At 70.0% G+C, this 55,705-nt stretch carries 52 protein-coding genes and 2 pseudogenes (2 of these 54 running past the window's edge); 35 read left to right on the forward strand and 19 right to left on the reverse strand.

What is annotated here, in order from left to right; translation table 11 throughout:
• A protein-coding gene (locus tag StrepF001_RS27435; protein WP_129800895.1) for a hypothetical protein crosses the window boundary here: on the reverse strand, positions 1 to 216 show its 5' end (the start). It extends 534 nt beyond the left edge of the window; only the first 216 of its 750 coding nucleotides appear in the window; its start codon is at positions 214 to 216; the stop codon falls past the left edge of the window.
• A gap of 361 nt (positions 217 to 577) precedes the next feature.
• Here StrepF001_RS27435 and StrepF001_RS27440 point away from each other — a divergent pair, with 361 nt between their 5' ends.
• The 8 genes from StrepF001_RS27440 to StrepF001_RS27475 all read left to right on the forward strand — a co-directional run bounded on the left by StrepF001_RS27440 (position 578) and on the right by StrepF001_RS27475 (position 10,975).
• The gene (locus tag StrepF001_RS27440) at positions 578 to 1,735 is read left to right on the forward strand and encodes a mandelate racemase/muconate lactonizing enzyme family protein (RefSeq protein WP_129800896.1); all 1,158 of its coding nucleotides are present in this window, start codon (positions 578 to 580) and stop codon (positions 1,733 to 1,735) included.
• A complete protein-coding gene (locus StrepF001_RS27445) occupies positions 1,732 to 2,739 on the forward strand; it encodes an alcohol dehydrogenase catalytic domain-containing protein (RefSeq protein WP_129800897.1) in 1,008 nt (335 codons plus the stop codon). The genes StrepF001_RS27440 and StrepF001_RS27445 overlap by 4 nt, the downstream gene beginning before the upstream one ends.
• 112 nt (positions 2,740 to 2,851) lie before the next feature.
• Positions 2,852 to 3,820 (forward strand): hypothetical protein, encoded by a 969-nt coding sequence (locus tag StrepF001_RS27450; protein WP_129800898.1) that lies wholly within the window; start codon positions 2,852 to 2,854, stop codon positions 3,818 to 3,820.
• 138 nt (positions 3,821 to 3,958) lie between these two features.
• Positions 3,959 to 5,071: a multiple monosaccharide ABC transporter substrate-binding protein gene (gene chvE, locus StrepF001_RS27455; protein ID WP_206306954.1), complete on the forward strand. Its 1,113-nt coding sequence runs from the start codon at positions 3,959 to 3,961 to the stop codon at positions 5,069 to 5,071.
• Between the two features lie 32 nt (positions 5,072 to 5,103).
• Complete coding sequence (gene mmsA, locus StrepF001_RS27460; protein WP_129800900.1) at positions 5,104 to 6,654, forward strand: multiple monosaccharide ABC transporter ATP-binding protein; 1,551 nt, start codon at positions 5,104 to 5,106, stop codon at positions 6,652 to 6,654.
• The gene (gene mmsB / locus StrepF001_RS27465) at positions 6,651 to 7,895 is read left to right on the forward strand and encodes a multiple monosaccharide ABC transporter permease (protein WP_129800901.1); all 1,245 of its coding nucleotides are present in this window, start codon (positions 6,651 to 6,653) and stop codon (positions 7,893 to 7,895) included. The genes mmsA and mmsB overlap by 4 nt, the downstream gene beginning before the upstream one ends.
• Positions 7,896 to 7,947: 52 nt before the next feature.
• Positions 7,948 to 9,096, forward strand: coding sequence for an aldose epimerase family protein (locus StrepF001_RS27470; protein ID WP_129800902.1), 1,149 nt, complete (start codon positions 7,948 to 7,950; stop codon positions 9,094 to 9,096).
• A gap of 166 nt (positions 9,097 to 9,262) precedes the next feature.
• A complete protein-coding gene (locus tag StrepF001_RS27475; protein ID WP_129800903.1) occupies positions 9,263 to 10,975 on the forward strand; it encodes a histidinol-phosphate transaminase in 1,713 nt (570 codons plus the stop codon).
• A gap of 102 nt (positions 10,976 to 11,077) precedes the next feature.
• Here StrepF001_RS27475 and StrepF001_RS27480 read toward each other — a convergent pair whose 3' ends face one another.
• Positions 11,078 to 12,058 (reverse strand): arabinan endo-1,5-alpha-L-arabinosidase, encoded by a 981-nt coding sequence (locus StrepF001_RS27480; RefSeq protein WP_129800904.1) that lies wholly within the window; start codon positions 12,056 to 12,058, stop codon positions 11,078 to 11,080.
• 194 nt (positions 12,059 to 12,252) lie between these two features.
• On the opposite strand from StrepF001_RS27480, the gene StrepF001_RS27485 reads away from it, so the two are divergent.
• Together StrepF001_RS27485 and StrepF001_RS27490 are read left to right on the forward strand one after the other, a co-directional pair.
• On the forward strand, positions 12,253 to 13,518 hold the full coding sequence (locus StrepF001_RS27485; RefSeq protein WP_129800905.1) for a glycosyltransferase family 4 protein: 1,266 nt from the start codon (positions 12,253 to 12,255) through the stop codon (positions 13,516 to 13,518).
• Positions 13,515 to 14,345 (forward strand): transferase, encoded by an 831-nt coding sequence (locus tag StrepF001_RS27490; protein ID WP_129800906.1) that lies wholly within the window; start codon positions 13,515 to 13,517, stop codon positions 14,343 to 14,345. The genes StrepF001_RS27485 and StrepF001_RS27490 overlap by 4 nt, the downstream gene beginning before the upstream one ends.
• A gap of 27 nt (positions 14,346 to 14,372) precedes the next feature.
• Here StrepF001_RS27490 and StrepF001_RS27495 read toward each other — a convergent pair whose 3' ends face one another.
• A complete protein-coding gene (locus tag StrepF001_RS27495) occupies positions 14,373 to 14,858 on the reverse strand; it encodes an ATP-binding protein (RefSeq protein ID WP_129800907.1) in 486 nt (161 codons plus the stop codon).
• Positions 14,859 to 14,997: 139 nt separating this feature from the next.
• On the opposite strand from StrepF001_RS27495, the gene StrepF001_RS27500 reads away from it, so the two are divergent.
• From StrepF001_RS27500 to StrepF001_RS48335, 6 genes and pseudogenes are all read left to right on the forward strand, one after another.
• Positions 14,998 to 15,822: a helix-turn-helix transcriptional regulator gene (locus StrepF001_RS27500; protein ID WP_165396390.1), complete on the forward strand. Its 825-nt coding sequence runs from the start codon at positions 14,998 to 15,000 to the stop codon at positions 15,820 to 15,822.
• Positions 15,819 to 16,007 (forward strand): DUF397 domain-containing protein, encoded by a 189-nt coding sequence (locus StrepF001_RS27505; RefSeq protein ID WP_129800909.1) that lies wholly within the window; start codon positions 15,819 to 15,821, stop codon positions 16,005 to 16,007. The genes StrepF001_RS27500 and StrepF001_RS27505 overlap by 4 nt, the downstream gene beginning before the upstream one ends.
• A gap of 50 nt (positions 16,008 to 16,057) precedes the next feature.
• A pseudogene (locus tag StrepF001_RS48330) lies at positions 16,058 to 16,135 on the forward strand (DNA-binding response regulator); the annotation flags it as partial.
• Positions 16,136 to 16,412: 277 nt separating this feature from the next.
• Entirely contained in the window at positions 16,413 to 17,051 is a 639-nt protein-coding gene (locus StrepF001_RS46530) for a hypothetical protein (RefSeq protein WP_240797698.1), read from the forward strand.
• Between the two features lie 794 nt (positions 17,052 to 17,845).
• Complete coding sequence (locus StrepF001_RS27515) at positions 17,846 to 18,154, forward strand: hypothetical protein (protein ID WP_129800910.1); 309 nt, start codon at positions 17,846 to 17,848, stop codon at positions 18,152 to 18,154.
• Between the two features lie 75 nt (positions 18,155 to 18,229).
• Positions 18,230 to 18,378, forward strand: a pseudogene (locus StrepF001_RS48335) (IS5/IS1182 family transposase); the annotation flags it as partial.
• 85 nt (positions 18,379 to 18,463) lie between these two features.
• On the opposite strand, the gene StrepF001_RS27520 reads toward StrepF001_RS48335, so the two are convergent.
• A complete protein-coding gene (locus StrepF001_RS27520; RefSeq protein ID WP_129800911.1) occupies positions 18,464 to 19,309 on the reverse strand; it encodes an endo alpha-1,4 polygalactosaminidase in 846 nt (281 codons plus the stop codon).
• On the opposite strand from StrepF001_RS27520, the gene StrepF001_RS27525 reads away from it, so the two are divergent.
• Both StrepF001_RS27525 and StrepF001_RS27530 read left to right on the forward strand, forming a co-directional pair.
• On the forward strand, positions 19,308 to 19,679 hold the full coding sequence (locus tag StrepF001_RS27525; protein WP_129800912.1) for a hypothetical protein: 372 nt from the start codon (positions 19,308 to 19,310) through the stop codon (positions 19,677 to 19,679). The two genes, StrepF001_RS27520 and StrepF001_RS27525, sit on opposite strands and share 2 nt — an antisense overlap.
• Positions 19,676 to 20,236, forward strand: coding sequence for a hypothetical protein (locus tag StrepF001_RS27530; protein WP_129800913.1), 561 nt, complete (start codon positions 19,676 to 19,678; stop codon positions 20,234 to 20,236). The genes StrepF001_RS27525 and StrepF001_RS27530 overlap by 4 nt, the downstream gene beginning before the upstream one ends.
• A 620-nt stretch (positions 20,237 to 20,856) precedes the next feature.
• Here StrepF001_RS27530 and StrepF001_RS27535 read toward each other — a convergent pair.
• The 11 genes from StrepF001_RS27535 to StrepF001_RS27585 form a co-directional block, all read right to left on the reverse strand.
• Entirely contained in the window at positions 20,857 to 21,753 is an 897-nt protein-coding gene (locus tag StrepF001_RS27535) for an RNA polymerase sigma-70 factor (protein WP_129800914.1), read from the reverse strand.
• Positions 21,754 to 22,012: 259 nt separating this feature from the next.
• Positions 22,013 to 23,200 (reverse strand): FAD-dependent oxidoreductase, encoded by a 1,188-nt coding sequence (locus StrepF001_RS27540; protein ID WP_165396391.1) that lies wholly within the window; start codon positions 23,198 to 23,200, stop codon positions 22,013 to 22,015.
• A 392-nt stretch (positions 23,201 to 23,592) separates the two neighbouring features.
• Complete coding sequence (locus StrepF001_RS27545; RefSeq protein WP_129800916.1) at positions 23,593 to 24,465, reverse strand: carotenoid biosynthesis protein; 873 nt, start codon at positions 24,463 to 24,465, stop codon at positions 23,593 to 23,595.
• Positions 24,462 to 24,767 carry a hypothetical protein gene (locus StrepF001_RS27550; protein ID WP_129800917.1) on the reverse strand — a complete coding sequence of 102 codons (306 nt, stop codon included), beginning with the start codon at positions 24,765 to 24,767 and terminating at the stop codon, positions 24,462 to 24,464. Before StrepF001_RS27550 ends, StrepF001_RS27545 begins: the two co-directional genes overlap by 4 nt.
• Positions 24,764 to 25,081, reverse strand: coding sequence for a hypothetical protein (locus StrepF001_RS27555; protein ID WP_129800918.1), 318 nt, complete (start codon positions 25,079 to 25,081; stop codon positions 24,764 to 24,766). Before StrepF001_RS27555 ends, StrepF001_RS27550 begins: the two co-directional genes overlap by 4 nt.
• Positions 25,082 to 25,091: 10 nt before the next feature.
• Positions 25,092 to 25,226, reverse strand: a complete 135-nt coding sequence (locus StrepF001_RS49610) for a hypothetical protein (RefSeq protein WP_276322844.1) — start codon at positions 25,224 to 25,226, stop codon at positions 25,092 to 25,094.
• Positions 25,227 to 26,014: 788 nt separating this feature from the next.
• Complete coding sequence (locus StrepF001_RS27565; protein ID WP_129800919.1) at positions 26,015 to 27,532, reverse strand: alpha-N-arabinofuranosidase; 1,518 nt, start codon at positions 27,530 to 27,532, stop codon at positions 26,015 to 26,017.
• A gap of 104 nt (positions 27,533 to 27,636) precedes the next feature.
• On the reverse strand, positions 27,637 to 28,602 hold the full coding sequence (locus StrepF001_RS27570; RefSeq protein ID WP_129800920.1) for an arabinan endo-1,5-alpha-L-arabinosidase: 966 nt from the start codon (positions 28,600 to 28,602) through the stop codon (positions 27,637 to 27,639).
• Positions 28,603 to 28,623: 21 nt separating this feature from the next.
• Entirely contained in the window at positions 28,624 to 29,487 is an 864-nt protein-coding gene (locus tag StrepF001_RS27575) for a carbohydrate ABC transporter permease (protein WP_129800921.1), read from the reverse strand.
• Positions 29,484 to 30,425 (reverse strand): sugar ABC transporter permease, encoded by a 942-nt coding sequence (locus StrepF001_RS27580; protein WP_129800922.1) that lies wholly within the window; start codon positions 30,423 to 30,425, stop codon positions 29,484 to 29,486. Before StrepF001_RS27580 ends, StrepF001_RS27575 begins: the two co-directional genes overlap by 4 nt.
• Positions 30,422 to 31,780, reverse strand: coding sequence for an extracellular solute-binding protein (locus StrepF001_RS27585; protein WP_129800923.1), 1,359 nt, complete (start codon positions 31,778 to 31,780; stop codon positions 30,422 to 30,424). Before StrepF001_RS27585 ends, StrepF001_RS27580 begins: the two co-directional genes overlap by 4 nt.
• Before the next feature lie 212 nt (positions 31,781 to 31,992).
• On the opposite strand from StrepF001_RS27585, the gene StrepF001_RS27590 reads away from it, so the two are divergent.
• The 5 genes from StrepF001_RS27590 (at position 31,993) to StrepF001_RS27610 (ending at position 37,565) form a co-directional block, all read left to right on the forward strand.
• A complete protein-coding gene (locus StrepF001_RS27590; protein ID WP_129800924.1) occupies positions 31,993 to 33,231 on the forward strand; it encodes a DUF6545 domain-containing protein in 1,239 nt (412 codons plus the stop codon).
• Positions 33,232 to 33,299: 68 nt separating this feature from the next.
• Positions 33,300 to 33,800 (forward strand): toxin, encoded by a 501-nt coding sequence (locus tag StrepF001_RS27595; RefSeq protein ID WP_240797699.1) that lies wholly within the window; start codon positions 33,300 to 33,302, stop codon positions 33,798 to 33,800.
• Positions 33,797 to 34,972, forward strand: a complete 1,176-nt coding sequence (locus StrepF001_RS27600) for an MAB_1171c family putative transporter (RefSeq protein ID WP_129800925.1) — start codon at positions 33,797 to 33,799, stop codon at positions 34,970 to 34,972. The genes StrepF001_RS27595 and StrepF001_RS27600 overlap by 4 nt, the downstream gene beginning before the upstream one ends.
• Positions 34,969 to 36,153, forward strand: a complete 1,185-nt coding sequence (locus StrepF001_RS27605) for an MAB_1171c family putative transporter (protein ID WP_129800926.1) — start codon at positions 34,969 to 34,971, stop codon at positions 36,151 to 36,153. Before StrepF001_RS27600 ends, StrepF001_RS27605 begins: the two co-directional genes overlap by 4 nt.
• Before the next feature lie 14 nt (positions 36,154 to 36,167).
• A complete protein-coding gene (locus tag StrepF001_RS27610) occupies positions 36,168 to 37,565 on the forward strand; it encodes an FAD-dependent monooxygenase (RefSeq protein WP_129800927.1) in 1,398 nt (465 codons plus the stop codon).
• A 93-nt stretch (positions 37,566 to 37,658) separates the two neighbouring features.
• On the opposite strand, the gene StrepF001_RS27615 is transcribed toward StrepF001_RS27610, so the two are convergent.
• The 3 genes from StrepF001_RS27615 to StrepF001_RS27625 all read right to left on the reverse strand — a co-directional run bounded on the left by StrepF001_RS27615 (position 37,659) and on the right by StrepF001_RS27625 (position 40,041).
• Positions 37,659 to 38,501: an SMP-30/gluconolactonase/LRE family protein gene (locus StrepF001_RS27615; protein ID WP_129800928.1), complete on the reverse strand. Its 843-nt coding sequence runs from the start codon at positions 38,499 to 38,501 to the stop codon at positions 37,659 to 37,661.
• Positions 38,498 to 39,271 (reverse strand): IclR family transcriptional regulator, encoded by a 774-nt coding sequence (locus tag StrepF001_RS27620; RefSeq protein WP_129800929.1) that lies wholly within the window; start codon positions 39,269 to 39,271, stop codon positions 38,498 to 38,500. The genes StrepF001_RS27615 and StrepF001_RS27620 overlap by 4 nt, the downstream gene beginning before the upstream one ends.
• A 149-nt stretch (positions 39,272 to 39,420) precedes the next feature.
• Positions 39,421 to 40,041, reverse strand: a complete 621-nt coding sequence (locus tag StrepF001_RS27625; RefSeq protein WP_129800930.1) for a TetR family transcriptional regulator — start codon at positions 40,039 to 40,041, stop codon at positions 39,421 to 39,423.
• 74 nt (positions 40,042 to 40,115) lie between these two features.
• Here StrepF001_RS27625 and StrepF001_RS27630 point away from each other — a divergent pair, with 74 nt between their 5' ends.
• The 12 genes from StrepF001_RS27630 to StrepF001_RS27685 all read left to right on the forward strand — a co-directional run bounded on the left by StrepF001_RS27630 (position 40,116) and on the right by StrepF001_RS27685 (position 54,477).
• A complete protein-coding gene (locus StrepF001_RS27630) occupies positions 40,116 to 40,841 on the forward strand; it encodes a DUF2993 domain-containing protein (protein ID WP_165396384.1) in 726 nt (241 codons plus the stop codon).
• 94 nt (positions 40,842 to 40,935) lie between these two features.
• Positions 40,936 to 43,197, forward strand: a complete 2,262-nt coding sequence (locus StrepF001_RS27635; RefSeq protein ID WP_129800932.1) for an MMPL family transporter — start codon at positions 40,936 to 40,938, stop codon at positions 43,195 to 43,197.
• A 378-nt stretch (positions 43,198 to 43,575) separates the two neighbouring features.
• Positions 43,576 to 44,661, forward strand: coding sequence for a 3-oxoacyl-[acyl-carrier-protein] synthase III C-terminal domain-containing protein (locus StrepF001_RS27640; RefSeq protein ID WP_129800933.1), 1,086 nt, complete (start codon positions 43,576 to 43,578; stop codon positions 44,659 to 44,661).
• 107 nt (positions 44,662 to 44,768) lie between these two features.
• Positions 44,769 to 45,881 (forward strand): sulfotransferase, encoded by a 1,113-nt coding sequence (locus tag StrepF001_RS27645; protein WP_129800934.1) that lies wholly within the window; start codon positions 44,769 to 44,771, stop codon positions 45,879 to 45,881.
• Positions 45,878 to 46,426 carry an adenylyl-sulfate kinase gene (gene cysC, locus StrepF001_RS27650; RefSeq protein WP_129800935.1) on the forward strand — a complete coding sequence of 183 codons (549 nt, stop codon included), beginning with the start codon at positions 45,878 to 45,880 and terminating at the stop codon, positions 46,424 to 46,426. The genes StrepF001_RS27645 and cysC overlap by 4 nt, the downstream gene beginning before the upstream one ends.
• A complete protein-coding gene (gene cysD / locus StrepF001_RS27655) occupies positions 46,423 to 47,331 on the forward strand; it encodes a sulfate adenylyltransferase subunit CysD (protein WP_129800936.1) in 909 nt (302 codons plus the stop codon). The genes cysC and cysD overlap by 4 nt, the downstream gene beginning before the upstream one ends.
• Before the next feature lies 1 nt (position 47,332).
• Positions 47,333 to 48,718 carry a GTP-binding protein gene (locus tag StrepF001_RS27660; RefSeq protein WP_240797700.1) on the forward strand — a complete coding sequence of 462 codons (1,386 nt, stop codon included), beginning with the start codon at positions 47,333 to 47,335 and terminating at the stop codon, positions 48,716 to 48,718.
• On the forward strand, positions 48,705 to 49,889 hold the full coding sequence (locus tag StrepF001_RS27665; protein WP_129800937.1) for an ABC transporter substrate-binding protein: 1,185 nt from the start codon (positions 48,705 to 48,707) through the stop codon (positions 49,887 to 49,889). Before StrepF001_RS27660 ends, StrepF001_RS27665 begins: the two co-directional genes overlap by 14 nt.
• Positions 49,890 to 49,949: 60 nt before the next feature.
• Positions 49,950 to 50,738 (forward strand): ABC transporter ATP-binding protein, encoded by a 789-nt coding sequence (locus StrepF001_RS27670; RefSeq protein ID WP_129800938.1) that lies wholly within the window; start codon positions 49,950 to 49,952, stop codon positions 50,736 to 50,738.
• Positions 50,725 to 51,633 (forward strand): ABC transporter permease, encoded by a 909-nt coding sequence (locus tag StrepF001_RS27675; protein WP_129800939.1) that lies wholly within the window; start codon positions 50,725 to 50,727, stop codon positions 51,631 to 51,633. The genes StrepF001_RS27670 and StrepF001_RS27675 overlap by 14 nt, the downstream gene beginning before the upstream one ends.
• A gap of 451 nt (positions 51,634 to 52,084) precedes the next feature.
• Entirely contained in the window at positions 52,085 to 53,191 is a 1,107-nt protein-coding gene (locus StrepF001_RS27680; RefSeq protein WP_206306955.1) for a helix-turn-helix domain-containing protein, read from the forward strand.
• 170 nt (positions 53,192 to 53,361) lie between these two features.
• On the forward strand, positions 53,362 to 54,477 hold the full coding sequence (locus StrepF001_RS27685) for an MBL fold metallo-hydrolase (RefSeq protein ID WP_129800941.1): 1,116 nt from the start codon (positions 53,362 to 53,364) through the stop codon (positions 54,475 to 54,477).
• On the opposite strand, the gene StrepF001_RS27690 is transcribed toward StrepF001_RS27685, so the two are convergent.
• On the reverse strand, positions 54,411 to 55,705 hold the 3' portion of the coding sequence (locus tag StrepF001_RS27690; RefSeq protein ID WP_129800942.1) for a helix-turn-helix domain-containing protein. Its footprint extends 13 nt past the window's final position; the window shows 1,295 of its 1,308 coding nt (coding positions 14-1,308); its start codon lies off the right edge, out of view; the stop codon is at positions 54,411 to 54,413. The genes StrepF001_RS27685 and StrepF001_RS27690 overlap by 67 nt on opposite strands.

Consider the following 55,705-nt stretch of genomic DNA (forward strand, 5'->3'; position numbering starts at 1 on the left):
GATGAGCAGGGTGCGGCGGCGTCGGCGGCGGTGGGCCGCGGCCTTGCGGTCGCGTCGGCTCACGCCCGGCTGACGGCGTCGCCCGGAGCCGCGTCCGGGGCGGTCGTCGTCGGCATCGTCGACGTCGTCGTCCTCGTCGTACGGCTCGTCGGGCTCCGCCGGCCGTACCACCGTGACGACGTCCGTGCGCACGTCCGTCCGTACGACGGTGTGCACGACCGTCTCCTCCGCGTACGCGCGAAGCTGTTCCGCTGGCGTGCCGCACCCCGGACAGGCGAGGGCGCCATTCAGGTGCCGTCGGCACGGGTGGCAGTAGTCCATGACGCGGGAAGATTAAGTTCCGCATGGGTAACGTTCATAGGCTCCGCTGTGAATGTTCTGTGGTGAACGATCCCCTCCGGCGTGGCGAGTTGAGGGCAACCTGCTCGCATCACCCCGAAACGACTTTCGAAAGTGCCGAAACTGTTATGCGTTCGACCCATTGACACCCCGACCACCTCATCCTTACTGTCACGCCAGCATTTCGAACGTGTGACGAAATATCGAACAGAGCCGACGTTCACGAGGGGCAACTGCCGTGCGCATCACCGGAATCAGCACACACGTGGTCGGGACGCCGTGGCGCAACCTGACGTACGTACAGGCGCACACCGACGAGGGGGTCACCGGAGTCGGCGAGACCCGGATGCTGGGCCACACCGACGCGCTGATCGGCTATCTGAGGGAGGCCGAGGCCAACCACATTCTCGGTTCCGACCCGTTCGCCGTCGAGGACCTCGTCCGCAGGATGAAGTACGGCGACTACGGGCGGGCCGGCGAGATCGTCATGTCCGGTATCGCCGTCATCGAGATGGCCTGCTGGGACATCAAGGGCAAGGCCCTCGGGGCGCCCGTCTGGCAGCTCCTGGGTGGCAAGGTCACCGACAAGGTCAAGGCGTACGCCAACGGCTGGTACACCACCGAGCGGACCCCGGAGGCGTACCACAAGGCCGCCCAGGGCGTCATGGAGCGCGGGTACAAGGCGCTCAAGATCGACCCCTTCGGCACCGGGCACTTCGAGCTCGACCACGAGCAGACCCTGTACGCCGTGTCGCTGATCGAGGCCGTCCGGGACGCCATCGGCCCGGAGGCCGAGCTGATGCTCGAGATGCACGGTCGGTTCTCCCCCGCCACCGCCGTCCGGCTGGCCAAGGAGCTCGCCCCCTTCAAGCCCGCCTGGCTGGAGGAGCCCTGCCCGCCGGAGAACCTGAAGGCGCTGGAGAAGGTCGCCGCCAAGGTGGACATCCCGGTCGCGACCGGTGAGCGCATCCACGACCGCATCGAGTTCCGCGAGCTCTTCGAGAGCCAGGCCGTCGACATCATCCAGCCCGACGTCGGTCACATCGGCGGCATCTGGGAGACGCGGAAGGTGGCCGCCACCGCCGAGACCCACTACATGCTCGTCGCCCCGCACAACGTCGGCGGCTCCGTCCTCACCGCCGCGTCCCTCCAGGTCGGCTTCACCACCCCGAACTTCAAGATCCTGGAGCACTTCAACGATTTCGCCGACGCGGAGATCAAGAAGGTCGTCAAGGGCGCGCCCCAGGTGATCGACGGGTACTTCCACCTCTCCGACGCCCCCGGTCTCGGTGTGGAGCTCGACGTCGACGCCGCCGCCGAGTTCCCGCAGCAGCAGGCCCGGTTCGACCTGTGGGCCGAGGGCTGGGAGCAGCGCAAGCCGAAGGAATCCAAGTGACCGCCACCGCCGTCGTCATCGAGGCGCCCGGCGAGTACCGGCTCGTCGAGCACACGCCCCGCCCGCCCGAGCCCGGCGAGGCCCTCGTCCGCGTCCACGCCGTCGGCATCTGCGGCAGCGACCGCGAGGTCTACCAGGGCAACCGGCCCGAGGGATACGTCCGTTACCCGCTCATCCCCGGCCACGAGTGGTCGGGGACGGTGCAGCAGGTCGGCGCCGGGGTCCCCGGGTCGCTCGTCGGTCGCAAGGTCGTCGGCGAGGGCTTCCGCAACTGCCAGGTGTGCGACCGCTGCCACGCCGGTGAGACCACGCTGTGCACGGACGGCTACGAGGAGACCGGGTTCACCCAGCCGGGGGCGATGGCCACCACTCTCACCCTCCCGGCGCGTCTCCTGCACGTCCTGCCGGACGACGCCGACCTGACGGCCGCGGCCCTGCTGGAGCCGGCCGCCTGTATCGCGGCGGCGGCCCTGAAGGCCCATGCCCTGCCGGGCGAGAAGGTGGCCGTGGTCGGTACCGGCACGCTCGGGATGTTCGCGGTGCAGTTCCTGCGCGCCGCCTCCCCGGCCGAGCTGCTGGTCGTCGGCACCCGTACGGACCGTGCGGCCCTGTCCAGGGAGTTCGGCGCGACCGAGTTCCGTACCAAGGACGAGGAACTCCCCGGCGACTTCGACGTGGTGATCGAGACGGCCGGCTCCGCCGACGCCGCCCGCACCGCGGCCGCCCTGCTGCGGCGCGGCGGACGGCTGGTCCTGACGGGGATCCCGGCGCCGGGCGCCGACGGTCTGGACCCGACGGATCTGGTCGTACGGCAGCTGGAGGTGCACACCGTCTTCGGTGCGCCGCCGGACGCCTGGGCGCACACGGTGCGGGTGTTCGGCGCCGGGCTGCTCGACCCGGTGCCGCTGGTCACCCACGAGCTGCCGCTCACCGAGTTCCCGCAGGCCATCGAGCTGGTGGGAGCCGGCGATCCGAAGGTCGGCAAGGTGCTGCTCCGCCCCTAGTCGTACGCCGGTACGGCGGCGACCTGACGGCCGCCGTACCGGCGTACACCCAGAGCCTCCCCCACCCAGAGCCCCGGACCTCGTCCGATATTTCGAACACGAAGGACAGCTTGTGACCGACGCTTCCGCCACGGCAGCCCGCAGGCCCGGTGAGCAGGCACTCACCGCGCTCGGCCTGGGCGCGCCCGCCCTCGACCCCGCCGACGCATCGCCGCACAGCTTTCCGGGCGGTGGCCGCTGGCGCACCGAGATCCCCTCGTGCGAGGGTCCCGAGGCGCTGGCGGTCGTACTCAAGGAGTCCTCGCGGCTCGACGTACCGATCCACCGGATCAGTCAGGGCAGCGGCGTGTGGATGCTGACCGACGCCGAGATCACCGAGATGGTCGAGGCCACCGGTGAACGTGACATCGAGCTCTGCCTGTTCACCGGCCCGCGCGGCACCTGGGACATCGGCGGCTCGACCCGCACCGACTCCCGCGGCGGCGGTCTCAGGGCCCGCGGGCACGATGCCGTCGCCGGGTGCGTCGAGGACGCCGTACGGGCGACGGAGCTGGGCGTGAAGTGCCTCCTCGTCGCCGACGAGGGCGTGCTGTGGACGCTGCACCGGGCGCGTACGGCCGGGATCATCCCGGCGGACACCACGCTGAAGGTGTCGGCGCTGGTCGGGCCGGTCAACCCGGCCTCGTTCGCGGTGTACGAGCGGCTCGGCGCCGACTCCATCAACGTGCCCAGCGATCTGACGCTGGATCACCTCACCGAGATCCGCCGGGTGTCCGGCGCTCCCATGGACATGTACATCGAGGCCCCCGACGATCTCGGCGGCTATGTACGGATGTACGAGGTCGCCGAGCTGATCCGGCGCGGCGCGCCGCTGTACCTGAAGTTCGGCCTGTCCAAGGCCCCCGCGATCTACCCGTACGGCCACCACCTGCGGGACGTCACCCTGGCCACCGCCAGGGAGCGGGTGCGGCGTGGCCGGCTGGCCCTGGACCTGCTCGCCCGGCACGGGGCCGACGGGGACATGGCCCCGCTGGGCTCGCGGCTGCCCGGCGAGCTCAAGCGGTTCGAAACATATTCATAAAGGTTTCGACGCGCCCTCTTCACAGAAGACGACGCAGCCAAACAGAATCCCACACACCGTTCACCGGTTTTCACGAACCACCCCAGCGTTGCCGCACACCCAATTCCCAGCCGGGCTGAGACATCAAGGAAGATGACCATGCGCAATCGCCGAGCCGCACTTTCCGCCATAGCCGCAGCGGCCTCCCTCGCCCTCACCCTGACCGCCTGCGGCCAGAGCAGTGAGGGTGGCAGCGAGGAGGACAAGGGCAGCGCCGAGGGCGCCACCATCGGCATCGCGATGCCGACCAAGTCCTCCGAGCGCTGGATCGCCGACGGCAACAACGTCAAGAAGGACCTGGAGTCCAAGGGCTACAAGACCCAGCTGGTCTACGGCGAGGACGACCCCGACCAGCAGGTCTCGCAGATCGAGAACCTGATCACGCAGGGTGTGCGCGCCCTGATCGTCGCGGCCATCGACAACAAGTCGATGAACAACGTCCTCCAGCAGGCCAAGGACGCCGACATCCCGGTGATCTCCTACGACCGCCTCATCCTCGGCACGGAGAACGTCGACTACTACGCCTCCTTCGACAACGAGAAGGTCGGCGAGCTCCAGGGCAACTACATCGTCGAGAAGCTCGGCCTGAAGGACGGCTCCGAAAAGGGGCCGTTCAACATCGAGCTGTTCGCCGGCTCCAACGACGACAACAACACCCGCTACTTCTTCCAGGGCGCGATGAACGTCCTGCAGCCCTACATCGACAAGAAGCAGCTGGTCGTCCGGTCCAAGCAGACCGAGCTGAACCAGGTCACCACCCTGCGATGGGACGGCGGCACCGCCCAGAAGCGCATGGACGACATCCTGACCTCGGCGTACAAGAGCGAGCGGGTCGACGCGGTGCTCTCGCCGTACGACGGCATCTCCATCGGCATCCTCTCGGCGCTGAAGTCGGACGACTACGGCTCCAAGAGCAAGCCGCTGCCGGTCGTCACCGGCCAGGACGCCGAGGTCGCCTCGGTGAAGTCGATCATCGCCGACCAGCAGTCGATGACCGTCTACAAGGACACCCGCGAACTCGCCAAGGTGGCCTCGAACATGGTCGACGCGGTGCTCAACGACAAGAAGCCCGAGGTCAACGACACCAAGACGTACGACAACGGCGCCAAGGTCGTCCCGGCCTACCTGCTGGAGCCGGTGGCAGTTGACAAGGCCAACTACCAGGAGACCGTCGTCGACTCCGGCTACATCAAGGAAAGCGACCTCAAGTAACCGCCGGCTCACTCTGATTGGAAGGCACGACCATGGCGGGACCCGTCCTGGAAATGCGCTCGATCGTCAAGACCTTTCCCGGCGTCAAGGCGCTGTCGGACGTCACACTGACCGTCCAGCAGGGCGAGGTCCACGCCATCTGCGGGGAGAACGGCGCCGGTAAGTCGACCTTGATGAAGGTCCTCTCCGGCGTCCACCCGCACGGCACGTACGAGGGGGACATCCTCTTCGAGGGGGAGGTCTGCGAGTTCAAGGACATCCGGGCGAGCGAGCAGCGTGGCATCGTCATCATCCACCAGGAGCTGGCGCTGTCGCCGTTCCTCTCCCTCGCGGAGAACATCTTCCTCGGCAACGAGCACGCCAAGGGTGGCTTCATCAACTGGCGGGAGACCCTGCGGCACGCCACCGAGCTGCTGCGCCGGGTCGGTCTGACCGACCACCCGGAGACCCGCGTCGCCGACATCGGCGTGGGCAAGCAGCAGCTCGTCGAGATCGCGAAGGCCCTGTCGAAGAAGGTGAAGCTGCTCATCCTGGATGAGCCGACCGCGGCCCTGAACGACGAGGACAGCGGCAAACTCCTCGATCTGATCCTGGAGTTGAAGAAGCAGGGCATCACCTCGATCATCATCTCCCACAAGCTCAACGAGATCCGCAAGGTCGCCGACTCGGTGACGATCATCCGCGACGGCCAGACCATCGAGACGCTCGACGTGAAGGCCCCGGAGACCACCGAGGACCGGATCATCAGCGGGATGGTCGGCCGCGACCTGGAGCACCGCTTCCCGGAGCGCACCCCGCACGAGCCGGAGGAGGGCGCGGCCCCCGCGCTGGAGATCCGCAACTGGACCGTCCACCACCCGATCGACCAGCAGCGCAAGGTGGTCGACGATGTGTCACTGTCCGTGCGGCGCGGGGAGATCGTCGGTATCGCGGGCCTGATGGGCGCCGGCCGCACCGAGCTCGCGATGAGCGTCTTCGGCCGCACCTACGGCCGGTACGCCGGCGGCACGGTCCTCAAGGACGGCAGGGAGATCCGTACGAAGACCGTCCCCGAGGCGGTCAAGAACGGCATCGCGTACGTCACCGAGGACCGCAAGCACTACGGCCTCAATCTCATCGACACCATCAACCGCAACATCTCGCTCAGCGCGCTGGGCAAGGTCGCCAAGCGGGGCGTGGTCGACGAGCACGGGGAGCGGCAGGTCGCCGAGGGCTTCCGCAAGTCCATGAACATCAAGGCGCCGACCGTCTTCGAGCCGGTGGGCAAGCTGTCCGGCGGCAACCAGCAGAAGGTCGTCCTCAGCAAGTGGATCTTCGCGGGTCCGGATGTGCTGATCCTGGACGAGCCGACGCGCGGTATCGACGTCGGCGCCAAGTACGAGATCTACACGGTCATCGACCAGCTGGCCGCCCAGGGCAAGGCGGTCGTCTTCATCTCCTCCGAGCTGCCCGAGCTGCTCGGCATGTGTGACCGCATCTACACGATGGCCGCGGGGCGGCTGACCGGTGAGTTCTCGCGAGAAGAGGCCTCGCAGGAATCGCTGATGCGTCAGATGACTAAGGACAAAGAGGTAACCCGATGAGCACGGATGTGACCGCCAAGACCCCGGCCCCCGCGCCGCCGGGCAAGAGCGGAGGGGCCGCGGGCGACGGCCTGCTCCAGCTGGTTCTGGACGGCATGCGCCGCAACATGCGGCAGTACGGCATGCTGATCGCCCTCGGCCTGATCGTGGCATTGTTCGCCGTGTGGACCGACGGCGACCTGCTGCTGCCGCGCAACGTCTCCAACCTGGTGCTCCAGAACAGCTACATCCTGATCCTCGCGATCGGCATGATGCTGGTCATCATCGCGGGCCACATCGACCTGTCGGTCGGCTCGTTGACCGCCTTCATCGGCTCGATGGCCGCCGTGTTCATGGTCAAGAACGATCTGCCATGGCCGGTCGCCGTCATCCTCTGCCTCGCCATGGGCGCGGTCGCGGGCGCGGCACAAGGGTTCTTCATCGCCTACGGCGGCATACCGTCGTTCATCGTGACCCTCGCGGGCATGCTGATCTTCCGCGGTCTGACCGAGATCTTCCTCGAGGGCCAGACGCTCGGCCCCTTCCCGGAGGGCCTGCAGAAGGTCGCCAACGGCTTCCTGCCCGAGGTCGGTCCGAACACGAACTACCACAACCTCACCCTGCTGTTGGGCTTCGCGATGATCGCGTTGGTGGTCTTCCAGGAGTTCCGCGACCGCCGCCGCCAGCAGGAGTTCTCTCTCGACGTCCCGCCCTTCAACCTCTTCCTGCTGAAGCTGGTCGCGCTCGGCGCCGCCATCCTCACGCTGACGCTGCTGCTTGCCAGCTACAAGGGCGCCCCGATCGTGCTGCTGATCCTCGGCGTGCTGCTCGTCGGCTTCGGCTACGTCATGCGCAACGCGATCATCGGCCGCCACATCTACGCGATCGGCGGCAACCTGCCCGCGGCCAAGCTGTCGGGTGTGAAGGACAAGAAGGTCACCTTCCTGATCTTCGTGAACATGGGCATGCTCGCGGCCCTCGCGGGTCTGGTCTTCGCCGCCCGCTTCAACGCGGCCTCGCCCAAGGCCGGCCTGAACTTCGAGCTGGAGGCGATCGCGGCCTCGTTCATCGGCGGCGCGTCGATGAGCGGCGGTGTCGGCACCGTGCTCGGCGCGATCATCGGCGGTCTGGTCCTGGGCGTGCTGAACAACGGTATGAACCTCGTCGGCATCGGCACGGACTGGCAGCAGGTCATCAAGGGCCTGGTACTGCTCGCGGCGGTCGGGTTCGACGTGTGGAACAAGCGCAAGGTCGGTTCGTAAGTCAGCAGGGCCCCGCCGGAAGGCGGGGCCCCTCCTTATGGAGGAGCCGCACATGGAACTGAACAGACGCACGGTCATCGCGGGAGCCGCGGCGGCGGGCATAGCCGCCACCACGCTCGGCGGCACGGCCCACGCCACGGGAGGCAGAACGCCGGTGAAGTCGCTCTTCGGCAAACTCGCCGACGGCACGAAGATCTACTGCTGGTCGCTGGAGAACGGCGGCACCCGCCTGAAGGTCCTCTCCTACGGCGGCATCGTCCAGTCCCTGGAGATCCCCGACCGGCGCGGCCGCTACACCAACGTCTCGCTGGGCTTCGACACCATCGAGGACTACGTCTCCTCCAGCCCGTACTTCGGCGCGCTGATCGGCCGCTACGGCAACCGCATCGCCAAGGGCAAGTTCACCCTGGACGGCAAGGCCTACCAGCTGTCCGTCAACGACGGCGACAACAGCCTGCACGGCGGAGCGCAGGGCTTCGACAAGCGGGTGTGGGACATCGAGCCGTTCACCAAGGGCTCCGACGTCGGCCTGTACCTGTACTACACGAGCGTCGACGGCGAGATGGGCTACCCGGGCACGCTCAGGTCGAAGGTCACGTACACCCTCACCCGGCACGGCGACTGGCGCATCGACTACGAGGCCACCACCGACAAGGCCACCGTCGTCAACCTCACCAGCCACGTCTACTGGAACCTGGCCGGCGAGTCGAGCGGCACGATCTACGACCACGAGCTGTCCATCGCCGCCGCCCGCTACACGCCGGTCGACTCGGGGCTGATCCCCACGGGCGAACTGGCGAAGGTCGCGGGCACCCCCTTCGACTTCCGCCGCACCAAGACCGTCGGCGAGGACATCCGCGTCGCGCACCAGCAGCTGCTGTACGGCAAGGGCCTGGACCACAACTGGGCCCTGGACAAGGGCATCACGGCCCGCCCCGAGCACATCGCCACGCTCCGGGACCCGTCCTCCGGCCGCACTCTGAAGATCGCGACCACCGAGCCGGGCCTGCAGTTCTACTCCGGCAACTTCCTGGACGGCTCCCTCGTCGGCACCGGCGGGACCGTCTACCGGCAGGGCGACGGGCTGTGCCTGGAGACCCAGCACTACCCGGACTCGCCGAACCACCCGTCGTTCCCGTCGACGGTGCTGCGGCCGGGGCAGACGTACCGGTCGACGACTGTGCACTCGTTCAGCGCCTGAACACCAGGGCGCGCACGCCCGTACGTGAACGCACATTTTCTTCACGCGAGTTGAACGGCGTCACAGCCGCATCCGTATGAACGGGTGGCCCGCGCTCCCCCGCGCGGGCCACCCAGACGACGGACCCGGCCGCCTCCCCACCGGGCCCGCCTCACGCGGAGGTTCCATGGCCGACAACGTCACCTCGCTGTTCCGCAGCACTGCGGCGCACAGCCCCTCCATGGCGGCGCTGACGCGGGAGGGCGGCGACGAGGCCGGCCCGGTGGACTTCTGCATCCCCTGCAACCCCTACTTCCCCACCCCGGCCATGTTCGACGAGATGGCGAGCAGGCTGCGGGACATCATCACGTACTACCCGAGCAGCGCCGACACCATCACCGCCGAACTGTGCAGCCTGCTCCAGCTCCCGCCGCAGTGCGTGGCAATGGGCAACGGATCCACCGAGCTGATCACCTGGATCGACCACCTCCTCGTCCGCGAGTCCCTCGCCATCCCCGTCCCCACCTTCGGCCGCTGGACCGACCAGCCGATGGAGACCGGCAAGCGGGTCGACATGTTCCCGCTCCAGGAGTCCAGCGGCTTCGCCCTGGACCTGGCGCAGTACGCCGAGTTCATCCGGGCCCGCGGCACCCGGGTCGCCGTCCTGTGCAACCCCAACAACCCCGACGGCGGCTACCTGCACAAGCACGCGGTCGTGCAGTTCATGGACGCGATGGCGGACCGGGACCTGGTCGTGATCGACGAGTCGTTCCTGGAGTTCGCCGACGCCGAGACCGAACCCAGCGTCGTGCAGGAGGCGATGATCCGGCCCAACGTCATCGTGCTGCGCAGCCTCGGCAAGAACTTCGGCCTGCACGGCATCCGCTTCGGCTACCTCGTCGCCAACCCGGCGCTCGCGGGCCGGGTCCGTTCCATGCTCCCCAAGTGGAACCTCAACTCCTTCGCCGAGCACGTGGTGTTCATGCTGAAGGAACACGGCCAGGAGTACGCGCAGAGCCTCCAGCAGGTGCGACGGGACCGGCTGGACATGGCCGGCCAGCTGGCCGCGCTGCCCGGCCTGACGGTGTACCCGTCCCAGGGCAATTTCCTCTTCGTGCGCCTCCCGGTGGGCGCCGAAGGCACCGTGGTCCGGGACCGGATGCTGACCGAGCACCGGATCCTGGTCCGTGAGTGCGGCAACAAGATCGGATCCTCCAGCCGCTTCCTGCGGCTCGTGGTGCGCCCCCAGGTGGATGTGCGTCGCCTGGTGTCCGGCCTGGAACAGGTGCTCTACGGGACCAGGAGGGGAGCCGCCGTGCCCGAGCTGGGCACCGGGACCAGCTACAGCTCGGGTACGGCGGCGGTGGACCGGCTCGTCAGTGCCACCAATGGCGCCGGTATGCAAGGCCTTGCCGCTCAGGCCGTCGGCGCCGTCGGTGCGGTCGGTGCCGGTGGGCCGGGCCTGGCAGCCGCCCCGCCCGCCGGCACCGGCATGCCGATGCCGGCCGCGGCACAGACCGGCGGGGCGGGGGCGCCGATGCCGGCGGCGGCGCAGACGTTCCCGCAACCGACGGCGCCGCAGACGTTCCCGCAGCCGACGGCGCCGCAGGCGGTCCCGCAACCGGCGCCACCGCAGGCGATCCCCCACCCGGCGGCGCCACAGCCCGTCCCTCAGCCCGCGATTCCGCAGCCGGCGCCACCGCAGGCGATCCCGCAGCCCGCGGTGGCCCAGGCGGTCCCCCAGCAGCCGTCCGGCATCACCCCGCCCGGCGTCCCGGCCCGCGGTGGCCTCACCGCCGCCCAGGTCCGGGGCACCAACGGCCTGTCCCCCGCACCGGCGACCGGCTGGCCGGGCGCGACCAGCTGGCCGAACCCGGCCGGGATGGGACAGGCGGGGTAGGCGGCCCGCCGGGTCACACGGATTTGACCGGCTTGGTGAACGAGGCGGCGCTCGCGGAGGACTGGCCGAGGCCGAGCGCGAGCAGGAGGGCCGCCAGCAGGATCAGTAAGCGACGGGCCATCCGCTGCTCCAGTTCAGGAGGTTGATGCCGAGCTTGGGGGTGCCGTTGTCGTTGCCGTCGTAGTAGTGGTAGACGATCAGGTCGCCGTCCACGTCGTTCATGATCGACTGCCCGCCGGGCCCGATGATGCTGCCGTGCGACTCGAGGACGGGTGTCCCGCCGTTGTTCATCATCGAGACGCCGTTCTTGTCGTAGTAAGGCCCGGTGATGCTGGTGGCGCGGCCGACCTTGACCTTGTACGTGGAGCTGGTGCCGGCGCAGCAGGTGTCGTACGAGGCGAAGAGGTAGTAGTAGCCGCCCCGCTTGACGATGAAGGGCGCTTCGACGGCCTTGGTCCCGGTCGGACGGGAGGCGAGGGAGTACCGGGTGGTGTTGGAGGAGAGCTGCTTCCCGGTGGAGGGGTTGATCTGGATCATCTTGATCCCGGTCCACCAACTGCCGAAGGGCAGCCACCACTTGCCGTCACCGTCGACGAAGAGGTTGGGGTCGATGGCGTTGTAGTCGCTGGAGGAGCTGGAGGTGTAGACGGTGCCCTGGTCGGTCCAGCTGCCCGACTGGCCGGTGCTGGAGGTGGCGAGGCCGATGGCGGAGGTGTTCGAGCCGAACTTCGAGACGGAGTAGTACAGCAGGTACTTGCCGCCGTGGTACGAGATGTCCGGCGCCCAGGCCTCCGGCACGGAGGAGTAGTTCGACCACCAGCTGGGACGGCTGCCGAAGGCGTCGGCGCCCGCGCTGAAGGCGATGCGGTCGCTCGACGTCTTGTTGGCGATGCCTCCGCCGGTGGCGTAGAGCAGGTACTGCCCGGACGAGGTGCGGATCATCGTCGGGTCGTGGGTGATGACGGAGCCGGTGACCCGTCCGGGGTTGGGATAGGCGCTCGCCGTGCTCGGGATGAGGGCGAGCAGGACGGCGGCGGGGAGGGCGAGGAGTGCGGTTCTGGTCGTTCGGGAGGTGCGGCTCACGCGGATCCTCCTTGCGGGTGGGGGCGTTGAAATGGAGCGCCCGTATGTCCGTGATTTCGAACAGCGATCGCAAGTTCGGACGGGACCGTAGAATCGAACCACTTGCGCGTCAATGGGCCGCGCAGTCACAGCGGGCGCACTACGAAGTGGTAACGGGCGGCAACTGCCGGTGAGTTGCCATGGTCTAGCCCGCCATGAAGATCTCTTTCCTGCTCCACAACGCCTACGGAATCGGAGGCACGATCACCACCACCTTCAACCTGGCCCACGCACTGGCCGAGCGGCACGAGGTGGAGATCGTCTCCGTGCTACGGCACCGGGAGCTCCCGAACTTCACCCTGGACCCGAGAGTGTCGCTCAGGCCGCTCGTGGACTTGCGGCAGGAGAAGAACCATCCGCTGCATCTGAGACCGGCGGGGGTGTTCCCCCGCGCCGAGTACCGTTACGGGCAGTACAGCGAGCTGACCGACCAGCGGATCGCCGAGTGCCTCGCCACGATCGACGCCGACGTGGTGATCGGCACCCGGCCTGGGCTGAACGTCCATCTCGCCCTCCAGGCTCCGGAGCATGTCGTCCGCATCGGACAGGAGCACCTCACCCTGGACAACCATCCGCCCCGGCTGCGCACCACGCTGCGCCGGGCCTACCGCCGACTCGACGCACTGACCACGGTGACCGAGGCGGACGCCGCCGCCTACCGGCGCAAGATGTGGCTGCCCGGGGTCCGGGTGGAGGCCCTCCCGAACAGCGTGCCGGATCCCGTGCTGCCGGCCGTCGACGGCTCGGCGAAGGTGGTCGTCGCGGCCGGCCGACTGGTCCCGGTGAAACGTTACGACCTGCTCATCGAGGCCTTCGCCATGGTTGCCGCCGAACACCCGGACTGGCAGCTGCGCATCTACGGCAAGGGTGAGGAGCACGATCGGCTGCGGCAGCTCGTCATGGACCTCCGCCTGTGGAACAACGTCTTCCTGATGGGTGCGGCGGCCCCCATGGAGGGAGAGTGGGTCAAGGGCTCGATCGGTGCGGCCGCCTCCAACTTCGAGCCGTTCGGCATGACGATCGTCGAGGCGATGCGCTGCGGACTGCCGGTGGTGAGCACCGACTGCCCCTACGGACCCGGTGAAATCATCGAGGACGGGGTCGACGGCCGACTGGTGCCGGTCGGGGACCGTGACGCGCTGGGCGCCGCCCTGCTGGAACTGGTCCGTGACGACGAGGGGCGACGCCGCATGGGCCGTGCGGCGCTGAGGAACGCGCGGCGGTTCGCTCCCGGCCCCGTGGTCGAGCAGGCCGAGCGGCTGTTCACGGAGACGGTCTCGGCGAGAAGGGCGGGACGACCCGTCGTACCGGAACGCGCCCGTATGCACCGCGCCCTGGTCAGCCAGGGTTTTGCCGCCCGCGACGCCGCGTTCGCCTCGGCGAGCAGTGCGCTGCGCATGGTTCGGAAGGGACAGCGATGAGCACGGAGCAGACTGCGGAACAGAGTGTGGATCCACGCGTCGGCTGCGTGGTCGAGCCGGACGGCCGGATCACGTTCGATCTGCCGCCGCTGCCGGCCGATGGGCCGCAGGTGCTGCTCCGGCTGCGCCCGAAGAAGGGCCAGCCTGAGAAGACGCTGCACGCCCTGGACCTGGCACCCGCCAACGACGGTCGCCTGCGCGCCGTCCTGGGCCCGCAGCCCGTCCTCGAGGAGGGCCGGTGGGATGTGTACCTGCTCCCGGAACCGGGATCCGAGCGGCAGCGTCTGCGCCCGGGCCTGCGTGACCTGCGGGCCCTGGTCGACGGGCACCTCCGCGACCGGCAGTCACCGCTGGCCGTCCGGGTTCCCTACGTCACCAAGGACGGATACCTCGCAGTACGAGCCTGGCTGCGCCCCGCCCACGCGGAGGTCGGCGGCATCGACATCACGGACCGGTCGATGACGGTCGCCGCCCGCCTGCACGGCGCCTCGTTCCAGGAGGGAGCCGCCGTGCACCTGCGCCTGCGGGGCGGCAGCGGCACCGTGCGCCCCCTGGAGCCACGGCCCGCACCTGACGGCCGAAGCTTCTCCTTCACGGTCGACCACGGGGAGTTGACCGCCGGAACGGACGCCGGAAGCGGCGTCTGGGACGTCTTCGTGCGGCCTGCGGCGCAGGCGCCTCTCATCCGGGTCGCCCGTCTTCTCGACGACCTGGCAGACCGCAAGGAGGTCTTCGTCCACCCGGCGGTCACGCTCGGCGGTGCCGTCCTGCGCCCCTACTACACCGTCGACAACGACCTCTCCGTGGAGGTGACGAAGGCCGGTTGAGGTGGGCGACGGCTGTCTCGCCACGGATCACGCCTCCGGCTGCGCCCACCGGAACAGGGAGAGCCACCCGGGCACGTCCACCTCGGCGCGCACCGTCTTGCCCGGCGGCGGCTCCCGGTCCAGCACCTCCCAGCGGGCGGCCAGCGCGGCGACGAGTGCGAGGCCGCGCCCGGATTCCTCGAGCGGCTCCGGCGTCCGTACGGCACCCGGATCCGGCGGGCGTGGCGCCGTGCGGGTGTCGGTGACCTCGATGCGTACGCTTCCCGTGACCAGGGACAGCCGCAGTTCGAAGTCCCTTCCGGGAACGCGGCCGTGGATCACGGCGTTCGCGGTCAGTTCGGCGACGATCACGGCGATGGTGTCGGAGGCGTCACAGCCGTGCGGGATGCCCCAGGCGTGCAGCTGGTTCAGGGCCAGGTGCCGGGCGAGGCGGGCGCCGCGCGGGGTGGCGCTGAGGCGCTGGGTGAACGTACGTACGGTAACCGGCTGTTGGGGAGTGAGCGGTGCGGTCATGCGCCCAATCTGGCGGGTGTACAGGGCAGTTCACCAGGTCGGCGGCGCGTACGCTGCTCGAGCGTACGCAGTTACGGGGTGGACAGTACTCATCACTGGCCGTGACCATGGGTGCGGGAGGTGACCGTCAGTGGTCGATGTGCTGGGTACGAGTGGCGAGCCGGAGTCGTCGGACAGTCTGCGGACGTTCGGAGCGGTCGTCCAGGCCTTGCGGGAGCATGCCGGGTTGAGCCGGGAGGAGTTCGGGGACCGGGTGGGGCTCTCCAAACACACAGTGGCTTCAGTGGAGTTGGGGCGGCGGATGCCGGATCCGACGTTCGCGGAGCGATCGGAGGCGGTGCTCGGGAATACGGGGGCCTTGCGACGGGCGGCGCAGCATCTGGCTCGGCAGCCGGGGCTGGCGGCGTGGTTTCGGCGGTGGGCGCGGTTGGAGGCGACCGCGATCACGCTGTACACGTACGAATGCCGGTTGATTCCAGGGCTGTTGCAGACGGAGGCGTACGCCCGTCAACTGTTCGACGACGAGTTGCCGCCGCTGGCGGACGAGCAGATCGAGGCCCAGTGGGAAGCGCGCGCCGAACGGCAGCGGCTCTTGCGGCAACGGCCGAACACCGAGTTCAGCTTCGTCCTCGAAGAGCACTTGTTCCTGCGGCACACGGGCGGTGTGGACGTCACACGGGAGCTCATCGATCACGTGTTGGAGATCTCCGTGCTGCGGAACGTCGAGATCCAAATCATGCCGTTGGTGCGGGAGTCGCATGCCGGGCTGCACGGCCCCATGCAGTTGCTGGAGCCCCCCGAGAACAAGTGGTTCGCGTACATCGAGGGCCCGGAATGCGGCCAGTTCATCTCAGACCCAAAGGTGGTGGGCGTCCTCCAGAGGCGATATGCCAGGATGCGTGCGCAGGCTCTCTCCCTCGAAGACTCCGTGAGCCTGTTGCAGCGGATGCGAGGAGACCTATGAGCACCAACGAACTGACGTGGTTCAAGTCGAGTTACAGCAGCAGCGGTTCGGGCGACTGCGTCGAGGTCGCCCCCTCCCCCACCACCATTCACATCCGCGACTCCAAGAACAAACAGGGCCTCCACCTCACCGTCACCCCTGACGCTTGGAGGGACTTCATCTCCCTGGCCTCACAGGCGCGTTGACGATCCATCGCTCCCCGGTGACCGCATCGATCTCGGCTCGGGAAGCCGAAGTGCTCGCGTTGCTCGGGGAGCACCTGAGCAACGCGGAGATCGCCGCGCGGTTGTTCATCTCCGTACGCACCGTCGAGTCGCACGCCTCCTCGCTGCTGCGCAAGCTTCAGGTGCCGGATCGACGGGCGCTGTCCCGGCGCGCTGCGGAAGCCGCTCCCGCTGAACAGTCGCGCTCGGCGGCCGCCCTTCCGGCACCGCTGACGGCGTTCGTCGGCCGGGTGCGCGAGCGCGGCGAGCTGGCCGAGGCGGTGAAGGCGCACCGGCAGGTGACCGCGGTCGGTCCGGGCGGGGTGGGAAAGACGCGGCTGGCGCTGGCGGTGGCGGCGGAGGTGGCCGGCGACTTCGCCGACGGGGGTGTGGTTCGTCGACCTGGTCCCGGTCACCGATCCGGGGCGGGTGGGCGCTGCGGTCGCGGCGGCCGTGGGTGTGGGCGAGCAACCCGGGCGCGACACCGACGACGCGGTGCTGGCCGCGCTGGCGGATCACCGAGCGCTGCTGGTTCTGGCCGCATTCACCGTCGATGTCGCCGACGGCTCCCTCGAGGTGTACGCGCAGCGGGTACGTCGTGTCCTTTCGGCCGCGCTCCATCTGGCCTGCACGGCGGAGCTCGACGACGAGGACCTGCCGGCGGACGAATTCCCGGACTGGTTCACGGCGATCTCCACCCGGGAAGGCGAGGTACATGAGACTTTCGCCCGGGACGGCCGCACCGCGTATATGAACCGAAGCGGCGGAGATCCCTGGTCCTTGCAGAACTGGATCTACCGGTTCGACCCTGCCGAGGATTCCCGAGGCTGGGAATTCTGGGACGTGGTTCCGGTGGGCCCGTCGCGAGTGCGGGTGTGGGTCGACAGCTGGGAGGAATCCTTCTTCGGGTCCGTCGACCTGCTGTGGCTGCTGTACACGGCCGGTGCCTCACACGTCGAGGGGCCGGAGGTCCGTGAGGCGAGTGCGTGGGCGTCCGAGATCTTGCGTCCGGTGGGAGCGTCGTAACTCCCATCATCGCAAGTCAGCGGGCACCTCTTCTTACTTCCTCATCCCCAGGCCGACCTCTTCCCGGTGGATTCAGTCTTAGCGCCTCCCAAGGCCGTTAGTGCCTCCCGGGACAGCGCAAGGATCGGCCGGGAACCCAGGCTTGCAGGGGCTGCCGACGTTGTTACCGCCGCCGCGCCCACCATTCTGATTGATCTCGCCGCACACCGGCGTAGGCGTAGAGGGCTGCCCAGACCCGCCGAGACATTGAGCCTCGGGATCCCAAACGTCTGTCGTCACCGTGGTGCTCTGCGGCATCGGTGCCGCGAATGCGGTGGCCGGCAGGAGGCCGGTGCCAGCGGACACCGCCGTCGCGGCTGCGGCCAGCAACAGACAGCGCTTCCAGAAACGTTTGATCATGATGCCCTCCGTCATGGCGTGCAAGATCCTGGATTTCCGGCCAGGCCGGGTTATGCATCAAGGGGCTCAGACCAGGGATTCCGTGTCATGACACTGAAAAACGTGACTTGACGCGAGAGCACTGCCGACGGTAAAAGCCCACGCCTCCAGTCGAAGGACAACCTTCCACTCCACCTGCGCCGGGCCATCACCTGCGTCACATGTCGGACATATCCACCCTCGTCAAGTCACGTTTTCCTGTGACATGACCGGAGCCGCCTGCTCAGGCCTACTGGGGAGACACCCCGCCCTGTCACGGGGCACACCGTAAGACCAGGCCTTCTGCCCTCATCTTTGAATCCGCTAAATCCGCAGGGCGAAGCGCCACCCCGTCTGCACCGCGAAGGAACACGCTCATGACTCACAGTGTCGGCAACCCGACAGACATCCAGCGCCGGCGCGGCTGGAGTTTCGGCATCGGGATGGGCCTGGCCTCGGCCGCCATGGCTTCCGGTGTCATGCTCGCGGTCCCTGCTTCCGCCGCCGTCTTCATTCCCTCCTCGGTGATCACTGTGCCCACCGATGACGGCGTCGACATCGACGTCGACGATCTTCGTCCGTACCCATTCCCCAAGGATCCGAACGACGATCCTCTTCCGCCCAAACCCCCCAAGAATCCGTGCGAGAAGAAGCCTTGGCTCCCTGACTGCGGGCCTTTCCGGTAACCCTGCGAATATTCGGTACATCGGAAGCATCACCGCAATTCAGGCCGCCCTTTATGGCCTGTGACGACAAAGAGCCCGCCCATCCGGGGCCGCGTTGGGCACCCCCGCCACGAGCCCGACTCGCTCTTCGCAGACCGCGGCTGCGACCACGAGGTCTACCGCCGACGCGGCCCCGAACGCGACATCGTGCCGGCCATGGCCGGCGCGGCACCTCGTACGGCAGCCACCTGTCCGCCTGCCTCGAGGGCGGCGCCGGCAACGACACCTGCATCGTCGACTCCGACCATCTGATCGGCTGCAGGCCACACGTCATTCGGCCCTGTGGGCAGTGCAGGCACGGTACAGGTATCCGTGCTCGTCAGCCCGCCGCAGGTCCCGGTCGCGGAGCAGCACAGACAGCTTGTGGCCCCAGTGCCTGCACGTGGCGTCGAAGTCTGCGGCCCGATACTCGACGGCGAGGACGTGGGAGCCGTAAGCCTCCTCGTACACCCCGCACTCGTCGTGGCGACCGCACTCCTCGGCCACGGCGAAGTCGAACCCGATGCGCTTGTCCTGCGAGGCCAGCTCGGCGGTGTTCTTCTGGGCGACGGCCAGCCCGCTCGCATGCGCCCGGTCGGCCAGCAGCTCGGCGAAGGCCGCCGCGTCCCGCCGGTCCAGCAGGCCCTCTGACCGGGTGTACGAGTCCAGGTTGTCCGGCTCGACCGCCTGGAAGCCGTCGACGGCGCAGCTGTCGATCCACTCGCCGACGATGGCCGCGAGCCGTGACCGTTGGGCGGACGTGGAGATGTCGAGCAGCGCCTCGCCCCAGTCCTGGTCGACGATCTCCGCACCCTCTCGGTCGTGCAGCAGCAGATCGTCGTGCCGCTTGCGCCACCACGACAGCTCCTGAGGCTGGGCCTGGAAGGCGTTCACGTAGCAGACCGAGTACACCCCCTTGGCCGGGCGCGCTTCGCGATCCCGCACGACGGTGCGGGTACCCGCCGGCGGTTCGTAGGCGCCGCCCAGCTGGTAGTCGAACGCGCCGTGTGCAGGCGGCGGTTCGATGTACTCGTTCGAGGCGCTCGGTCCCTGGCAGGACAGTGATGCGGCGGTGAGGACGCACCCCGCTGCCCCTGCGCGGAACCACCGTGTTCTGCCGTTCAGCCTGTGCCCCATGAGCTCAGTCGATCATGCGCAGTCCGCTGTCGTCGAACACCGCGACGACGACCGGCTTCCTCAGGGGGTCATCTCGGCGGACGAGAAGTGGATGGCGTTCGGCCTCGGACTGGTGGCCGGGCAGCTCGACGCCCTCAGAGGCGGAGCCGGCGCCGTGCTGCTACGAGTGGACGACTGGGACGTACCGATGCTGACGGACTACCAGGAGGAAGTCGCCGCCGCAGCCGTCATCGAGTGCCTGCGGGAGAACTACGGCATCAGCGGTGTCGACATCGGTCTCACATTCGACCGAGAGCGGAATCGCTACCAGTTCACCTGGGACGGAGCGCAAGCCGAACCCGGCCAGGTGAAGGACAGGCCCGGCGAATGATCCACAGCAAGGAGAGCGTCGCCGCCGAACTGGATCGCGTACGGCAGCGCCCTCCGGCCGATTCGGCTCCACCGGTACTGGCCGCCTTCACCGTCAAGGTCGCCGACGGCGAGTCCGAGGCGTACGCACAGCGGGTCCGTCACGTCCTTTCGGCCGTGCTGCACCTGGCCCGCACGGCGGAGTTCGACGACGAGGACCTGCCGGCGGACGAATTCCCGGACTGGTTCACGGCGATCTCCACCCGGGACGGCGAGGCCCGTCAGGAATTCTCCCGGGACGGCCGTACCGCGTACCTCGACCGGAGTGGCGGAAATCCCTGGTCCTTGCAGAACTGGATCTACCGGTTCGACCCGGACGACGATTCTCGCGGCTGGGAGTTCTGGGACATCGTCCCGGTGGGCCCGTCGCGGGTGCACATCTGGGTCGACAGCTGGGGCGAGTCTTTCTTCGGATCCCTCGAACTGCTGTGGCTGCTGTACACAGCAGGTGCCGCACACGTCGAGGGGCCGGAGGTCCGCAAGGCGAGCGTGTGGGCGTCCGAGGTGCACGGCCGGTGACGGAGGGGAGCCGCCGGAGGGTGAGATCTCCTCCGGCGGCTCCGCCGACGATGTCCGTTCCGGCTCAGCCGAGCCGGATCACGTTCCAGGACAGCGGTCAGCCGGCCGTCCTGGAGGGCTGTGCCCTCGACCGGGTGCGGGGTGACCCGCTCGGGGTCGTCGAGCGTATTGCTCAACTGCCTGCCGACGGATGGCGGATGGATGGCGCCGCCCGACCGGCCAGGCGGCTGCGCGGCCCCAGGAGGCCGCGTCCACTGACGCGGTGTACGGCGGTCGCCCACCGGTAGGGGAATCCGCAGGTGCACCACATCTGGCGGATGTGTTGCATTCTCAGCCGCTACACCACTCCTGTGGACACGGCAGGGCGCCGTCAGCACGGCCCGGGCACCGCTGAGTCTGCTCGGCGGCCTTGCGCCGGTGGGCGCATTCATCGACGCGGGCCGCGGGAGGCGGGATGGAAGGGGCGAGGCCAGAACCACCGAGCTCACACCGCGTTCGTCGCGGCTGATCCGTTCAAGCGGGCCTGTCGCAGCGGGAAAGAGGCGGCACGTCGATCTCGGCGAGACTGCTCGACGCCTGCGCTACCGCGCACCTCGGGCGGCCGTGTCGCGGGGAGACGGTCAGCGGGAGGTGAGGGGGGTTTCGGACTCAACGCGGGTGAGCTTTTCGGGGTTGCGGACGTAGTAGAGACCCGTGACGCGGGCGTTCTCCACGCGGAAAGCCAGCACGCCGTCGATCACGCCGTCCACGCGCAGGATGAGTCCGGGGTTGCCGTTGACCGTCGTGGGCTCACTGGTGAAGGTGCCGCCGGCCTTTTCGACACTGCCGGCCATGTAACGGAGCACCTTGTCGGCGCCGACGACCGGCCGCAGGGCCGCCAGCTTGAAGCCGCCGCCGTCGCTGACGAAAACAACGTCCGGGGCGAGTACGTCGAGCAGCCCGTGCAGGTCCCCGGTTTCGAGCGCGGACTGGAACGAATTCAACGCTTCCCGGGTTTCTTCCGGGGAAACCGATGTGCGCGGCCGGCGGGCGTCGACGTGTTGGCGGGCGCGGTAGGCGATCTGGCGGGTGGCGGCGGGGCTCTTGTCGATTGCGGCCGCGATGTCCTCGTAGCCGATGTCGAAGACCTCGCGCAGCACGAAGACGGCGCGTTCGGTCGGTGAGAGGGTTTCGAGGATGAACATGAGTGCCAGCGACAGGTTCTCGGACAGTTCGACGTCCTCGGCCACGTCCGGCGCGGTGAGCAGGGGCTCGGGCAGCCAGGGGCCGACGTAGGCCTCCTTGCGCCGTTTGAGGGTGCGCAGCCGGTTGAGTGCTTGGCGGGTCGTGATCCGTACCAGGTAGGCGCGCTGGTCCTGCACCTGCTCCAGGTCGACCTTGACCCACCGCAGCCAGGCCTCCTGGAGGACGTCCTCGGCGTCCGCCGCCGATCCGAGCATCTCGTAGGCGACGGTGAACAGCAGGTTGCGGTGGGCGACGAAGGCCTCGGTCGCGGGGTCGGTGACGTGGTCGTTCATGTCGTGCGCTTCACTCTCTCGTGGTGGCCCCATGTGCCGGAAGCAGGCCGTAAAGAACATGTACCCGGTCCGATGACGGGGTTGTCGGCAGCAGCCTCCCCAGGCCACGTGGGATGGGCGGGCTGTGGGACTGGCGCCCCGGAGCCCGCCCACGGCCTACGAGGCCGCGGCGTTGTGTGCTTGTCGCTCCGGCTCGGTCCTTCTCGGGCCGGACCGGTCGGTCCGGCCGAAGGAGGGGTCTTGGCGGCTGGCCCGAGCGTCAGGTGTTGGACGGCGTCGTGGGGTGTTCCGGCTGAGGCGTTACCACGCGGTCGGTGCTGTCGCCGTGGGATCCGCGGGAACTGGCCTTGCGTGCCCCGGACACCAACTTGTTGAGGGTGAACACGCAGGCGATCTCCTTGACGCCGGCACCGGTCCGCCCGCTGATGCTGAGCGCGTTCACCTTGTCGTTCGGGTAGGAGAACTGAGTGACGCCCCCCTTCCGGCCGAGGCTGAGGCACTGCCCGGCGAAGAACATCCGGACGGGAGAGGCTTTCTTCCCCGCGATCCGGCGCAGGATCGTGGCGGCGGCCGCCGGGCCCAGCTGCGTGGCGGCCTGGCAGCTCAGCCGGAACGGGTGGTCCGGCATCACTCCCGCGTCCCCAGCGGCGATGATGCGCTCGTCGTCCACACTGGTCAGCGTCGTGTCGGTGACCAGACGGCCTTCGGCGTTGGTGCGCAGCCCGCTGCGGGCGGCCAGGTCCGGGATACGGAATCCCGCAGTCCAGATCGTCACCGCGCTGGGCAGCTCGCGGCCGTCGTCGAGCCGTACGCCGTCGCGTGTCACTTCCGCCACCTTCGTACCGGGTCCTTCGAGGACGGTCACACCCAGCTTGGCGAGCCGGCGGGCGACCGGGCGGCGGACTCGGGCGTGCAGGGAGGGGCCGAGCACCTTGCCGCAGACCAGGGTGACCTTGCGGCCCACCTCCGCCAGCTCGGCGGCGGTCTCCAGGCCGGTCGGGCCGGCCCCGACCACGGTCACCGGAGCCGACGCGGGCGTCGCATCCAGCGCCGACCGCAGTCGTTCCGCCCCCTCGAGGTCCGACACCGAATGAGCGAACTCCGCCGCTCCGGGGACGCCGGGATCGGCGGCGCCGCTGCCCACCGCGTAGACGAGGTAGTCGTAGGAGACCGTGCCACCGCCCGCCAGCGACACCTGACGCTCGGCAGCGTCGATCCGGGTCGCAGTGTCGACCACCAGCCGGATGTTCCCGCCCATGACCCTGTCGAAGCCCTCGACCGCGTCATCGGAGCCGGTCACGAGCTGGTGCAGGCGGATCCGCTCGACGAACTCGGGACGCGGATTGATCACGGTCACCGACACACCATCGCGCCGAGCCAGGCGATTGGCCGCTGTCACGCCCCCGTACCCGCCGCCGATCACGACTACCTCGACGTTCCCGTTCATCATGTCTCCTCGTGTTGTGGACTCGGCATGGAGACACCAGCGGTCCGTCCGGCGTAACAACCTGCGGATGAGACGTAGCGCACATCAAAGGTCGCGAAACGCCGCCCCTCCCTCCGCGAATGGTGTAACGCGGCCCTGACGAGGTCGGGCAGGAGCCGGGGAGTCTCGCGGTAGCGGGCGAGTGGGGCCCGGCTCGCTGTATTCGGCCTGACACGGCTCGGTGGTGGCCGCGCGGGCAACATTCATGGAGCCGAGGGGCACGACGTGGCACCAGCCCCCGTTCCTTCGACCTGAGCACCATCGCGGCGGAAAAGAGACTCACCGCATTCGCTGGAAAACACCGCGAACGGCCGCCGGAAAGCCGAGCGGCGGCCGTTCTGTGTCAGTCGGAATCAGCGTCGCAGGGCCAGGTCGTTGCGAGCCAGCTTGACCGCGGCAAGAAGCGCAGCGAACACCGTGCCGAACAGGTTGATCGTCATCATCGTCTCGTTGATCGCATGCCCGCTCCAGCTGACCGAGGCCCCGTCCTTGACCATGTCACCGGAGGCGCCGATGAAGTAGGGAACCGAGCTCAGTCCCAGCGCCCCGTAGAAGAGCACGTTCTGCGCCAACACCCCCCGCCCCTCGGTCCGCACCGACACCGAGGTCGACGCCGGCTGACGCTTCATCAAATACAGTGCGAAGATCTGGAAGTAGAGATAGGTGACAAACCACCAGCCCAAATAGTTGGTGTAGGGCACCCCGAACACCCCGCCCCCCTCTTCCCAGACCCAGACCCGCTTCACGGTGGCGGCGATCGAGTCGACGCCGAGGTCGAACATGGTCATCAGTGCCGCGGCCAGCATCGGCAGCGCCACCACCTCGACCCGGCCGGCGACCGACCCGGACGAGCCGCCCAGACGGCTGTCCGCCTCGTCGAGCAAGGTGTTGGCCACCTGCCAGCAGATGTAGCCCAGACCGAAGTAGATCGGTCCGATCTCGATGGGCACATGAATCAGCTGCGGATGGCCCGTGTAGTGGTATTGGCCGAAGGGGAACCCGGTGGAAACGCTGAGGTTCTCGAAGAAGTTGCTCACCACCAGGGTCACGATCAGAAAGAACAGCAGCGTCCGCCACCCGTATCTCCGCACCCCGTGGATCAGCGCGAACGGGACCGACAGCAGCAGCATCGGCACCGCGATGTGTGTCCCGGTCAGCGGTACGGTGAGGCCCACTACTGCGGCGGCGGCTGCCAGCAGCCAGAGGACGCGGTTCCATGGGTTCATTTTGTTTCTCCTGTAATGGTGGGTTCAGCTGCCTCCGCCCCCCGCAGCCGTCGAAGCAGCCCCAGGACCACCGCAACCGCCGCCGCGCACAGTGCCAGGGTGTGGTGAAAGCGCCCCGCCCCGGAATGCGGCCAGTCGGTGGGGTCCGCGGGTTCGGGTGCGCCGGGGACGGCACGGCGGTACCCGGTGAACACTCGAGACGCCCAGGCGCTGGTGGACTGGCGGCCGTAGAGCTCCAGCAGCCCCACCATCACGAGCAGTGCCGGGACGCATCCCGCGACAAAGGCCGCCTCGCTGCTCATGACACCACCGGGCCGACCGGCGTGCCGACGCCCACGCTCAGGCCCGGGTGCGTGCCCGGCCCGGGGTCGGCGTCCGGTACGACCTCGGTGAACAACAGCTCCTCCGCAGACGCGTCCATCGGCCGGGCAGCCGCCGAGTCGCGGTACTTGACGCCAGCCAGGTCATCCACAGCACCGGCAACCATGCTCACCAGTGAAAACCGGTCGCGTCGGCGCCTGGCGCGTTGAAGGTACGTACCGATATCGGCATCCCGGCGCTCGATGCGCTTCACCAGAGCCTGCCGAGAATCGGTCTGATTCTCGGACGCCGTCATCTCAGCCGATTCATCCTCGCCGGAGCCGTCGCCCCGAGGTTTGCCAGCGGCCCCCGAAGCCCTCGACCGTGTCATCGGAACCGGTCAGAAGCTGGTGCAGACGGATCCGCTCGACGAACTCGGGACGCGGATCGACCACGGTCACCGGCACACCATCGCGCCGAGCCAGGCTGCCGGCCCGCCGTCACGCCCCGTCCCCGCCGCCGGCAACCACCGCGCTCGGCGTTCCCGCTCATCGTCTCTCCCCATGTCGTGGACTCGGCATCAAGACACCAGCCACCCTTCTGCCGTAACAGCCCGCGGATGAGACGTAACGCACACCGGACACAACGGAACGCCGTCCCTTTCCTCGGGCGGCAGTTGGGCATGAGTGCTCAGACGGTCATCAGAGGCCACCGCCGACAGGCCGCAGGGCGGCCTGCTTGAGGCCACCGCCATGGCCGGCGGAGCTGAACGAGCTGGATGAAGGCCGACGGTTCGCCCGGCACGCGAGCCTGCTCACGGATGCTCCGGCACCGCAGCTCAACTCGCCTTCCGTCTACGGCTGTCGGCCTGCGCCCGGTCTCATGTCACTCGGAAAGGTTTGCCGACGTCGCGTCAGTGTGAGAAGCCGTTGTCGTACCGATCAAGGGACTCACTGATCGAACGGATGTCTCGATCGGGTGATCGCTGAGGGTCTCGTGCGTCCGACCGAGCGGAGCGCGATCGCCGGTATCCGTCGGACACGACCCACGCGGAGTGGGCCGAGGTGCATGCGTTGTTGCCCGTGCCGGGATGGCCGGAGGGAAGGGGCGGGCAGCATCGATGGCGTCGACATCGGCGTCACGTTCGACCGGGAGCGCAATCGCTACGAGTTCTCCTGGGGTGAGCACGGTGGAGCCGCCGGAGGGTGAGATGTCCTCCGGCGGCTCCGTGGGCTTTGTCCGCTCCGGATCAGGCGAGGCGGATCACGTTCCAGGACAGCGGCTCCAGTACGGCGCTCAGTCGCCCGTCCTGGACGGTAGTGCCCTCGATCGCGTGCGGGATGACGCGCTCGGGGTCGTCGAGGGTGTTGCGGGCGTCGGGGTCGGCGTCCGCGAGGGCGCTGTGCTCGACGACCCGCGTGAGGTCCAGCCCGTTCAGGGCCACCTCCAGCGGGAGCGACTCGGTGCGGCTGCGGTTGACCGCGAAGACGGTGACCGTGCCGTCCTCGGCGCGTACGGCGGTGGCGTGCAGGAGGTCCGCCTCGCCGTACTTCCGCGTCTCGTACGTCGGGGAGTCGACACGCACGTCCAGCACCTCGCCCCGGCCGTACTTCGAGGCCTGAGCGAACGGGAAGAACGTCGTCTGGCGCCAGGCCGGGCCGCCCGGCTCCGTCATGATCGGGGCGATCACGTTGACGAGCTGCGCGAGGCAGGCGACCGTGACGCGGTCCGCGTGGCGGAGGAGGGCGATGAGGAGGGAGCCGAAGACGACGGCGTCCATGACGCTGTAGTTGTCCTCCAGCAGACGCGGGGCCTCCGGCCAGTCGGCCGGGTCGATGCCCTCGGCGTGCTGCTGCCAGCCGGACATGTACCAGACGTTCCACTCGTCGAAGGAGAGGTTGATCTTCTTCTTCGACTTCAGCCGCGCGCCCACGTGGTCGCAGGTCGCGACGACGTTCTCGATGAAGGACTCCATGTCGACGGCGGAGGCGAGGAAGGAGTCGATGTCGCCGTCGACGGGCTCGTAGTACGCGTGCAGGGAGATGTAGTCGACGAGGTCGTACGTCTCCTTGAGGACCGTCGCCTCCCACTCGGCGAAGGTGGGCATGCCCTGGCCGGAGCTGCCGCAGGCGACGAGTTCCACGTTCGGGTCGATCTGGCGCATCGCGCGGGCCGTTTCCGCTGCGATGCGGCCGTATTCCTCGGCCGTCTTGTGGCCGGTCTGCCAGGGGCCGTCCATCTCGTTGCCGAGGCACCAGAGTTTGATGCCGAAGGGGTCCTTGTCGCCGTGGGAGGCACGGAGGTCGGACAGGGCGGTGCCCTCGGAGTGGTTGGCGTACTCCTGGAGTTCGAGGGCCTCGGCGACGCCTCGGGTGCCGAGGTTGACGGCCATCATGGGCTCAGCCTGGGGGCCGACCTTGCGGAGGAAGTCGATGTACTCGGAGAGGCCGAAGCGGTTGGACTCCGTCGAGTGCCAGGCCAGGTCGAGGCGGCGGGGACGCTCCGCTGCCGGGCCGACGGAGTCCTCCCACTTGTAACCCGAGACGAAGTTGCCGCCGGGGTAGCGGATGGCGGTGACGCCGAGTTCGCGGACGAGGTCGAGGACGTCCGTGCGGAGGCCGTTGGCGTCGGCTGTGGGGTGGTCGGGTTCGAAGATGCCGGTGTAGACGCAGCGGCCGAGGTGTTCGACAAAGGAGCCGAAGAGGCGGGGGTCGACCTTGCCGGTGGTGAAGGCGGGGTCGAGCGTGAAGCGGGCGGTCTTGCTCATGGGGTCCCTTCGGGGGTGGTTCTGGTTTGTTGCCGGGTGCAGGTTTGTCTGTGGCTGGTCGCGCCCACGCGGCGGAGCCGCAAATTGATACAGCCCCGCGCCCCTTAACGGACGTTTGGCCAGCCGTTCTTTTGCCAGTTCAGCTTGTTGAGCCCGAGCTTGGGCGTGCCTTCGTCCTCTGCGTCGTAGTAGTGGTACGCCAGCCAGTGCTGGCCCCTGTCTCGGAACACCGACTGGCCTCCCGTGCCGATGTACCTGCCGTGTCCGGCCAGCAGCAGGTCACCGCCGCCCTCCAGCATCGGCTTCCCCGTGCTGTCCACGTACGGGCCCGTCACCGACGTCGACCTGCCCACCTTGATCTTGTACGTCGAGTTCACGCCCGAACAGCACGCGTCGTACGACGCGAAGAGGTAGTAGAAACGGCCGTGCTTGACGATGTACGGGCCTTCGACGGCGTACGGGGCGTCGGGGCGGGTCGCCAGGTGGTGGACCGGGGCTCCCGGGACCGCCTTGCCCGTTCTCTCGTCCAGCTCGACCATGCGGATGCCCGTCCAGTACGAACCGAAGGACATCCAGAGCTTGCCGTCCGCTCTGATCAGGGCGGGGTCGATGGCGTTCCAGTGGTCGGTCGTCTCGGAGGTGAAGACCTTGCCGTGGTCGGTCCAGGTGCCGGGGAGGCCGGAGCGGGAGGTCGCGACGCCGATCGCGGAGTGGTTGGTGCCCCAGGACGACACGGCGTAGTACAGCCAGTAGCGGCCGTCGCGGTAGGAGATGTCGGGCGCCCACGGATCGCCCGTGTCGTTGTACTCGTACCACCAGTTCGGCGGCTCGGCGAAGACGTTGCCCGAGTCCTCCCAGTGGACGCGGTCCTTGGAGAGGCGGGCGCCGATCACGCCGCCGGTCGAATAGGCGACGTAGCCGCCGGACTTGAGGCGGATGACCGTCGGGTCGTGGATGATCTGCTGGCCGGTGACGGGCTGGGGGGCGGGGTAGGTCACGGCCTCTGCCGTGCTCGGCAGCAGGGCGATGAGCGCCGCGGACAGCAGCGTCACGAGTCTGAAGCGCTTCAACTCACGCTCTCCTCAAGGGGGTCACTGGCCGGCGAGGCCCGTGTGGGCGACGCCCGCCACGATCTGCTGCTGGAAGAAGACGAAGACGACGATCAGGGGCAGGCCCGCCATCAGGCCGCCGGCCATGAGCTGGGCCCACTGGATGCCGTAGGAGTTCATGACGGTCGCGATGCCGTTGGGCATGGTCATCAGGTCGGGGTTGTTGGTGACCATGTACGGCCAGAGGAAGTTGTTCCACGACGCGATGAAGGTGAAGATGCCGACCGCTGCCAGGGAGGGGCGGGCGAGCGGGACGACGATGGTGAAGAAGACCCGCCAGCGGCCCGCCCCGTCGATGAACGCGGCCTCCTCCAGTTCGCGTGGGATGCCCTGGAAGAACTTGTAGAGGATGTAGACCATCGCGGCGGGCGCGCACTGCGGCAGGATCATGCCCCAGTACGTGTCGACCATCCCCATCTGCTGGACCGTGGTGAACAGGGGGACGCCGAGGACCGCCGGGGAGACCATCAGGCCCGCCATGACCACGCCCAGCAGGACACCCTTGCCGCGGAACTCGGTGCGCGCGAACCCGTACCCGGCGAGCGCGCTCACGATCAGCACCACCGTCGTCACACACACCGAGACGACCAGCGAGTTCACGAACCAGTTGGTGATGTTGCCGGTCTCGAAGATCGCCGACCAGGCCTGGCCCGTCCACTCCTTCGGCAGCCAGTGCGGCGGCACCTCGACGGCTTCGGTCTCCGCCTTGAGCGAGGTGAACAGCGCCCACGCGAGCGGGGCGAGGAACACCACGGAGACGGCCACGCCCAGGAGGGTGAGCACGATCTGACTGGGCGTCCAGGACGACCTGCGGGGCTTGACGCGGATTTCTGCGGCGGTGCTCATCGGCCGCCCTCCTCACGGTTGCGCAGCAGCCACATCCGCGCGAGGGCGACGGCCGCGATGATCACGAAGAAGATGATGGAGATCGCTGAGGCATAGCCCACGCGGTAGCTGGTGAAGCCCTCTTCGAGGGTGAACTGGACGAAGGTGCGGGTCGATTCCTCCGGTCCTGGCGAGAAGTCCATCATCACGACGGCCTGGTCGAAGACCTGGAGCGAGGCGAGGATCTGCAGGGCGATCACGAGCCCGGTGATGTTGCGCAGCATCGGCAGGGTGATGTGGATCATGCGGTGCCAGGCGTTCGCGCCGTCCAGTTCGGCGGCCTCGTAGAGGTGGTCGGGGATGCTCTGGAGTGCGGCGAGGTAGAGCAGGAAACTGAAGCCGACCGTCCACCACAGGGTCGTGATGACGATGGCGAGCATCGCGTACGACTTGTCGGTCAGCCAGGGTGTCTCGATGCCGAAGACGTGGTTGATCATGCCCGTGCCCGGGTTGAACAGCCACTGCCACAGGTTGCCCGCGACGGTGGAGGGCAGCAGGAACGGGGCGAAGAAGCACAGCCGCCACAGCCACTTGCCGCGCTCGATGTGGTGGGCGAGCATCGCCAGGAGGAAGGCGAGAACCGTGATGCAGGGCACGACCAGGAGCGTGAAGTACGCGCTGTGGCCGAGGGCGTCCCACATCAGTGGGTCCTGCAGGGCCTCGCGGTAGTTGTCGAGGCCGATGAAACTCGCGCCGTCGCCGGAGATGTTGGCGTCCGTGAAGCTGAGGTAGATGCCGCGCAGCAGCGGCCAGATCACGAAGAGCGTGAACAGGGCGAGGAACGGGGCGACGAACCAGCCGCCGTGCTGGAAGCCCTGCTTGCGGCGGACGGTGGCACTCAGCGCGGCGGTCTTCGCGCGCGCCGGTACGAGGACGGTCTCTGTACTGGCGGTCGTCATGCGACGGCACCTCCCTGCGCGGCGGTCTTGCCGTCCATGGGGTTCTTCATGCCGAGCAGTTCGGTGAGCGCGCCCTTCATCCGGCGGGCGACGGCCTCCGGCTTGGCGGAGCCCATCGTCGAGGAGACGATGATGGGACCGATGCGCTGGGCGAGGATGCCGGTGGAACCCGCGAACCACACCTTCGGCTCGGTGGCCTGGTGGTCCATCGCGGAGACGTACTCGCTCTGCGGGTTCAGCTCTTTGTAGGCGGCCGTGGAAAGGGTCGGCGCGTAGGCGGGGATGTGGCCGCCGGCCGCCCACTGCTGGGCGTGCTGGACGATGTAGGCGGCCAGTCGGTGGGCGCCCTCGTTGGCGGCGCCGCCGCGGTCGGACTGGTGCGGCAGGACGAAGGCGTGCGACTCGGCGTGGGTGGCCTGCCGGCCGAAGACGGGCGGCAGCGGGGTGGCACCGTAGTCGACCTTCGCACTGTCGAAGACCGGCACCGACCAGTTGCCCTCCCAGGCGAAGGGGGCGCCGTTGAGGAACTGTTCGGCGCCGGCGGTGCCCCCGAAGCCCGGGTTGGCGTACCCGTCGGTGATGTGCCGGCGCAGGAACTCCAGGACCTGGGTGGCCTTCTCGGTGTCGAAGGCGACCTCGGTGTTGGCGGCGTTGAACCAGGTGCCGCCGAGCTGGGTGTAGAAGGCGACGAAGAACCACCACTGGAAGTTCTGGTCGTTGTGCCAGAAGCCGATGGTCTGCAGCCCCTTCTTGGTGGCCTTCTTGGCCTCCTTGAGCACGTCGAACCACTCACCGGTCGACGTCACGGGCACGATCCGTCCGTCGTCGTCGAGCAGGCCCGCCTTCTTCAGTACGTCCTTGCGGTAGAAGCAGAGCTGGACGTGGATGTCGAGCGGGAGGGCGTAGAGCTTGCCGTCGATGACGGCGCGCTTCCACAGGTCGGGGTTGAAGTCCGCTTCCCGTACGCCGTACTTGGCGAGCAGGTCGACGTCCCAGGGGTCCAGGAGGCGGCCGGGCGAGAAGCCGGTGACCCGGCCCAGGTGCATGACGCCGAGGTCGGGTGCGCGGTTGCCGGCGGCCGCCATGGCGAGCTTGGTGTAGAAGGGGTTGCCCCACTGGAGGGTGGAGTCCTTCACGTCGATGCCGGGGTTCTCCTTACGGAAGGCGTCCAGCATCGCGATCATGTTGGCGCCGTCGCCGCCACTGAAGAGGTTCCAGTAGCGCACCCGGGTGTCCGCGCCGGAGGCGAGCGCGTCGGCTCCGGTCCCGAGGGCGGCGAAGCCGAAGCTGCCCGCAACCGTCAATCCGCCCGCCGCGGCCAGAAGTTGCCTGCGATTCAGGCCAGGTTGTCCCATACCCTGCCCTTACTGTTCGATATTTCGAAATGCGCTCGTAACTTCGAACGGGACCGTAAAATCGAAGCGCTTGCGCGTCAATGGGTTGGACAGGACTTTCGGTCGGCGCCGGTCGTTTCGGGGTGGACTACGGTCGCCGCATCACATGACGCGGACAGTTCCGAGCGCGTAACCTCGGACAAGCTGCCGAACGGCGGTGAGAAGGGGGTCCGATGGGCATCGCGGGCGCGCCGACGCTGGATCCCGCCGCGTTCGTCGGCGAGCTGTACGGCTCCTTCATCTGGATCCCGACGGCGATCCTGGTCGCCGCTCTCGCCATCAAGCTGCCGACCATCATCCGGCTCTGGAAGGACCCACTGCTGCGCGCGGTCGGCGGGCTGCTGCTGCTCGCCTGCTGTGTGTTCGTGTTCGTGGCACCGGCCACGATCGCCTGGGTCAACCGGATCACGGGCGTCCCCAACATCTCCGCGCCCTGGGTGTACTCGCTGCTCACCGCGTTCTGCGGATCCTGTCTGCTGCTGATCATCGCCTGGCGCAACGGCCTGTCCGACCGGTCGGTCTCGACGCGCCGCGCCATGCGGTGGGTCATCACCCTGTACTCGGGCGTGATCGTCGCGCTGTGGGTGCTGTTCGCCCTCGCGGACGCCCCGGTGGAACGGGTACGGGACCTGGACACGTACTACGCCAACACGCCGTTCATGCGCGAGATGACGGTGCTCTATCTGGTCGCGCACTGTGTCGCCGTCCTGATCACCTCCAAGCTGATCTGGAACTGGGTCCGCACCGACGGACTCGACGCCTGGCTGCGCTGGGGTCTGATCTTCCTCGGGGCCGGCTATGCGATGAACCTGATGTTCGACGCGGCCAAGTTCACCGCCGTGGCGGCCCGTTGGAGCGGGCACGACCTCGACTGGCTCAACACCGGTGTCGCACCGCCGATCGCCTGTCTGTCCGCCATCCTGATCGCGGTCGGCTTCATCCTGCCGCACAGCGGCCAGTATCTGCACGACCGCTGGCGGGTCCGGCTCGCCCACCATGAACTGCGGCCCCTGTACCTGCTGATGCGCTCCGTGAACGGCCCCGGCGTGCCCTTCGTGCTGCACTCCACCCAGGAACTGCGCCTGATCCGCCGGGAGACGTTCATCCGCGACGTGCTGCTGCCGCTGGCCCAGCACATCGAAGCGGACCAGCAGCGCAGGGCGTACGACGCGGCGCTCGCCCTCGGCCTCGACCCTGCCCCGGCGAAGGCCTACGCCGCCGCCGTGACGATCCAGGACGCCGTCGACGCCAGACGGCGCTCCCCGGACACCACCGGCACCGGCGACCAGGACACCACGGATCTGCTCCAGGAGATCTACGCCGTGTCCCGCGCCCTGCGCCGCCCCGACGTCCTCGCCGCGGTACGCGCCCGCACGGCCACCCCCGCACGGAGCGTGCCCGTCCATGAGTGACCCCACCGCCCTCGAGACGCCGAACGACGAGACAACCCCGGGGAAGAATGGTGCGTAGGAAGAAGGAGATGCGCCGGCTCGCCGACGCCCTCATCGCCCAGATCCGGGTTCCCGTCCCGGCCGACCCCGAGGCTCTGCTGGCCGCACTCGTCGCATCCGTCAGTGAGTGGCGGGGCCGCGAAGTCGTCCTGCACCGGGAGGTCTTCCCGCCCCACACCGCCAGCGGGCTGTGGCTGAACCGTGAGACGCGGGACGACATCGTCGTCGACAAGCGGGCCGCCGTATGGCACCAGATCGTGATCTTCTGTCACGAGGTGTGGCACATGAGCCGGGAGCAGTCGGAGACGTCGCATGCCACCGCCGCTGACGGGCCCGCCGCGCTGCGGACCGACTTCTGCCTCGCCGACGAGCAGGAGGCCGACCGGTTCGGCATGCTGATGGGCCAGCGGCTGCGCGCCCTGATAGAAACACCGCCGGACCCCGCTCCCCCTGCCGACGGCGGCGCCGACCCGCAGGGGCTGGCCGGCCGGATAGGAGCCGCACTCAACTACCGCGGGAACCGCAGATGAGCGGCCTCGTCAACTACATCAGCTGCGGTGTGCTGTGGCTCGGCCTGGCGGTGAAGGCGCCGGACCTGATCCGCCACCGGCAGGACCCCTACCTGCGCGCGATCTGCGCGGTCCTGGGCCTGGCCGGCCTGTGCTTCTTCCTCGGGGCACCGCCCACCGTGGGGGCGATCAACCACGTCAGCGGCATCCCCAACCTCGCCGCGCCGATGACGTACGCGGCGATCACCGCGTACAGCGCCGCCTCCCAGGTGCTGATCGTGTGCTGGCGGGGCGGGCCGCAGGTTGCGGTGACCGCGCGCCGCTGGATTTTCGCCTATGCGCTCGTCGTCATCGGCATCGCCGTGTCGTTCGCCCTGGGTGACGCCCCCGTGGAGCGCCGCACCGACCTGGACACCTACTACGCGACGACGCCGTTCATCGCCGAGATGATCGTGCTGTACCTGGTCGGACACCTCACCGCCGTCAGCGTCACCACGGTTTCCTCGCTGCGCTGGGCCCGCCAGGTGCACGGCTGGCTGCGGGCCGGCCTGGTCACCCTGGGCGTGGGCACGCTGTGCGCGTCGGGGTACAGCCTGTCCAAGCTGACCGCCGTCATCGGCCGCTGGTTCGGGCAGGACTGGACCGCACTCGACACCAACGTCTCCCTCGCGGCGGCCGGCCTGGGCGCGTTCGTCGTCTCCGCCGGCATCCTGATCCCGCTGGCCGGGCCCCGGCTGACGCGGTGGCTGCTGTCCTGGCGGACGTATACGCGCCTTGCCCCGCTGGAGCGCGAACTGGACGACGTCCTCACCCGCCGCTCGCTGCGGCTGGCCCGGCCGCGCTGGGCCTCCCCCACCACCCGGCTCATGTGGCGCCAGACCAGCATCCACAACGCGCTGAGCTACCTGGACGCGTTCTACGACCGGGTCCTGTACGACCGTACGCTCGACGCCGAACTGCGGGCGACGGGCGACCCGGAGCGGGCCGAGGCCACCGCGTGGGCCTCGGTCATCGCCGCGGCCACCCGGGAGGAACGTGACAGCGTCGCCGTATCAGCGGACGAGGCGGACCGGCTGCCGGTCGAGGTGCCCGGCCCGGCAGCCCTCGTGCCCATCGCCGAGGCACTGGCGGGTTCCCCGGCCGTCGCCGCCGCCCGGCTCAGCAGCAGAGCGACCACGAGGGGGCGGGCATGAGCCTCGTCGTGTATCTGGCGGCCGGCCTGCTGGGGCTGTCCTTCGCCGTGCTGTTCCGGCGGCCGCGCCCCGCCGTACGCAACCCGCTGACCGTGTCCACGTGCGTGGCCATCGCACTCGGCGCGCTCGTCTTCGTCTGCTCGGCACCGCTGACCCTGGGCGCCGTCAACGACCTGACCGGCATCACGAACTTCGGTGCACCGCTGACGTACGGACTGCTCTCCGCGTACAGCTGCTCCCTGGTCATCCTGCTGATCCACTGGCGGGGCGGCTCCCGCGAGCGGATCCGGCGCATGGTCGCCCGCAGTGTCACCGCCTACGCCGCGCTGATCGTCGCCATCGTCGTGATGTTCGTGCTCGCCGACGCGGACACCGAGCGGTTGTCCGACCTCGACACGTACTACGCCAACACGCCGTTCATGCGCGAGATGACGGTGCTCTACCTGGTCGGGCACAGCGTCGCGACCGTGGTGATGTGCGCGCTGTGCCTGAAGTGGATGCGCGAGGTCACCGGGCTGCTCAGGACCGGCCTGCAGCTGATCATGGCCAGCGCGGCGCTGGACGTGCTGGGGTTCCAGCTGACCAAGTACACGGCCGTGGTGGCGCGTTGGGCGGGCGGGGACCTCGACTTCCTGTCCACGTCCGTCGCCCCGCCGATGGCCTCGCTCGCCGCGCTGGTCTGTTCCGCGGGCTTCGTGCTGCCGAGGCTGCTGCCGCCGGCCGTCGCCCACTGGCGCTGTCTGGGCGACTACCGCAAGCTCGGCCCGCTGTGGTCGCGGGTGCGGTTCGTGTCCACCGCGCCGAAGTCGCCCAGCAGTTGGTGGCAACTGCCTCGGGAGCGGCTGCACTGGCGGGAGGTGTCCATCCACGACGCGCTGCTGGCACTGGCCCCCTACTTCGACGACCGGGTGCGTGAGCGGGCCCGGGACGCCACCCTGCGGGAGAACCGCTGCGCGCACGAGGCCCGCGTGGTCGCGGAGGCCGCGATGGTCGACGACGCCGCGCGCCGTGCCGCCGCCGGCGAGCAGCCCCTCGACCGGCCGAGCACTTATCGGCTCTACGCCACCGAAGTCTCCGACACGAGCGGGCTGGTGGAGCTGGCGCAGGTCCTGACGCGCTCGCCGGTGGTCGCCATGCGTGAAGGTACGGTGAGCACCTCGCATGGCTTGAACCATGGCTGAATCCAAGGAGTCCCATGTCGCGTAGAGCTGTTGTCATCGGTGCCGGCCTGGCCGGCATGCTGGCCGCGGCGGCATTGTCCACCGTCGTGGACGAGGTGATCGTGCTGGAACGCGACGACCTGCCCGAGGGCCCGGAACACCGCAAGGGACTCCCGCAGGGGCGCCACGCCCACCTCCTGATGGCCGGGGGTATGGCCGCCATGGAGGAGCTGGTGCCGGGCACCCGGCTGCGCAAGGACCTGCTCGCCGCGGGCGCCCACGAGATATCCCTCGGCCGGGGCATGGTGGCCCTCACGCCCGAGGGCTGGCTCCGGCGCTGGCGGCACGAGGGGCCCCAGATGATCACGTGCACGCGGGCGCTGCTGGACTGGACGGTGCGTGAAGCGGTCGTCGCCGGGACCCCGGTCGAGATCCGCAAGGGGCAGGTCCTCGAACTCATCGGCAGCGACAGGCGTGTTCACGGTGTCCGTGTGTCAACACCCGACGGTGACACGGACCTTGACGCCGCCCTCGTCGTCGAGGCGAGCGGACGGGGGACGCGTGTCATCAAGTGGCTGGAGCTGCTGGGCATTTCCGGCATCCGGGAGACATCCGTCGACTCCGGTCTCGTCAACGCCACCCGCATCTACCGCACGCCGCCGGGCGCCGAGGGGTTCCCGCTCACGATGGTGCAGGCCGACCCCTACGCGTCCCGGCCGGGCCGCAGCGGGATGGTCCTGCCCATCGAGGGCGACCGCTGGATGGTCAGCCTCGCCGGCACCCGGGGTGGCGAGCCGCCCGCCGACCCCGACGGCTTCCTCCAGTACACCCTCGACCTGCCCGACCCCGTCGTGGGCCGGCTGATCTCCGGCGCCGAACCACTCACCGACGTCCGCATCGGGCGCAGCACCAGCAATGTCCGGCGGTATCTGGAGAAGGCCCGGCAGTGGCCCGAGGGCTTCGTCGTTCTCGGTGACGCGGTGGCCGCCTTCAACCCGGCCTACGGGCAGGGCATGTCAGTGGCCGCGCTCGGCGCCCAGCTCCTCGCCCGCGAGCTACGGCGCGACGGCCCGGCCGCACCCGGACTGGCCCGCCGCGTGCAGCGCGCTGCCGCCGGGACGGTTGACGCGGCGTGGACCCTGGCCGTCAGCCAGGACGTCTGGTACCCGGGAACACGCGGCGGCCGCCCCGGCACCGCGGACCGGCTGGCCGCCGGGTACACCCGCCGGCTGACAAGAGCGGCCACCGGCTCCTACGCGGCGGCCTCCGCCCTGTGGGACGTGACCAGCCTGGCCGCCGGCCCGACCCGCCTCTTCCGCCCGAACGCCCTCCTGGCCGCCCTCACGGGTCCGCCTCTGCCCGCTCCTGCGGGACCGCCGCTGACGGCGAAGGAGCGGGAGGTTCTGCGGGGGTTGGATCGGACGGGGCGGTAGGCGGGTCCCCGACCGGACGGGGGTGGGTCGCGCAGGCCGGCGTTGGCGGGTGCCTCCCCCAGAGGGGGGAGGCACGACTGCCCGCGGCTGGCGCTAACCCGTGAACGCCGGTTGCTGCAGTCCCTTTCCCGCTCCCGGTATCACCAGCAGCGATCCGGCCACCGGGTGCGGGGCGTCCAGCCCCACTCGGGCGGTCGTGATGTAGAGGTCGGACAGGTCGGGTCCGCCGAAGGCGCACGCAGTGACCCGCGAGGTGGGAAGGGTGATCACCCGGTCCAGCTCGCCCCTCGGGGTGTAGCGGCGGACCGCCCCGCCGTCCCACAGCGCCACCCACACGCAGCCGTCGGCGTCGACGGTGAGGCCGTCGGGGAAACCGGCACCCTCCTCGATCTCGGCAAAGGGGCGCCGGCCGAAGACGCGTCCGCTCTCGAAGTCGAAGACGTCGACGCGGCGGGTCGGTGAGTCGATGTAGTACATCAACCGTCCGTCGGGGCTCCACCCCGTGCCGTTGCTCACGGCCACGTCGTCGAGGACGACGTCCACCGAGCCGTCACCGGTGATCCGGGACAGGGTGCCGCCGCCGGGAGCCTCGTCGTAGCGCATCGTGCCCGCCCACAGGGTGCCGTCGGGGGCGACGGCGGCGTCGTTGGCGCGGCGGCCGGGGACGGGGTCGCGGTGGAGCCAGCGGAAGGAGCCGTCCGGGTCGAGGAGGCCGACTCCGTCGCGGAGGTTGAGGACCAGGCCGCCGTTGGTGCGGGGCTTGGCCGCGCCGACGTGCTGCGGGGTCGAGCGGGCCGTCCGGACGCCCGAGGAGGGGTCGTAGGTGTTCAGCCGGGAGCCGAGGATGTCGATCCAGATCAGGCGTCCGGTCGCCGGGTCCCACGTCGGGCCCTCGCCGAGCGTCGCCTCTGCGTGTACCGCCACCTCGTACGTCATGCCACGCTCCGGTGGCCGAGGCGTTCGGAGAGCTCCGCGGCGCCCTTGACAGCGAGCTGCTCCAGTTCGGCGCGGCGCTCGTCGCTCCAGCGGATCATGGGCACGGAGATGGACAGCGCGGCCACCACCTTGCCGGTGCGGTCGCGCACCGGGGCGGCCACGCAGCTGACGTCCGGGTTGGACTCGCGGCTCTCCACGGCGATCTGCCGCTGCCGGATCCCGGCGAGGGCCTCGCGCAGGGCGGCCGGGTCGGTGATGCTGTTCGGCGTCATCGCGACCAGGTCGGCGTCGTCCGGGATGCGTGCGGTCAGCTCCGGCTCGGGCAGCGAGGCGAGCAGCATCTTGCCGACGGACGTGCAGTGGGCGGGGAGGCGACGTCCCGCCGCCGACACCATGCGCACCGCGTGGGTGGAGTCGACCTTGGCGATGTAGATGACGTCGGTGCCCTCGAGGATGGCCACGTGCACGGTCTCGTCGCACGTCTCGGCGACGGACCGGGCGACCTGCTGACCCTCGGCTGCGAGGTCGAGCTGTTCGGCGTAGCGGCTGCCGAGCTGGTACGGGCGTACGCCCAGTCGGTAGCGGCCCGGCTGGCCGGGCACCTGGACGATGTACGACCTGGCGGCGAGGGTGGTGACCAGTTCGTGCACGGTGGTGCGCGGAAGCTGTAGCTTGCGCACGATGTCGGGGGCGGAGAGTGTGCCGTCCCCGTCGAGGAAGAGCTCCAGGATGTCGAGAGCCCGGGTCACGGCAGGTACGAGGCGTCCCACGACCGGCCCCCTCCCTTGTTTCTGAGACTTGCGTCTGCGGCTGCGTTCGAAATTTCAACTGTCGATCGGAATGGCGAACACAGGCTACTCATGGAGTGTTTGCCTGGGCAATGGGCCTGCAGCGGCCGGATGGACAGGTGGTCGCGCGCTCAGGGGTCGCGCAGATGCCCGAATGCCGCGCGCAGCAGCTCGTCCGCCAGGGCCGGCGTGCGCTCCTCCTCCGGCAGGGCGGTGTACGCGAAGAGGGCGGAGCGCATCGCGCCGACGGCGGCCCGGGCCAGTACGGCCGCCCGCAGCGGCGTGGCCGCGTCGGGGTCGTGCTCGGCGAGCCGCTCCCGCAGGGCCTCTGCGAGACCGTCCTCGAACTGGCTGAGCACCGGCAGGAACTGGCGTACCGGCTGACCCGGGAAGCGCTGCGGCGGCCCGCTGAACATCAGGCCGGGGCCGCCGTCGGCGATGAGGTCGAGGGCGGCGCCCAGGACGGCGGCGTAGGGGTCCTCGTCGGCGGGGCGGGCGGCCACCTGGGCCTGCACGACCGGGATGAGGTCCAGGACCTCGTCGAGGACCAGGTCCTCCTTGGAGGGGAAGTAGCGGAAGAAGGTCCGCTCGGTGACCCCGGCGGCCGCCGCGATGTCCCGCACGGTGGTCTGCGCATATCCGCGTTCCTCGAACATGCGGTGGGCGGCCTCCTGGAGGGCCTTGCGCGTTGCCGCCTTGTGCGCCTCGCGACGCCCACGCGGCGCCGCGGAGGGGGTGTCGAGGGTTGCCATGTGAGGAGTATCGCAGGCGGAAAACCGACGGTACAGAATCTGTCAGTCATGACACCTTCGCTATGCTGTCAGTCATGACACTTTTTCGGAGGGGGCATGTGTTCCGCGGGCGGGTGTCCCGCAGAGCCCGCCTGATCACCCTGGGCGTGACCGGCGCGGTGCTGGCCGCCGGGGGTGTCGCGGAGGCGGTGGCACGTCACCAGGCGGCCGACCGGCTCGCGGACCGCATGGAGCGCCGGCTGCACACCGGGCTGGACGTGGGCTTCGGACCGACGCCGGTGATGCTGCAACTGGCCCGCGGGTCCTTCTCCCACGTGGAGGTCTCCGGTGAGGGCGCGACGTTCCGCCGGTTCTCCGGAGTCGACCTGCACGCCGAACTGGCCGATGTGGTCCGCACCGGCGACGGACTGTCGGTGGCCGACACCCGGGTGAGCGCCGAGCTGACGGACGCCGCACTCGCCGACGCCGTCGCCACGATGACCGGGGGCGCACTGGGCGCCGCGGCGGTGACCACCGATCCGGAAAGCGGCGAACTGGTCGTGCAGGCCGGGCCGGCCGGGCGGATCTCCATCGGTTTCCGGCCGGTCCTCGAGAAGGAGGGCATCCGGTTCGAACGCACCACGGTGCGCATCGGCGAGCGCATCGTTCCCGACGCCCTCGCCGGCCAGCTGCTCGGGGACACCCCGCAGGAGCTGGACCTGTCCGGACTGCCCCTCGACCTGGAGCCGGAGCGGCTCGCCGTCACCGCCGACGGACTGCGCCTGGAACTGACGGGAGGCAGCACGACCGTGAAGGCCTGACCCGCTCCGCCCGACCGACGCCCCGGCCCACCGACACCCGTCCGTCTTCGGACCCCCCCACCGCACAAGCCACTACTGCACGAGGAGCATCTCCGTGGCGACATGGCTCTATCGGCTCGGTCTCGGCGCCTACCGCCGACGGCGGCTCGTCCTGGCGGCCTGGCTGGCCGTACTGGCGGGCGCCGTCTGCGCGCTGGTCGTCGTGGGCGGCAAGCTCGACAACGAGTTCACCATTCCCGGCTCCGAATCCCAGCAGGCGCAGGACACGATGGCCGAGGACTTCCCGGCGGCCGCGGGCACCAGCGCCCAGATCGTGTTCACCGCGCCCGACGGCGCGAAGGTCACCGATCCGCAGGCCGCCCAGGGCATCCAGCGGACGCTGACCGCCGCGCAGGACGCCCCGCAGGTCGCCGCCGTGATCCCGCCCGACAAGGCCGGCACCGTGACCCCCGACGGGCGCACCGCGCTCGCCCAGGTCAACTACGACGTCAGCCGCTCCGACCTGGACGACGGCACGCTCGACTCGCTGGAGGAGACCACCCGGGCCGCCGAGGAGGCGGGGCTGGAGGTCTCCGTCGGCGGTCAGGCGTACGGCAACGGCGTGCTCACCCCGAGCGTCCTCGAACTGCTCGGGGTGGTGGTCGCGTTGGCCGTGCTCGCCATCACCTTCGGCTCGCTGCTCGCCGCCGGGATGCCGCTGCTGACCGCCTTCGTCGGCGTCGGCACCGGGCTCGCCGGGCTGCTGGCGGTGTCCTCGGGGGTGACGGTGTCGTCGACTGCGCTGAGCCTCGCGCTGATGCTCGGTCTTGCGGTGGGCATCGACTACGCGCTCTTCGTGCTGTCCCGGCACCGGACGCAGCTGGCCCAGGGAATGGAGCCGCGCGAGTCGGCGGGACGGGCGGTCGGTACGGCGGGCAGTGCGGTGGTCTTCGCCGGGACGACGGTCGTCATCGCGCTGGTCGGGCTGATCGTGGTGCGTATCCCGTTCCTGACGGTCATGGGTCTGAGTGCGGCGGCGACGGTGCTCATCGCCGTGCTGGTCGCGGTGACGCTGCTGCCGGCGCTGTTCGGCCTCGCGGGGGCACGGCTCGCGCCCCGGCCGGGGTCACGGGCCGCGCGGCGGGCGGCTGTTGCCGCGGCGGAGGTTCCCGCGGGGGGTACGGAAAAAGCCACGGAGGAGGCCGCAGCAAAGGCTTCCGTCATGGGGCAGCGCTGGGCCCGGCTCGTCACCCGGCGCCCCCTGCTCGTCGTCGTCGGCACCGTCGCCGCCCTGGTGACCCTGGCGCTGCCCGCCGCCGATCTGCGGCTGGCGCTGCCCGACAACGGCACGGCGGCGCACGGGACGTCGCAGCGCGAGACGTACGACACCGTCGACGAGGCGTTCGGTCCCGGCTTCAACGGGCCGCTGCTGGTGCTCGCCGAGGCGGACACCCAGGGGCAGGCCGGGCAGCAGCAGGCGGCCGCGGTGGCCGGACGGCTGCAGGAGCTGCCGGGCGTGGTCAAGGTCGGTCAGCCGCAGTACGCGCCGGAGTCCGGGCGGGCGGTGATCCAGGTCGTACCGGAGGGCGGACCGCAGGACGAGTCCACGCAGGACCTGGTGGATGCCATCCGCGGCGACGCGTCCGTCATCGAGCGGGAGACCGGCGCCGCCGTGTCCGTCACCGGCACCACGGCGATCGGCATCGACGTCTCCGACCGGCTGAGCGCGTCACTGCTGCCGTTCGCGGCCGTCGTCGTCGGGCTCTGTCTGATTCTTCTGCTGCTGGTCTTCCGCTCGCTGGTCGTGCCGGTCAAGGCGACCGTCGGGTTCCTGCTGTCGGTGGCGGCGTCCTTCGGTGCGGTCGTGGCGGTGTTCCAGTGGGGCTGGCTCGCCGACGCGCTGGGGGTGGCCCGGACCGGACCCGTCGTCAGCTTCCTGCCGATCGTGCTGATGGCCGTGCTCTTCGGGCTGGCGATGGACTACGAGGTCTTCCTGGTGTCCAGCATGCGCGAGGAGTGGGTGCGCACCGGCCGGGCCAGGGACGCGGTGATCGACGGGGCAGGGCACGCCTCGCGGGTGGTGACGGCGGCGGCGCTCATCATGTTCTTCGTCTTCGCCAGCTTCGTGACGACGGAGGACGCCATCGTCAAACCCATCGCGTTCTCCCTGGCGTTCGGTGTGCTGGTGGACGCCTTCGTCGTACGGATGACCCTGGTGCCGGCGGTGCTGGCGATGGTGGGACGCGGCGCCTGGTGGCTGCCGCGCGGGCTGGACCGGCTGCTGCCCGACCTGGACATCGAGGGCGCCCGGCTGCACGAGCCGGCCCGGGCGGAACCCGCACGGCCGCTGACCGAAATCAACGCAAGTTCTGGCTGAATTACCTCCGGCTCGATTCCGGACACCGATACCCAACAGAAAAACACAGCGCCGGCCTGCCTATCGGGTTCACCGAGAGGCAGGCTGGCGTTTTTCAGCCGCTAATTGTTACTGACGAGGAAATTAACCGCGGAATATTTGATTCCGCCGGAAGTCCTGTGTTTGACTGAGGGCATCGAATCGACATCCGGTTCGAGCGGGGGAGAGCAGACCACTCTTTCTTTCATCTTCCGTGCGCCGTTTCGGCGTATCTCCATATGGACGGTCTGACCTGCGCAAAGGCGCCCGGGTCGGATTCCATCAGCACGCACGATTCCCTCTCTCCCGCCGTCGGCCCGACGCGGCCGTTTCCGCTGCCCAAAAGCAAAGGGATCACGCATGCACCTCGAAGAGAAAATCGCCCCTGCCCGCCGGGGGCTGCGCGCCGCCGCACGCCCCGTCATCACCGGCTCCTCGCATTCCTTTCCGGGCACCCGGAGCAGCCAGGACGACCTGTGGCAGGAATTTTTCCTGGGCCACTACGACGGTTTTCCGCTGGCCCGCCGGATATTCGAGAATTCCGGAATCAGCTCCCGCTCCACGGCCGTGGACCCGCGCGCCGAGAAGGAAGTGTCCGGCTGGAGCACCGGACAGCGCATGGAGCGCTACATCGAGGAGGCCGTGCCCCTCGGCAAGCGCACCGTCGCCGACGCCCTTCAGTCCGCGGGCCTGGCCCCGTCGGACGTGGGCCTGCTGGCCGTGGCCTCCTGTACCGGCTACACCACGCCCGGCCTCGACCTGAGGCTCGCGGACGAGCTGGGCATGTCCAGCAAGGTCCAGCGGCTGTTCATCGGCCACATGGGCTGCTACGCGGCCGTCCCGTCGCTGGGCGCCGTCTCCGACTTCGTCGCCTCGCGCGGCCGGCCGGCGGTGCTGCTGTGTCTGGAGCTGACCTCGCTGCACGTCCAGCCGCCCACCCGGGACATCGAACAGATCGTGGCGCACGCGCTGTTCGCCGACGCCGCCGCGGCCGTCGTCCTCGAGCCCGACGCCGACAGCGGCTACGAGGTCATCGACGTGGTCGCGGTCACCGACCACAGCACCGCCGACCACATGAGCTGGCAGATCACCGACCTCGGCTTCAAGATGGGCCTCTCGCCGAAGGTCCCCGACGTGCTCGCCCAGCACGTCGGCGAGGTGGTCCGCGACCAGCTGCTCGCCCCGCACGGGCTCACGCCCGAGGAGGTCACCGGCTGGGCCGTGCACCCGGGTGGCAAGCGCATCCTCGAGGTCGTCGGCGAGCGCCTCGAGCTGCCCGCCGGCGCGCTGGACGCCTCGTACGGCGTCCTCGACGAGTGCGGCAACTGCTCCTCGCCCACCGTCCTCATGGTCCTTGAGCGACTGCCCCGCACCGACGGCCCGGTGGTCGCCATGGCCTTCGGCCCCGGCCTCACGCTGTACGCGGCCCTGCTGCGCCGGTCCTGACACCGGCCGGGCCCGCCCACGGCCCCACACCGTCGGCCCGCCCGAAGCACCTTCCAGCACGACCCCACGGACACCGCCCAAGGACGCACGGAAGGAACAGCTGCGCCATGCCCAACCCGACCTCACCGGGCCAGGTCTTCGTCACCGGCACCGGCCGCTGCGGCTCGACTCTGGTCTCCGAGCTGCTGCGCGAGCACCCGCAGGTCCTCAGCCTGTCGGAGCTCTTCAACCACCTCACGGACATGTACCGGATCACCGCCCGGGTCTTCCCCGAAGGCCCCCTCACGGCGGCGGAGTTCTGGGACGTCCTGTCCTCCCGCAACACCGTCAACCGACTGCTGACCGCCCACGGACTGGCCCCCAGGGAAGTCCTCTACAAGCCCTCGCCCACCAGCCGCTTCCAGGCCGACACCGGCATCCCGGCCGTCCTGCTGACCACCCTCCCCCACCTCACCGACACCCCCGACGAGCTGTACGGCGAACTCGAAGCGGCCGTCGCCGAGTTCCCGGACGCCGGTGTCGGCGAGCACTACCACCGCCTGTTCGCCTGGCTGTGCGCCCGCTTCGGCAAGACCCTGTGGGCCGAGCGCAGCGGCGGCTCGCTGATCCTCGCCGGGCAGTTCCGCGAGCACTTCCCCGACGCCCGCTATCTGCACATCGTGCGCGACGGCCGGGACACCGCGCTGTCCATGAGCCGCCACACCGGCTTCCGTATGGCCGCGGTGGTGATGGCGCTGCATCTCACCCTCGGCCACGACCCGTACGCCGAGGAGCAGTCCGCCGGCACCGAACGCGATCTCGGATTCGTACCGGACGAGCTGCTGCCGTTCCTGCCGGATCGTTTCGACGCCGACGCCGTGCGCGACTACCGGCTCCCGGTGTCGCTGTTCGGCACGTACTGGGCGGACGAGATGAAGCGCGGCATGGAGGCGATGTCCGCGCTGCCGCAGGAGAACGTGCTGCACATCTGGTACGAGGACCTGCTGGCCGCGCCCGAGGAGTCCCTGCACCGCATCGGTGAGTTCCTCGGCGCGGACTTCGTGGACACCGACTGGGAGCGCCGGTGCGCGGCCAAGGTGGGCGCGCCCTCGTCGTCCTGGCGGGACCTGCCCGACGCCGAGCGCGAGGAGCTGGAGCAGGCGTGCGCCGCCGGGTTCTCCGTGCTCGCCGCGCACGGTGTCGTCCCGATGGCCGGTACGGCGGCAAGGAGCAGCGCATGAGGACCCCGCTGACCAAGGGCGCCACGGTGTGGCTGACCGGGCTGCCCAGCTCCGGCAAGACGACGCTGGCACAGGCGCTGGCCAGCCGCCTCACCCGGGAGGGGCACCGGGTCGAGGTGCTCGACGGTGACGAGATACGTACGTTCCTCAGCGCCGGCCTCGGCTTCACCCGCGAGGACCGGGACACCAACGTGCAGCGCATCGGCCTGGTCGCCGAGGTGCTGGCCCGCAACGGCATCCTGGTGCTGGTCCCGGTCATCGCGCCGTACGCCGACAGCCGCGAGGCGGTCCGCAAACGGCACGAGGCGAGCGGCACCCCGTATCTGGAGGTGCATGTCGCAACCCCGCTCCAGGTGTGCGCCGTACGCGATGTGAAGGGCCTGTACGCGCAGGCCCGCGCCGGGCGGCTGTCCGGGCTGACCGGCATCGACGACCCGTACGAGCCGCCGCAGTCACCGGACGCGAAGGTGGAGACCCAACTGCAGTCCGTCGGCGAGTCGGTGGACACCCTGCACACGCTGATGGCGGAACGGGGGCTGCTGTGACGGCCGTGGCCGCCCGCCTCGGGCACACCGACGTCCTGGAGTCGGAGGCGGCGTACATCTTCCGCGAGGTGGCCGGCGAGTTCGAGAAGCCGGTGCTGCTGTTCTCCGGCGGCAAGGACTCCGTCGTCATGCTGCATCTGGCGCTGAAGGCGTTCGCGCCGGCGCCGCTGCCGTTCGCGCTGCTGCATGTGGACACCGGGCACAACTTCCCGGAGGTGCTCGCCTACCGGGACCGTGTGGTGGCCGCACATGGGCTCACCCTCCATGTGGCGTCCGTACAGGACTACATCGACCGGGGTGTGCTGCGCGAACGTCCCGACGGCACCCGCAATCCGCTGCAGACGCTGCCGCTGCTGGAGGCGATCAGCGGCGGCGGGTTCGACGCGGTGTTCGGCGGCGGGCGGCGCGACGAGGAGAAGGCCCGCGCCAAGGAGCGGGTGTTCTCGCTGCGCGACGAGTTCGGTACGTGGGACCCGCGCCGGCAGCGGCCCGAGCTGTGGCAGCTGTACAACGGCCGCCATCTGCCCGGCGAGCATGTGCGGGTCTTCCCGTTGTCCAACTGGACCGAGCTGGACGTGTGGCAGTACATCGGCCGCGAGGGCATCGAGCTGCCGTCCATCTACTTCGCGCACGAACGGGAGGTGTTCCTGCGCTCCGGCATGTGGCTGGCGCCGGGCGACTGGGGCGGCCCGAAGGACGGCGAGCCGGTGGAGAAGCGCCGGGTGCGCTACCGCACCGTCGGCGACATGTCCTGCACCGGCGCCGTGCTGTCCGAGGCGTCCGACGTCGACGAGGTGATCGTCGAGATCACCGCCTCCCGGCTCACCGAGCGCGGCGCCACCCGCGCCGACGACCGGCTGTCGGAGGCGGCGATGGAGGACCGCAAACGCGAGGGGTACTTCTGACATGACCGCCGACGCGGCAGCTCTAGGCCACCCCCCGCTTTTCACCGCCGCCCTGATGATGCGCGGCATCTTCCAGGAAGCCAGGTTCCGGCTGACCGCCGGGACCGGCGCACAGGAGGGACACGTGAATCCCAAGCCCACCGCCCAGCCCCTCGAGGCGCCCGCGGCCGAGGCGGACCTGCTCCGCTGGGCCACCGCCGGCTCGGTGGACGACGGCAAGTCCACCCTCGTAGGACGACTGCTGCACGACTCCAAGTCCGTCCTCGCCGACCAGCTGGAGGCCGTCGCCCGCGCGTCCTCCGGCGAGGGCCCCGACCTGGCCCTGCTCACCGACGGGCTGCGCGCCGAGCGCGAGCAGGGCATCACCATCGACGTCGCCTACCGCTACTTCGCCACCCCCAGGCGCCGGTTCATCCTCGCCGACACCCCGGGGCATGTGCAGTACACCCGCAACATGGTCACCGGCGCGTCCACGGCCACGCTGACGGTGATCCTCGTCGACGCCCGCAAGGGCGTGGTCGAGCAGACCCGGCGGCACGCGGCCGTGGCGGCGCTGCTGCGGGTGCCGCAGGTGGTCCTCGCCGTCAACAAGATGGACCTCGTCGGCTACGAGCAGTCCGTGTTCGCGGACATCGCCGGGGAGTTCACCCGGCTCGCGACCGGCCTCGGCATTCCCGAGGTCACCGCGATCCCGATCTCCGCGCTCGCCGGTGACAACGTCGTCGAGCCGTCCACGCGCATGGACTGGTACGGCGGGCCGACCGTCCTCGCGCACCTGGAGAGCGTCCCCGTCGCGGACGAGGTCACCGACGGACCCGCCCGCTTCCCGGTCCAGTACGTCATCCGCTCCGGTGACGTCCGCCTCTACGCGGGTCAGGTCGCCGCCGGTGCGCTGCGGGTCGGCGACCGGGTCACCGTGCTGCCGTCGGGGCGGACCACCACCGTCACCGGCATCGACGTGCTGGGCGCGCGGGCTGAGCTGGTCCGCTCGCCGCAGTCCGGCGCGCTGCGGCTCGCCGACGACCTGGACGTCTCCAGAGGCGACCTGATCGTCCCGGCGGCGGCCCTGCCGACGGTGTCCCGGGACGTCGAGGCGGCCGTGTGCCATCTGCACGAACGCCCGCTCAGGCCCGGGGACCACGTGCTGCTGAAGCACACCACGCGCACCGTGCGCGCGGTGGTCCGCCGGATCCCGGGCCCGGGGCGGCTCGACCTGAACGAGATCGGCCAGGTCGCGCTGCGCACCGCCGAGCGGCTGGCGTTCGACCAGTACGAGGACAGCCGGCGCACCGGCTCCTTCGTGCTGATCGACCCGGCCGACGGTGCCACGCTGACCGCGGGCATGGTCGGCGCGACCGCTCCGGGGACCCCCGATGCGCCTGTCTGAGCGCAGCCCGGCGTTCCACCGCTCCCGGCGTCCGCTCCGCGCGGCCCTCGCGCTGCTCCTGCTGCTGTTCCTGGCGGCGGGCTGCGGCTACGGGTCCCGGGCGCCGGGGGCGGCGGCCGCGCCGGCCGTCGGCACGGGCCCGCCGCTGTCGGCGGACGAGGTCTCCATCGGCTACTTCGCCAACGTCACGCACGCCACGCCGCTGGCCGGGGTGCAGAAGGGCTACTTCACCCGCGAGCTGGGCGGTACCCGGCTGCGCACGCAGGTCTTCAACGGCGGCCCGTCGGCGCTGGAGGCGCTCAACGCGGGCGCCGTGGACATCGCGTGGATGGGACCGTCGCCGGCCGTCAACGGCTTCCTGCGGTCCGAGGGCCGCGGCCTGAGGATCGTCTCGGGTGCCGCCTCGGGCGGGGTCGCGCTGGTCGTCGACGGCGACGCGAAGGTACGCGGCACCGACATCCGCGGGCTCAGGATCGCGACGCCGGAGGCGGGCAACACCCAGGACGTCGCGCTGCTGCACTGGATCGGCGAGCAGGGCTGGGAGGTGGATCCGCGCACCGGGCGCGGTGACGTCACGGTGGTGCGGCAGTCGTCCAAGGAGATCCCGACCAGCTTCCGGCGGGGCGCGATCGACGGGGCGTGGGTGCCGGAGCCGGTGGCCGCGCAACTGGTCGCCGCCGGCGGGCGGGTGCTCGTCGACGAGTCGGACCTGTGGGACGGCGGCACGTTCGTCACCGCACTGGTGGTGGTGTCCCCGTCGTTCCTCGCGGACCATCCGGACGTCGTCGATGCCGTGCTGCGCGGCTCGGTACGCACCAACGCCTGGCTGAAGAGCCATCCGGCCGAGGGCAAGACGGCCGTCAACAGCGCCATAGAGGCGCTGACCGGCCGGCCACTGGAGCGCGGGGTCCTCGACGCGGCCTGGCGGCATGTGAGCCTCACCGACGATCCACTCGCCGCGACCCTCGCCGAGGAGGCCGACCGGGCCGACCGGCTCGGGCTCCTGCACGGCGCTGGGGGTACCCCCTCTGGGGGAGGCACGCAGGGCGGCGGCGCGGAGGCTGCCCTGCGGGGGATCTTCGATCTGCGCCCGCTCAACCGGGTCCTTGCCCAGCAGGGCGAGCCGGCCGTGGACGACGCCGGCCTCGGCGTCGCCGGGCGCGGCACCTGACCCCCGACACCGACCGGACTTTCTGGGCAGCACTGCCCGTACTGCAAAGGATTTGATCACATGTCAGAAACGGTGCTGCGGGCCGGCGCACCGGTCCGCCCGGTCGCCCTGGCCGAGGTGGAGCAACCGGCCGTACGGCTCACCCATGTCTCCAAGTGGTTCGACACCGCGGGACGGCGCCAGACGGTCCTGGACGACATCAGCCTGACCGTCGGCCGCGGCGAGTTCGTGTGCGTGCTCGGCGCTTCGGGCTGCGGCAAGTCCACGCTGCTGAACCTGGTGGCGGGCCTGGACCGGCCGTCCACGGGCGCCATCGAGGTCACCGGGGGCCGACGGCCCGCCCTGATGTTCCAGGACCACGCCCTGTTCCCCTGGCTCACCGCCGGCCGGAACATCGAACTCGCCCTGCGACTGCGCGGAGTGCCCCGGCGCGAGCGGCCCGAGGAGGCCCGCCGGCTCCTCGAGCTGGTCCGGCTGAAGGACGCGTACGGCAAGCGGATCCACGAGCTGTCCGGCGGTATGCGCCAGCGCGTCGCCCTGGCCCGTGCCCTCGCCCAGGAGGGCGACGTGCTGCTGATGGACGAGCCGTTCGCCGCGCTCGACGCCATCACCCGGGACGTGCTCCACGAGGAGCTCACCCGTATCTGGTCCGAGAACAAGCTCTCCGTCGTCTTCGTCACCCACAACGTCCGCGAGGCGGTCCGGCTCGGCGAGCGGGTCGTGCTGCTGTCCTCCCGCCCCGGCCGGATCGCCCGCGAGTGGACCGACTCCGACCTCCCGGAGGCCGCACTGACGGCCCGGGTCACCGACGCACTGCGGGAGGAGATACGTCGCCATGGCCGCCGGTGAGACGGTCGCGACCAGGAAGGGCGTACGCGAAGTCCGTGACAGCGCGGACGTCGAGGCCGGCCTCGACGCGCTGGACAGCGCACCCGTAGGCCCCGCCCGGACACCCCTGCGCCAGATCCTGCGCGAGCGCGTACTGCCACCCGTGGCCGCCGTCGTCCTCGTCCTGCTCGCCTGGCAGGCCGCCTACGAGGCCGAGCTCAAGCCGGACTACCTGCTGCCGTCGCCGGCCGACGTGTGGCGGGCGCTGTCCGACCAGTGGTACGAGGGCACCCTGTTCTCCACGGTGTGGACGAGCATGCAGCGCGGCGCCCTCGGGTTCGCCGCGGCCGTGGTCATCGGGACCGGGCTGGGGCTGCTGCTCGGCGCGGTGCGGTCGCTCCGGGTCGGGATCGGGCCGGTGCTGTCGGGGCTTCAGTCGCTGCCGTCGGTGGCGTGGGTGCCGGCGGCGGTCGTGTGGTTCGGGCTCACCGACGCCACCATCTACGCGGTGATCCTGCTGGGCGCCGTACCGTCCATCGCGAACGGGCTGCTGGCGGGGGTCGACCAGGTGCCGCCGCTGTACCTGCGGGCGGGACGGGTCCTGGGCGCGACCGGGCCCGCCCGGGTCCGGCACGTGCTGCTGCCGGCCGCGCTGCCCGGCTATCTGGCCGGGCTCAAGCAGGGGTGGGCGTTCTCCTGGCGGTCCCTGATGGCGGCTGAACTCATCGCCAGTTCCCCGGAGTTGGGGCTGGGGTTGGGCCAGCTGCTGGAGAACGCACGCTCCTACCAGGACATGGCGCTGGTGCTCGCCACCATCGGGGAGATCCTGGTGGTCGGTATCGCCGTGGATCTGCTGTTGTTCGCGCCGCTGGAGCGGCGGGTGTTGCGCGCGGGGTTGGCGGGGGTGCGAGGCTGAGCGTTGGGGGGTGCGGGGTGCCTGCGGCGGCCTGCGCCGGTTCGGTGGGGCTTGCGCAGCGCCTACGGGTGGTGGGTGGGGCGGGGCGGCGCCGGGGGTGTCCGTCCTCGGTCTGCCGAACCCGTTTCTTACGGGGGGCCGTTCGTTCGCGGCAGCCGCTGGGCGGACACCCCCCGGCACGTCCCTTCCCGCCGTACGCGACTGCGGCTCCACGGTGGCGCGCCGCACGGTCGCGGCAGTCGTGCCGTTCCGCATCGGTGCTGTACTGAGTACGTGAGCCTGACCGAAGGGTCGTTACCGTCCTGGCTGTTGCGGCTGGCGGCGTCCTCTGTGCGTGGCCGGAACCGGTGTGTTCGGCGATACGTTGGGGGCGCGGAGCGGCTGCTCGGGGTGGGGCCGTGGGTGGGCCGTGGAGGTGGCCCAGGGTATGGCGGGGCACATTGTCCGTCATGTGCCCGAGCATGGTGCGCCCGGTGCCGCTGTGCCCTTTCAGCGTGCTGTGGAGGCCACCGTCCTGACCGCGCTGACCGGCCTGCTCACCGAGCCGGAGCCGACCGCCGCCCTGGTTCCGCCGGAGGCCGTTGCGAGCAACGCCGAACTGGCCCGCCGTAATGTGCCGTTGGACCGGGTGCTGCGTGGTGTCCGGCTCGGGCACGCGTATCTGCACGGGCGTCTGATGGAGGCGCTGGGCAAGGAGCCGGAGGAGATCCGGGTCCAGGAGACGCATCGGGTCAGCGAGCTGCTTTTTGTGTACGCCGACGTCCAGGCCAGCCGTCTTGCCGAGGAGTACGTCGCCGAGCGGGACCGCTGGCGGCGGGGGCGGGATGCGGCCCGTCGCCGGATCGTGGACGAGTTGCTCGCCGGTCGTCTGGTCGGTGGCGCGGTCGCGGCCCGTACGCTCGGCTACGAACTGGCCCGGCATCATGTGGCGTTGATCGTCACGTCCGGCTCCCCGGACACGGCGAGTGAGGAGCTGCGGTTGCTGGCCGCCGAGCTGTGCCGGGCGGCAGGCGCCGAGCAGCTGCTGACCGTGGCGGCGGGCAGCACCGAGCTGTGGGGGTGGATGTGCTGGCCGGCCGACCCGCCGCGTGACGCGTTCGCCCAGCTGCCACGGCTGGTCCCCGAGCGCCGGCCCCTGCGGGCCGCGCTCGGCCCGGTGGGGTACGGCACCGAGGGCTTCCGGCGCAGCCACCGCGGCGCCCGGGAGGCGGAACGGATGGCCCGGCTGGGCCGTACGGGCTGGCTGTGCGACTACGCCGACGTGAGTACGGCGGCACTGCTCACCGTCGACGTGGAGCATGCGCGGTGGTTTGCGGCGCGGGTTCTCGGGGCGTTGGGGGGTGATGATCCGCGGGTGCGGGAGCTGCGGGAGACGCTGCGGGTGTATCTCGCGGAGGGGCGGAGTCCGCAGGGGGCGGCGGAGCGGTTGTTCGTTGCGCGCAACACGGTGACGTACCGGGTGCGGCGGGCGGTGGAGCTGCTGGGCCGTCCGCTGGACGCCGACGCCCTGGAGCTGCGGCTGGCGCTGGAGATCGCCCGGCTGCTCGGGCCCTTCTAACACATCCGGGTAGGGATGGGACGCGGGTCACAAAGACCGGTCGGATTTTGGGCCGTCGGCCCAAAGCCCTGGCCGTCCGGCCGCCGTTGACTGCTGAAGAGAACGCCCCATCGTCACGCGCCCCACCGCGTACCGCCGCCCGTACACCTCTTCACCCCTTGGGATCCGCCATGCCCTCATCTCCGGACGCCCCCACCCGCCGGACGGTCCTGCGCACCGCCGCTGCCGCCTCCACGCTCACCGCCGCTGCCGCCGTCCCCCTGCGGCCCGCCCCCGCGGACGCCGCTCCCCAGCCGAGCCGGGGCACCGAGCTGATCCTGCTCGGTACCAGCGGCGGTCCCGTCCCCATGCACGGTCGCGCCGGTATCGGGTCCGCGCTGGTCGTCGACGGCCGGGCCTACCTCGTGGACTGCGGCCCCGGCATCTTCGGCCGGTACGCGCAGGCCTGGCTGACGGCCGAGCAGCTCACGGCGATCTTCGTCACCCATCTGCACTCCGACCATCTGTCGGACCTGTACGCCCTGCTGTGGCTGCGGTTCGGCGGGTTCCAGCCGCTGGGCGGCCCGGTGCACGTCTACGGGCCCGGTTCCGCGGGGAACCTCCCGGCCGTCTGGCCGAAGGGCCGCTCGGTGCGGACCGTCTGCCCGTCGGAGCCCGCGCCCGGCACGGAGGACCTGATCGCCGGGCACATCGCCGCCACCGCGTACGACATCAACGTACGGATGCGCAGCGAGGGCTGGCCCGACATCCGCACGCTGATCCGGCCGCACGACGTACGCTTCCCGCTGCCGAAGGGGGCGGGGCCGCGCAAGCTGATGGCGCCGCCGATGGAGCCGTTCGAGGTGATGCGGGACGACCGGGTGCGGGTCACGGCGGTGCTGGTGGAGCATCCGCCGGTCTTCCCGTCGTTCGCCTACCGCTTCGACACCGCGGACGGGGCTGTCGTGTTCAGCGGCGACACCGCGCCGTGCGGAAACGTGGCGCGGCTGGCCCGGGGCGCGGACGTGCTGGTGCACGAGGTGATGGACCTGGAGACGCTGGCCCTGGGCGGGCTGAAGCCGGCGCAGCTGCGGCACATGGAGATCAGCCACACGGACGCGACCCGGGTGGGCCCGCTCGCCGAACGCGCGGGCGTGGGCACGCTGGTGCTGAGCCATCTGGTCCCGGGTGCCACGAACATCGTCGACGACTCGACCTGGCACACCAAGGCGAGCAAGGGTTACTCCGGCCGTGTGGTGGTGGGCCGCGACCTGGCCCGCCTTCCGGTGGGCGCCCGGCGGGGCTGAGTGCGGCCCCGGCCGACCTCACCCCGCAGGCGCTGGGCCCGCAGGACCAGTTCCAGTTCGAAGCGCCGGTCGGGGTCGTCGATCTCGTCGCCCCAGAGTTCGCGTATCTGCCGCAGCCGGTAGCGGACGGTCTGGGGATGGACGCCGAGCCGTGCCGCCACCTCCGGCGCGCCGCCCCTCGTCTCCAGCCACGCCAGCAACGTCTCCGCAAGTCTCCGCCCATGAGTGGGACCGCAATGAGCCAACGGCGCCAGACAGCGCAGCGCCAGGTCGTCGATCAGCTCCTCCGGCTGGAGCAGGACGAGGGCCTCGGTGTGCTCGGTGCAGAACAGCACCTCACCGGCGGGCAGCAGCCGCCGTTCCATCAGGTGTACGGCGGCCTCGGCCCAGCGCAGCGACTTGGCGGCGTCGGCGAGCGGCACGGGCGGTCCGATCGCGCCCGCCCAGCCGCCGAGCGCCCGGTGCAGCAGTTCGCCCCGGCCGGCGGCGTCCGGTTCGGGCACGACCATGCGGGGCTGCTCGTACTCCAGGTCGAGCAGCACGCCCTGCCCGACCGCCGGTGCCACCGCCTCGCGGGCCGGGCGCAGCAGCACCCCGACGGCGACCTTCTCGGGCAGCGTCCAGCCGATCCGGGCGGCGCGTTCGGCGAGGGCGTCGGCGGGGTCGCCGCGGTGGCGTTCGGCGAGCAGCAGTTCCATGAGGCGGCGTTGCAGGCGCAGGCGTTCCCCGGCCTGGCGGGCGGCGGCCTCGGCGTAGCCGCGCACGGACTGGTCGACGAGGCCGTCGAGGTACTCGTAGCCGGCGTCGACGAGTTCGTACATCGCGGGCGGCGGGATCTCCACGCGCTGCCCGATGTCGGCGAAACGGCGCCAGGCCAGGCGTACGCCCATCCGGTAGATCGCCTGGAGGGAGTCCAGGGTGCGGCCGTTGTAGCCCTCGCCGCGGCCGAAGTCCTGGAAGACGCCGGGTGGGACGGTGGGGCGGCCCGTCGAGTAGTCGGCGTGCTCCAGCTGCTGCACGAACACCTCGATGGCGCGGCGGATGCCGACCAGGGCCATCGGCTCGCCGTTCTCGTCCAGGACGACGGGCAGGTGCGGGTACTCGCGGCGGATCTCGCCGAGGATCTCCTCGGCGAGTGCGGGCGCCTCGGCCATGGCGATCGCCGCGAACCGGCGCACCTGGAGCCGGGGCACGTCGTGCCAGGCGGAACGGGCGGTGACCGCTGCCG

Source organism: Streptomyces sp. F001 (assembly GCF_004187715.1).
Taxonomy (GTDB): Bacteria; Actinomycetota; Actinomycetes; order Streptomycetales; family Streptomycetaceae; genus Streptomyces; species Streptomyces flavusporus.

What these genes read in the sequence shown, in the direction of transcription:
- chvE (WP_206306954.1), top strand. Translation starts at nt 3,959, where the DNA reads ATGCGCAATCGCCGAGCCGCACTTTCCGCCATAGCCGCAGCGGCCTCC.
- mmsA (WP_129800900.1), top strand. Translation starts at nt 5,104, where the DNA reads ATGGCGGGACCCGTCCTGGAAATGCGCTCGATCGTCAAGACCTTTCCC.
- mmsB (WP_129800901.1), top strand. Translation starts at nt 6,651, where the DNA reads ATGAGCACGGATGTGACCGCCAAGACCCCGGCCCCCGCGCCGCCGGGC.
- StrepF001_RS27470 (WP_129800902.1), top strand. Translation starts at nt 7,948, where the DNA reads ATGGAACTGAACAGACGCACGGTCATCGCGGGAGCCGCGGCGGCGGGC.
- StrepF001_RS27475 (WP_129800903.1), top strand. Translation starts at nt 9,263, where the DNA reads ATGGCCGACAACGTCACCTCGCTGTTCCGCAGCACTGCGGCGCACAGC.
- StrepF001_RS27485 (WP_129800905.1), top strand. Translation starts at nt 12,253, where the DNA reads ATGAAGATCTCTTTCCTGCTCCACAACGCCTACGGAATCGGAGGCACG.
- StrepF001_RS27490 (WP_129800906.1), top strand. Translation starts at nt 13,515, where the DNA reads ATGAGCACGGAGCAGACTGCGGAACAGAGTGTGGATCCACGCGTCGGC.
- StrepF001_RS27495 (WP_129800907.1), bottom strand. Translation starts at nt 14,858, where the DNA reads ATGACCGCACCGCTCACTCCCCAACAGCCGGTTACCGTACGTACGTTC.
- StrepF001_RS27505 (WP_129800909.1), top strand. Translation starts at nt 15,819, where the DNA reads ATGAGCACCAACGAACTGACGTGGTTCAAGTCGAGTTACAGCAGCAGC.
- StrepF001_RS27515 (WP_129800910.1), top strand. Translation starts at nt 17,846, where the DNA reads ATGACTCACAGTGTCGGCAACCCGACAGACATCCAGCGCCGGCGCGGC.
- StrepF001_RS27525 (WP_129800912.1), top strand. Translation starts at nt 19,308, where the DNA reads ATGAGCTCAGTCGATCATGCGCAGTCCGCTGTCGTCGAACACCGCGAC.
- StrepF001_RS27520 (WP_129800911.1), bottom strand. Translation starts at nt 19,309, where the DNA reads ATGGGGCACAGGCTGAACGGCAGAACACGGTGGTTCCGCGCAGGGGCA.
- StrepF001_RS27530 (WP_129800913.1), top strand. Translation starts at nt 19,676, where the DNA reads ATGATCCACAGCAAGGAGAGCGTCGCCGCCGAACTGGATCGCGTACGG.
- StrepF001_RS27535 (WP_129800914.1), bottom strand. Translation starts at nt 21,753, where the DNA reads ATGAACGACCACGTCACCGACCCCGCGACCGAGGCCTTCGTCGCCCAC.
- StrepF001_RS27540 (WP_165396391.1), bottom strand. Translation starts at nt 23,200, where the DNA reads ATGAACGGGAACGTCGAGGTAGTCGTGATCGGCGGCGGGTACGGGGGC.
- StrepF001_RS27545 (WP_129800916.1), bottom strand. Translation starts at nt 24,465, where the DNA reads ATGAACCCATGGAACCGCGTCCTCTGGCTGCTGGCAGCCGCCGCCGCA.
- StrepF001_RS27550 (WP_129800917.1), bottom strand. Translation starts at nt 24,767, where the DNA reads ATGAGCAGCGAGGCGGCCTTTGTCGCGGGATGCGTCCCGGCACTGCTC.
- StrepF001_RS27555 (WP_129800918.1), bottom strand. Translation starts at nt 25,081, where the DNA reads ATGACGGCGTCCGAGAATCAGACCGATTCTCGGCAGGCTCTGGTGAAG.
- StrepF001_RS27565 (WP_129800919.1), bottom strand. Translation starts at nt 27,532, where the DNA reads ATGAGCAAGACCGCCCGCTTCACGCTCGACCCCGCCTTCACCACCGGC.
- StrepF001_RS27575 (WP_129800921.1), bottom strand. Translation starts at nt 29,487, where the DNA reads ATGAGCACCGCCGCAGAAATCCGCGTCAAGCCCCGCAGGTCGTCCTGG.
- StrepF001_RS27580 (WP_129800922.1), bottom strand. Translation starts at nt 30,425, where the DNA reads ATGACGACCGCCAGTACAGAGACCGTCCTCGTACCGGCGCGCGCGAAG.
- StrepF001_RS27585 (WP_129800923.1), bottom strand. Translation starts at nt 31,780, where the DNA reads ATGGGACAACCTGGCCTGAATCGCAGGCAACTTCTGGCCGCGGCGGGC.
- StrepF001_RS27590 (WP_129800924.1), top strand. Translation starts at nt 31,993, where the DNA reads ATGGGCATCGCGGGCGCGCCGACGCTGGATCCCGCCGCGTTCGTCGGC.
- StrepF001_RS27595 (WP_240797699.1), top strand. Translation starts at nt 33,300, where the DNA reads ATGCGCCGGCTCGCCGACGCCCTCATCGCCCAGATCCGGGTTCCCGTC.
- StrepF001_RS27600 (WP_129800925.1), top strand. Translation starts at nt 33,797, where the DNA reads ATGAGCGGCCTCGTCAACTACATCAGCTGCGGTGTGCTGTGGCTCGGC.
- StrepF001_RS27605 (WP_129800926.1), top strand. Translation starts at nt 34,969, where the DNA reads ATGAGCCTCGTCGTGTATCTGGCGGCCGGCCTGCTGGGGCTGTCCTTC.
- StrepF001_RS27610 (WP_129800927.1), top strand. Translation starts at nt 36,168, where the DNA reads ATGTCGCGTAGAGCTGTTGTCATCGGTGCCGGCCTGGCCGGCATGCTG.
- StrepF001_RS27615 (WP_129800928.1), bottom strand. Translation starts at nt 38,501, where the DNA reads ATGACGTACGAGGTGGCGGTACACGCAGAGGCGACGCTCGGCGAGGGC.
- StrepF001_RS27625 (WP_129800930.1), bottom strand. Translation starts at nt 40,041, where the DNA reads ATGGCAACCCTCGACACCCCCTCCGCGGCGCCGCGTGGGCGTCGCGAG.
- StrepF001_RS27630 (WP_165396384.1), top strand. Translation starts at nt 40,116, where the DNA reads ATGACACTTTTTCGGAGGGGGCATGTGTTCCGCGGGCGGGTGTCCCGC.
- StrepF001_RS27640 (WP_129800933.1), top strand. Translation starts at nt 43,576, where the DNA reads ATGCACCTCGAAGAGAAAATCGCCCCTGCCCGCCGGGGGCTGCGCGCC.
- StrepF001_RS27645 (WP_129800934.1), top strand. Translation starts at nt 44,769, where the DNA reads ATGCCCAACCCGACCTCACCGGGCCAGGTCTTCGTCACCGGCACCGGC.
- cysC (WP_129800935.1), top strand. Translation starts at nt 45,878, where the DNA reads ATGAGGACCCCGCTGACCAAGGGCGCCACGGTGTGGCTGACCGGGCTG.
- StrepF001_RS27660 (WP_240797700.1), top strand. Translation starts at nt 47,333, where the DNA reads ATGACCGCCGACGCGGCAGCTCTAGGCCACCCCCCGCTTTTCACCGCC.
- StrepF001_RS27665 (WP_129800937.1), top strand. Translation starts at nt 48,705, where the DNA reads ATGCGCCTGTCTGAGCGCAGCCCGGCGTTCCACCGCTCCCGGCGTCCG.
- StrepF001_RS27670 (WP_129800938.1), top strand. Translation starts at nt 49,950, where the DNA reads ATGTCAGAAACGGTGCTGCGGGCCGGCGCACCGGTCCGCCCGGTCGCC.
- StrepF001_RS27675 (WP_129800939.1), top strand. Translation starts at nt 50,725, where the DNA reads ATGGCCGCCGGTGAGACGGTCGCGACCAGGAAGGGCGTACGCGAAGTC.
- StrepF001_RS27685 (WP_129800941.1), top strand. Translation starts at nt 53,362, where the DNA reads ATGCCCTCATCTCCGGACGCCCCCACCCGCCGGACGGTCCTGCGCACC.